Consider the following 55745-nt stretch of genomic DNA (forward strand, 5'->3'; position numbering starts at 1 on the left):
CTCGCGCCGTACCTGCTGAAGGCCTCGGACGACCCGGAGGGCGTCGAGAAGAGTGTCTTCCAGGGCTTCCAGCAGGCCATCATCGACGACCGGTTCGCCTATCTCACCACCTTCTGCGAGGCGTTCTTCAACTACCAGGAGAACAAGGGCAGGCTGGTCAGCGAGGAGGCGTTCCGGGCGCACTGGGAGATCGGCACGCGCGCCTCGGCGAAGGGCACCCACGACAGCGTGGACGCGTGGCAGACCGACTTCCGGGGCGACGTGTCCCGCATCGACGTGCCGGTGCTGATCGTGCAGGGCGACGCCGACGCGGTGCTGCCGTACCCGGCGACCGGTCAGCGGTTGCAGCCGATGCTGCCCGGCAGCCAGCTGGTCACCCTGAAGGGCGCGCCGCACGGCATCCCGTGGACGAACCCGGCCGAGGTGAACCGCAGCATCATGGACTTCATCGGCGCGCCGGCGATGGCCCGGGCCTGACACGCCACCGGCGCCCGGTCCGCCCGGCGCTGCCAGCCGCCTCCGCCCGGGCGGGCGCGGCGACGACGGGCGTACGACGGCGACGGGCGCGGCCCCCATACGGAGGTCGCGCCCGTCGGCATCCCAGGGGCGGGCCGTCAGCCGGCGAGGCGGGCCAGTTCCTCGTCGACGATCGACGGGTCGAGCTTGCGGAAGACCGGCTTGGGCGCGGCCAGCGGCCGGCCGGCCTCCAGCGGCACGGACGCCCAGCGCGCGCCGACCGAGTAGTCGCCGGTCAACACCGGGTACGCGGGCCCGCCGTCGAGATCCTCGACCTCCTCGATGACGGGCATCGGGGCGTGCACGCCGGTGCCGCCGAGCAGCTCGTGCACCTGCTGCGCGGAGTGCGGCAGGAACGGGGTGAGCAGCGTGTTGGCGTCGCTGACCACCTGGAGGACGACGTGCAGGATGGTGCCCATCCGGGGCTTGTCGTCCTCGCCCTTGAGCTTCCACGGCGCCTGCTCGGAGAGGTACCGGTTGGCCTCGGCGACGACCCGCATCGCCTCGCCGATGGCCTGCTTCTGCCGGTGCCGGGCGATGAGGTCGCCGACGGTGGCGAAGCCGGCGCGGGCGACGGCGAGCAGCGCCTCGTCGGCCTCGGTGAGGCCGGCCGGGTCGACGGGCGGGATCGCGCCGAAGTTCTTCGCCGCCATCGAGATGGACCGGTTGACCAGGTTGCCCCAGCCGGCGACCAGCTCGTCGTTGTTGCGGCGGAGGAACTCGGCCCAGGTGAAGTCGGTGTCGTTGCTTTCCGGGCCTGCGGCGGCGATGAAGTAGCGCAGCGCGTCGGCGTCGTAGCGCTCCAGAAAGTCGCGGACGTAGATGACGACCCGGCGGGAGGAGGAGAACTTCTTCCCCTCCATGGTCAGGTACTCGCTGGAAACCACCTCGGTGGGCAGGTTGAGCCGGCCCAGCCGGCCCGGCTCGCCGTCGCGGCTGCCCTCGCCCGAGTAGCCGGAGAGCAGCGCCGGCCAGATCACCGAGTGGAAGACGATGTTGTCCTTGCCCATGAAGTAGTAGGCGCGGGCGTCCTTCCCCTCCCCGTCGGCGGACCACCACCTGCGCCAGGCGTCGGGGTCGCCGGAGCGGCGGGCCCACTCGATGGAGGCGGACAGGTAGCCGATCACCGCGTCGAACCAGACGTAGATGCGCTTGTCGGGGCGGTCCCGCCAGCCGTCGAGCGGGATCGGCACGCCCCATTCCAGGTCGCGGGTGATGGCCCGGGGCTGGAGGTCGTCGAGCAGGTTCTTCGAGAAGCGCAGCACGTTGGGCCGCCAGCCCTCGCGGGTGTCGAGCCACTGCCGCAGCACGTCGGCCAGGGCCGGCAGGTCGAGGAAGAAGTGCTCGGTCTCGACGAACTTCGGGGTCTCCCCGTTGATCCGCGACTTCGGGTCGATCAGGTCGATCGGGTCGAGCTGGTTGCCGCAGTTGTCGCACTGGTCACCGCGGGCGCTGTCGTAGCCGCAGATCGGGCAGGTGCCCTCGATGTAGCGGTCGGGCAGCGTCCGGCCGGTGGACGGGGAGATCGCCCCCATCGTGGTCTTCGGGACGATGTAGCCGTTGCGGTACATCCCCTCGAACAGCTCCTGCACGACCGCGTAGTGGTTGCGGGTGGTGGTGCGGGTGAACAGGTCGTAGGAGAGCCCGAGGCCGTGCAGGTCCTCCACGATCACCCGGTTGTAGCGGTCGGCCAGCTCGCGCGGGGTGACCCCGTCGGCGTCCGCCTGCACCTGGATCGGGGTGCCGTGCTCGTCGGTGCCCGAGACCATGAGCACGTCGTGCCCGGCCATCCGCATGTACCGGCTGAAGACGTCGGAGGGAACGCCGAAACCGGAGACGTGGCCGATGTGGCGCGGGCCGTTGGCGTACGGCCACGCGACCGCCGCGAGAACGTGACTCATGACCAGCAAGCCTAGTGACCCGCTCGCGGTGACCGCGAATCAATAGGGTCCCGCGTCGGCGGTCCGGCCGCACCGGGTCCGCTTTTTGCCCGATTTGTCGGCGACACGCGGCCTGAGCTGCGGGCCGACGTCCGGGTGGCGGGGTGCAATGAGCGTCGTGACTGGCAGACGAGCGGCCCGGGATCGTGACGATCGTCCCTCCGGCCCGACGGACGGGGGCGCGGCGAGGGGGCAGCGCGGCACGGTCGCGCCGCACCCCCGGGTGGTGGCGCCCACTGGGCCGCCGGAGCCGCCGCCCGAGTTCTCCGCCGAGGCTGCGGCGCCGCCGTCCCCCGCGCCCGCCGTCGAGGTGGAGCCCACGACCGGGGCGCCGGTGGACGCCCTGCCCCGCCGGGTGCCCGTCCGGCAGCCGAACCGCTGGCCCCGCCGGGGCCGCGCCCCGGCCGGCGTCGAACCCGACGAGAACGACGGCGGGCGTACGCCGACGGGCGGGGACGACGGGCGCGGGGCGGCCGGCGTCCGCACCCCCGGCGGCGGGGACGGGGGCGGACCACCCGACGGCGGGGACGGGGCTGGTCCCGACGGCGGCGACGGCGCGTACTGGCCGCCGATCGAGTTGGTGCACTGGGACGGCACGCCGATCCGGGAGGAGCCGCCGCACGAGCGGCAGCGGTCGGCGCGGGACGCTGCGGCACGGCGACGGCTGCGGCGCACCCCGCGTCCGCCCGATCCGCTGCCCGGGCTGGCCGTGCTGCTGGCGCTGAGCCTGGTGGCCGCGTTCTTCGCCTGGGTCAGCGCCGGCCCGTTCTGGCTGGCGGTGGGGCACGCCACCCGGGGCACGGTGGTGATCGCCGACTGCACCGGGGGCGGGCTCACTCAGCGCTGCCGGGGCAACTTCGCGCCGGCCGACGAGACGTGGACCGCGTACGGCGTACGGGTGAGCGGGGTGGCCGCGGAGCGCACCGCGACCGGCACGACGCTGCCGGCCCGGATGACCGGCCCGCAGGGCGGCACCGCGTACGCGGACACCGGCCCGGCCGCGCACCTACGCTGGCTGCTCGGCCTGCTGGCGGTGCTGGGCTGCGCCGCCGGGATCGCCCGGTGGACGGGGTCGACCCGGTTCGCCGATCCCCGCCTCCGCCGCTGGGCGGTGGCCGGCGCGCTGGCCAGCCCAGTGATGATCACCGCGGGTTTCCTCGTCGCCGCCTGGTGAGCCGCCCCGTCGGGGCGCCGACCGCCCCTGCGCCTCGCCACGCGGCCGGGCGCGAGGCTTCCCAGCCCGGACCGCCACGGGGCGCCGACGCCCCAGAGCGGCTGCCCGGCCGACAGCAACGGGGCGAGCCCGGGTGGCCAGGAGTGCACGACGGAAACGGGGCGGGACCGGGTGGTCAGGCGTGCACGACGGAAACGGGACGGGACCGGGTGGTCAGGCGTGCACGACGGAGTAGACGTCGCGGCGGCGCAGGGCGTACTCCGAGGCGACCTCGGTGATGGCGTCGCGGCGGGACAGTCCGGCGGCCTCCCGGGCGGCGACGGCGGCCCGCAGCGTGTCGTCGTCGGGCCGCTCGGGGGCCGCCTCGGGCGCACCGGCCACGACGAGGGTGATCTCGCCGCGCGGCTCCCCCTCGGCCGCCCAGTCGGCCAGCTCGCCGAGGGGGCGGCGGACGATCTCCTCGTACGTCTTGGTCAGCTCGCGGCAGAGCGCGGCGGGCCGGTCGGCGCCGAACGCGGCGGCGAGGTCGGCCAGTGCGGCGGCGATCCGGTGCGGAGCCTCGAAGAAGACCAGCGTCCGCTCCTCGGCGGCGAGGGCCCGCAGGCGCGATCGGCGGGCACCGCCGGTGCGCGGCAGGAAGCCCTCGAAGCAGAACCGGTCGCAGGGCAGGCCGGAGAGCGCCAGGGCGGTGGTGACCGCGCTCGGTCCGGGCGCGGCGGTGACCGGCACGCCGGCGTCCAGGGCGGCCCGGACCAGCCGGTAGCCCGGGTCGGAGACGCTCGGCATGCCGCCGTCGGTGACCAGGGCGACCAGGTAGCCGGCGGCCAGCACGTCGACCAGCTCGGGGGTGCGCCGTTCCTCGTTGCCCTCGAAGTAGGAGACGATCCGGCCGCCCACGGTGACGTCGAGGTCCCGGGCCAGCCGGGTGAGCCGGCGGGTGTCCTCGGCGGCCACCACGTCGGCGGCGGCGAGCACCTCGCGGAAGCGGGCGGAGGCGTCGGCGGGGTTGCCGAGCGGAGCGCCGAGCAGGACCAGGCGTCCGCTGTCGGACATTTCACCCACGAGATGCAACTCCTTCATCGACGGAGGTACCGGTTTCGGAGACGACGGACGCCGCCGGGCACCTTCGCAGCCTACGATCGCCGGGTGACGAGTGCGTCGACAGCACAGAGCGCGGGCCAGGCGGGACCGGATCCCACGGACGGGAGCCCACCCCAGGGGTCGTCCCCGACCTCCGGCGGCGGGGTTCCGGGTGTCGTCCGGCGCCGGCTGGCCACGGTCGAGGCCGGGCTGGACGGGCGTTCCTGGCTCGCCACCGGCGTGATCGTCGCGATCGCGGCGATCCTGCGCTTCGTCGGCCTGAGCCACCCGCCCGGCAAGATCTTCGACGAGACCTACTACGCCCGCGAGGGCTGGGCGCTGGTCGAAAAGGGCGTCGAGTGGAACTTCAAGGACAACGGCCCGTCCTACGTGGTCCACCCGCCGTTGGGCAAGTGGCTGATCGGGTTCGGCGAGTGGGCCTTCGGCTACTCCGACGCCGAGCACGGCATCTCCGCGCCGGGGCACCTGATGACCACCGCGCCGGAGTTCGGCTGGCGGTTCTCTGCGGCGGTCGTGGGCACCCTGTCGGTGCTGCTGCTGGTCCGCATCGGCCGGCGGATGTTCCACTCGACCGTGCTCGGCTGCACGGCCGGCCTGCTGCTCGCGCTGGACGGCTTCCACCTGGTGCTGTCCCGCACCGCCCTGCTCGACATCTTCCTGCTGTTCTTCGTGCTGGCCGCGTTCGGCGCTCTGGTGCTCGACCGGGACGCCCGGCGGCGCCGCTGGGCCCGGGCGCTGGAGGCCGGCCTGGATCCGGGCCGGCCGGGGCGGGCCGGGCGGCCGGCGGGCGGCTGGCGGAACTGGCCCTGGTGGCGGCTCGCCGCCGGGGTCCTGTTCGGTTGCGCCTGCGCGGTCAAGTGGAGCGCGCTCTATTTCCTGCCCGTCTTCGCGCTGCTGGTGATCCTCTGGGAGGTCGGCCTACGCCGCTCCGTCGGCGTACGCCGGCCGTGGCGGGACACCCTCCTCGACGAGGTGCCGTGGCTGGTGCTGGCCGGGGTGCTGATGGTGCTCACCTACGTCGGCACCTGGTCCGGCTGGCTGCTCAGCGACGACGGCTACTACCGGCTCGCGGAGCGCTACCCGAACGCGCCGCTGAGCGACACCCCGGTCTTCGGCGCGCTCAACAACCTGATCGAGTACCACAAGGCCGCGTACGGCTTCCACACGGGCCTCGACGAGCCGCACAAGTACCAGTCGTGGCCGTGGCAGTGGCTGCTGTTGGGCCGGCCGGTGGCCTTCCACTGGTCCCCGGACGGGCCCTGCGGGGCGGCGAGCTGCGCCTCCGAGATCCTGCTGCTCGGCACCCCCCTGCTCTGGTGGTCGTTCCTGCCCGCCCTGGCGGCGCTGGCCTGGCTGGGCCTGGCCCGGCGGGACTGGCGGGCGGGGACGATCCTGCTCGTCGTGGCGGCCGGCCTGCTGCCCTGGTTCTGGTTCGCCCTCGACGGCCGGACGATGTTCTCCTTCTACACGGCGCCGGCCCTGCCGTTCCTGGTGCTGGCGGTGACCTACGTGCTCGGCGCGATCGTCACGCCGGCCGGCCCACCGGGAACTGTCGCCGCGCGGGCGGGCGACACCGGGCCTCCCGCCGTGGAAGCGGTCGAGGCCCGGGACCGCAGGCTCGTCGGCGGGGTGATCGCCGGGGCGTACGTCCTGCTGGTGGCGCTCTGCTTCGCGTACTTCTATCCGATCTTCGTCGGGAAGGTGCTGCCGTACGCGGAGTGGTCGGCGCGGATGTGGCTGGACGGCCGCTGGATCTGACGCGCGGCACGGCACCCGTCACGCGCGGCGGGTGCACGGGAAACGGGCCCGCACGCGGTGGCGTGCGGGCCCGTTCGACGTAGAAGCGCGCCCCGATCGCCTGCCACGGGGGAAGCGGGCGATTGGGGCGCGCATCAAGAGCTTAACCACCCCGTACCACCGACACAACGGGTCGACTTAGGTCAGATTTCCGACCTACGCGACACCGAACGGATGGTTTACATCCGACACTTAACGGTCCGTCATCTCGCGCAAACGGTACGGATCGACCGCCGACCGAACCCCGAGTTCGGCACATGTTGCTGCTGGCGCGATTCCCACGACCCACGAATTCCCGTAACGTATCGATCGATTTGGTTCTCCAGCCATCTCGGGTCCGGTCCCTCGGCACCCGGGTCGGTTGCACTGTCGGCCAACCCCCGATCGATCGGACGGAGTTCGCGATGTCCCGTACCCTCCGCTGGACCGGCGGCCTGCTGGCCGCCGTCACCGCCGCCACCCTCGGCCTGTCCGCCCCCGCCCACGCGGCGACCGTCTCGGTGCCGTTGCGCACCCTCATCGCCGACCTGCCGGTGGCCACGGAGAACCGCACCGGCTACTCCCGCACCCTGTTCCCGCACTGGATCGACGCGGACTCCGACGGCTGCAACACCCGGTACGAGGTGCTGATCGCCGAGGCCACCACCCGGCCCACGGTGGGTTCCGGCTGCAAGCTCACCGGCGGGCGCTGGCGCTCCTACTACGACGCGGCCACCTGGACCGACCCGTCCGACCTGGACATCGACCACATGGTGCCGCTGGCCGAGGCGTGGGACTCGGGCGCCCGGAACTGGACCACGTCGCGGCGGCAGGCCTTCGCCAACGACCTCGGCGACGTCCGGTCGCTGGTCGCGGTGACCGACAACGTCAACCAGTCCAAGGGCGACCAGGACCCGACCACCTGGCTGCCGACCTACGAGAAGTGCCGCTACGTCGGCGAGTGGGCGGCGGTGAAGACCCGGTGGCGGTTGACCGTCGACAGCGCCGAGAAGAGCGCGTTGACCAGCCAGGCGAGTTCCTGCACGAACATCACGATCACGGTGACGCACGCCTACTGACCGCCGGCGCCCGGGGACGACGGAGGTGTCGCCCCCGGGCGCGGGTCAGGGAATCCGGGGGCTCCGGGGCAGCCAGCCGATGAACCGGCCCTGGAGGGAGGTGCCGGACGGCGCCGGCAGGTCCTGCGCGGCGGCCGCGAGGCAGGAGCCCAGGTAGACGCTGAGCATGGCCCGGTCGACCCGGTACTCCTCCAGCAGCCGGGACCGCTTCACCGCGCACGGCCAGTCGGCGCCGCAGGTGTCGCAGGTCCAGTCGGGAGCCAGCGGAGCATGCTCGCCCGTCCCCGTTGCGGAGGAATCCGCAGCACCGGTCATCGCACTCCCTCTCCGGTTTCACGTGGGCCCGCCCCGGGCGGGTCGTCCTCGACAGTGGATCGCCGCGGCACGGCGACGCACTGTCAGCGCCGCAGGACGCTCCGGCGTTACGCGGTGCGGTACCTTCACCAACCATGCGTGGGTCGTACCTGTCGGGAGGCGGCGATGCGTGACCTGCTGCCGCCGGCCGTCGCGGTGGCCGTGGCCGAGGCGCCGGACTGGTCAGGCGGGCTGCTGCCGGCCGAGCGGGCCTGCCTGGGCGAGCGCGCGGTGGAGAGCCGCCGCCGCGACTTCACCGCCGGGCGGGTCTGCGCCCGCCGGGCACTGGCCGCCCTCGGCGTGCCCCCGGTCGCGGTGCCCTCGGCGGCGAACCGGGCGCCGGTCTGGCCGGCCGGCGTGGTCGGCGCCATCACCCACACCAACGGTTACTGCGCGGCAGTCGCGGCCCGCGCCGACGAGATCCGCTCGGTCGGCATCGACGCCGAGGGGCACCGCGAGCTCAACGCGGGCGTACGCCGGATGATCTGCCTGCCCGAGGAGGAGGAGCGGTGCGCCCACCTGCCGGCGGGGATCTCCTGGCCGGCGGTGGTGTTCAGCGTCAAGGAGACGGTCTACAAGGTGTGGCACCCGATCGTCGGCACGTGGCTGGACTTCCACGACGCCCTGGTGGAGCTGGACCCGGACGCCGGCACGTTCCGCGCCCGCATCGCGTCGGCGCGGCGCGACGCCGCCCCCGTGACCGATCCGCCCGAGCTGGTCACCGGCCGGTTCAGTGTCGACGACGCCCTGGTACGCACCGCCGCCGTGCTGCTGCCCGGTTGACCCGGGGCACCGGATCCGAACAGGGGAGAGCGGCGGCGCTGTCGGAGACGCGAAGATGGTCCGTCGTCCGCGCACGGTAGCGTCAGCCGCGTTGCCCCCTCGTCAGCTGCCTAGGAGTACGGTGAGTCACCCCCCGCCCCCTTACGGGCCCCAGGATCCGCACCAACCGACCCCGGAGCAGCCGCCGGCCCAGACGCCGCAGTTCCCCGCCGGACAGGGTGGCCATCCTCCGCAGCCGCCGACCTCCGGCGCCGGGCAGACCACAGGGGACCCGTGGGCCCCGCTCCCGCCCGTGCCGCCGCAGGCGCCGGCCAACGACCCGTGGGCAGCCCCGCAGCCGCCGACCAACGACCCGTGGGCAGCTCCACAGCCGCCGGTCTCCGGCGCCCCGCAGCCGCCGGTGTCGGGCGCACCCGGAGAGCCGTGGGCACAGCCGCCCGTCTCCGGAGGGCCGGTGCCCCCGGTGTCCGGGACGTCGCAGCCGCCGGTCTCGGGTGCGCCGGGCGTGCCGTGGCCCGCCCCGCACCAGCCGATCTCGGGCACCCCGTACCCGCCGGTGTCCGGTACGCCCGGCTACCCGCCCGGGCCCGGCTACCCGCCCGGCGCAGCCGGCTATCCGCCCGGTGGTCCCGGCTACCAGCCCGGCGCGCCCGGCTTCGCGCCCGCCGGCCCCGGCTACCCGCCGGGTCCGGCCGCCCCGTCGCAGAAGAAGACCGCCCTGATCATCGTGGCCGTGGTGGCCGTGCTGGCCCTGCTCTGCTGCGTCGGCGGCGCCGTCGCGCTCTTCGCCAGCGCCGACAAGGCGGCGGACGACCTGCGGAAGGCCCTGCCCACGCCGGGAGTCACCGACCTGGCGCCGGACGGCCCCCCGCCGGCCGGCAACGGCGAGACCTCCAACCTGCGGCCCGGCGCGACCCTGGTGGTCTCCGACGACGAGGGGACCATGGAGATCACGGTCACCCGGTTCACCACGGAGACCAAGGGCTGCCGGACGTACGCCCCGGACCCGGACAAGGGCATGTACCTGATCGCCCACGTGACCGCGACGGTGACCAAGGGCACCAGCTCCATCAACCCGTTCTACTTCGAGTGGGTGGCCGACAACGGCACCCGGGTGAACGGCCTGGCGAGCGCGCTCTCCGGCTGCGGCGACATGCTGCGCTCCGGCAACGACCTGCCCGTGGGCAGCAAGCGGGAGGGCACGGTGGTGGTCAACGTGGCCGACAAGAACGGCCGGCTGGAGTACCGGCACAAGTTCCGGACCGCGGGCTCCTGGAAGCCGTGATCCGTACGCGGTGACGCGGGAGGCCGGTCCCCGAGGGCCGGCCTCCCGCGTCGTTTCCGGCGCTCACCCCGCCGGCCCCGCCCGTCAGTGCCCCCGCTCCAGCAGGTCCGCGACCGTCATCAGCGGGTTCACCAGCGACGGCACCAGGGCGGGATCGTTCAGCCGGCCGGGCCGGTAGGTGAGCAGCTCCGCGCCCCGCACGCTCCAGGCCGGCACAGTGCCCGCCAGGTGCGCGGCGATCAGGGACGGCCCGAGGAGCGCCTGCTGCCCCGGCGCCGCCGCGCCCACCCGCCACTGCCGGTCGAACTCCTCGTGCCCGGTGGCGTAGGTGTCGCTGCCGAACAGCGCGCGGCCCAGCTTCGAGATCGCGTGGCGCGGTCCGACCGCGACCTCCGGGAACTCCCGCCGCAACCACACCGAGCAGACGACGTACGTGTGGGTGTGCGAAGTGGTCGTCGGGTTGCCGTCCGAGCCGGTCGAGCTGTGCGTCTCGGTGTACGCGTACTCGGCCACGCAGACGGGCCGGCCGTACGTCGTCCCGGTCAACGCGAACCGCACACCCCGGCGGTTGCGGCCCGGCACCCGGTCGGTCCAGGTGATCCGGGGCCGCTCGACGTACGTCCAGCCGTACTGGCCGGCCCACTGCCGCCAGCGTTCCCGCCGCTCCCGCTCCCGCCGGCTGGCCGTGACGACCAGCGCGACGAGGCCCGTCACGAGGAGGACGGCGACGGCCCCGCAGCCGGCCATCCAGAACGCGTTCGTCATCGGCTCCACGGGCGGCAGCGTAGTGACCGGCCGCACCCGAGCCGGCCCCGTGTGAGCCGGATCGTCCGCCGCTGGCCTCGTGGTGGGTCGTCACCGCAGGGTGGATCTGACCAAAGTGAACAAGCCAATCGATAACCACATACCGACCAGTCGACCGCGAACCATGACGCCAGCGCCCAGGAGCCGTCCGACACCGGGTGCCGGCACGCCGAAATCACCGAGGATCACCCTGAGCGTCGGGCCAAAGGGTTGATCAAACGGCTCAGGCGATGCAAAGATCCTGGTCAAGCCAGGTCGTCGACGTGGCTGTCGCATCCCCCGCCTCAGTTCCGCTCACGCTCCGCACGGCCCTCGACGCGATCCGTCGAGGCCTGGATCGCCGTGGGCGGACACCCGACGCACCGCATGAGACGCATTCAGCCCGCTCGCAACCGGCACCCTTCTCCGACGCGATCCGTCGAAGCCGGACTCATCGTGGGCGGACGCACCATGCCCGTTCCTCACCGAATCGGCCCGGTCCGTCCCGCACTCGGGCCGGCCACGATCATTCACAGCCACAGACAGAAGGAGAGAGTATGCGAGGCAGACAGCCACGCATCGTGCTTTTCGCGATGTCCGCCCTCGTGGCAACCGCTTTCGTGGCGGCCGCGCCTGCGGGCGCGGACCCCACGAACCCCGCCGCCGGCTCGAAAGCCCACGGCGCGGGTCATGATGCAGGCCACGTACGCATCAAACTGACCGGCTCCGACATGCTGTACAAGCTGGTAGCCGCCGGCTACGACATCGAGCACGGCCTCACGCGCGTGCCGGACGGCATCGAGGGCGAGGCGCACGTCGACGCCGCGGAGATCGCCGAACTCAAGGCGATGGGCGTCAAGATCCTCGGCGAGAACGAGGGCTTCACCTGGAGCGACGTTGCCGACGGCGGCTTCCAGGCCGTCGGGGCACGGGCCGCTGCCCAGCCGCTCGCGCGGTCGACGCAGCTGACCGAGGCGAACGACTCGACGGTACGGGTCGTCCGCGCCGACTGGTTCACCACGAAGGGCCAGGGCTTCCTCTACGTCGAGGCGCGGACCACCGAAGGCAACCAGAGCAACCCGGTCGTCCTGATGCAGCTCGAGAACGACTCGGGCGTCGGTACGTCGTTCGGCTTCGCCCGGACGATGAGCCGCTTCGTCGACTCCGGGCAGTACATGTTCCACCGGAACCTGTTCAAGCTGGACGCGCGTCCCGACCAGATCAAGGTCACCAGCTCGACCGGTGGCGTCGTCACCGGCAAGGTCTCCAACTGGCTCGAGGACGCTCCGCCGCCGCTGACGGACAACCCGGGCTACAAGTCGGACTTCATCGACGGATACAAGCACCCGCAGCAGCTCTTCCAGCGCGCTGAGGAGATCGCCAAGCAGTACCCGGACATCGCCGAGATCGTCTACCTGCCGTACAAGACGAACGGCTACCAGCGCAAGGCGCAGGCCACGATCGGCGGCACCGGGCAGTCGGCGGTCGTCGTCAGCTCGGCGGCGTGGGGCCACGAGGGTGGCAACGACATCACCGTCGAGTTCGTGGAGCGGCCGGGTGCCAACCTTCCGCTCAGCGTCGACGTGTCGGGCAAGGCGGTCCGCGTCCAGCTCGCGAAGGACGCCAACGGCGCGCTCGCCAGCACCGCCGCGCAGGTGGCGGCGGCACTGGAGACCCAGTCCCAGGGCCTGATCGACCGGGCGCACCCGTACCGCACCAACGCGGGCACCGGGCTCGTCGTGCCGACGTTCGCGCCGGTCGCGCTGAGCGACTTCCTCGACCAGAAGCGCGTCGGTGCGCCGGAGGGCGAGGTGCCCCGCGGCGAGGCCACCATCTCGGTCCTCCGGATCGGCAAGCACCGTGACGGTCGCAACCCCGGTGTCCTGATCCAGGCCCAGGACCACGCCCGTGAGTGGGTGCCCGCGACGACGACGCTGGAGACGGCCGAGCGTCTGGTGCACAACTACAAGACCGACCAGGAGACGAAGAAGATCGTCCAGAACACGGACATCTTCCTCATCCTGTCGAACAACCCCGACGGCGCGAACTACAGCTTCTACAACTACGCCTCGCAGCGTAAGAACATGACGAACCACTGCGAGGACGCGAACGCCGATCCGGACCGCCGTAACCAGTGGGGCGTCGACCTGAACCGGAACTACCGGGTCGGGTCGGCCCAGGACGGCTACTCCGGTGGCTCGTCGCTGTGCACCAGCGGCACGTACCAGGGGCCGGAGAAGCTCTCCGAGCCCGAGGCGAAGAACATCGTCTGGCTGGTCGAGAAGTACTCGAACATCAAGTTCATGATGTCGGTGCACTCCAACGGCGGCCAGCTGTTCTGGCAGCCGGGCGCCTACATCGCGGACGGCCGGGTCACCACGCCGCGTCCGCCGCTGGGCGACGAGGCGTTCTACTGGCAGTCGGCCGGCCGGATCCTGTCGCAGGTCAAGGCGTACCGGGAGACCGTCGTCACGCCGGAGAACGTTGGCGGCTCGTCGGACGTCCTGTACTCCTCCGCGGGCAACGTCCGTGAGGACCTCTACCACACCTACGGGATCTACGCCTTCGGCTGGGAGGTCGGCGGCTCGATCTACAACCCGACCACCGGCAACTGGCAGGGCGGCTCGTTCCAGCCGGCCTGGGAGGGCGACCCGGCGCTCGTCAGCGGCCACTCCGAGACCATGGAGTACGCCAACGGGATCATGGAGATGTTCCGGATCGCGGCGGAGTGGGGCAACGACAAGAAGAAGCCGACGTCCGAGCTCGTGCCCGGCGGCGGCAGGTACACCGGCTCTGTCGACGTGCGCTTCGAGACGAGCGAGCCGGCCACCATCTACTACACGACGGATGGCAGCCGGCCCACCCTCGAGTCGCCGCGCTACCAGGCGACGGAGTTCCGTGAGCCGGGGCAGGTGTTCCGCATCACCGAGACCACCACGTTCCACTGGTTCTCGGTCGACGCCTCCGGCAACGTCGAGAAGGGCTACGACCCGGAGAAGAACGGCAAGAACTACCGCTCGGCGACGGTCACGATCGTCAAGTAGGTAGCGCCCGTCCGGTAAGCCATTGCCCCGTCGGTGCGGTCCCCCGCATCGACGGGGCAATGCGCTTCTCCGGTGATTCAGCGCCGCGGCCCCGACCGTTAGCGTGGGGCAATGGCTCTTGACCCGGTAGCACACAACCGCACCGCCTGGGACCGGCAGGTCGAGCAGGGCAACGAGTGGTCACGCCCCGTCTCCACCGAGACGATCGCCAGGGCGCGGGCCGGTGACTGGTCGGTCGTCCTGATCGGCTACCGCCCCGTCGACCGTTCCTGGTTCCCCGCCGATCTCCCGGGTACGGACATCCTGTGTCTGGCCTCCGGTGGCGGGCAGCAGGGCCCGACGCTCGCCGCGGCGGGGGCCCGGGTCACCGTCTTCGACAACTCGCCCCGGCAGCTCGAACAGGACGAGTCGGTCGCTCGGCGGGACGGGCTGGAGCTGCGTACGGTCCTCGGCGACATGCGCGACCTGTCGGCGTTCCCGGACTCCTCGTTCGACCTGGTCTTCCATCCCGTGTCGAACCTGTTCGTGCCCGAACTCGCGCCGGTGTGGCGGGAGTGCTTCCGGGTGCTGCGACCGGGCGGGACGCTCCTGTCCGGCTTCCTCAACCCGGACGTCTTCCTCTTCGACCACGAGGCCCTGGACCAGCGCGGCGAGTTGGTGGTGCGCCACCGGCTGCCGTACAGCGACCTGACGCACGTCCCGGCGGCGGAGCGCGAACGCCTGTGGGGCGCGGACGCACCGTTGGAGTACAGCCACACGATGACCGCGCAGATCGGCGGTCAGCTCGCCGCCGGCTTCGTCATCGCCGGCTTCGAGGAGGCACCGCACCACTCCGACGCCACCGCCGGCTGGCTGCCCGGCTACTTCGCCACCCGGGCGGTCAAGCCGTGACGACGACCGCAGCCCGGTGGTATGGGGATTCCGGTATGGGTCACGCGACACCCTGACGCATAGACTTCTTTCGATTAACTCTGCGCGCCTGTCGGAGAGGACCGGAAGATGGCCTACCCACGCACGCGCCACGCGCGTCAGCTGCTCGGCGCCCTCGTCGCGATCGCGACCGGCGTCGTGGTCACCGCCGGGCCGGCGATGGCGGCGCCGGCGGTCGGCGAGATCCGGCTCGCCGACAGCCCGAACGCGGTCGCGGGCAGCTACATCGTCGTACTCAGGGACGCGGCCGTGGGCGCACGGGCCGGCACCGCACAGGCCCGCGTCGCGGTGCCCGACAAGGCCGGAGAGCTGAGCAGGCGGTACGGCGGCAAGGTCACCCGGGTCTACGGCGCGGCGGTCAACGGCTTCGCGGCGACGCTCAGCACCTCGGCCGCGAAGCGGCTGGCGGCCCACCCCGACGTCGCCTACGTCGAGCAGGACCAGGCGGTGTCGATCAACGCGACCCAGCCCAACCCGCCGTCGTGGGGGCTGGACCGGATCGACCAGCGCGACCTGCCGCTGAACCAGGCGTACACCTACCCGAACACGGCCAGCAACGTACGGGCGTACATCATCGACACCGGCATCCGGTTCTCGCACAGTGACTTCGGCGGGCGGGCCGTCAGCGGCTACGACGCGGTCGACGGCGGGTCGGCGGACGACTGCAACGGGCACGGCACACACGTCGCGGGCACCGTCGGCGGTGCCACGTACGGGGCGGCCAAGGGAGTCCAACTGGTCGGCGTACGGGTGCTGGACTGCTACGGCAGCGGCACCTACGCCGGCGTCATCGCCGGGGTCGACTGGGTGACCCGGAACGCGGTCAAGCCCGCGGTGGCGAACATGAGCCTCGGCGGCACAGCGAGCAGCACGTTGGACAACGCGGTCACCAACTCGATCGTGTCCGGCGTGACGTACGCCGTGGCGGCCGGCAACTCCACGGCCAACGCCTGCAACTCCTCCCCCGCCCGGGTTCCCGTCGCGATCACCGTGGGCGCCAGCACCAGCACCGACGCGCGTGCGCCGTACTCCAACACCGGGGCCTGCCTGGACATCTGGGCACCGGGCTCGTCGATCACCTCGGCCTGGTACACCGGCAACACCGCGACCAACACCATCAGCGGCACGTCGATGGCCGCGCCGCACGTGGCCGGCGCGGCGGCGCTGGTGGTGTCCGTCACCAACTGGCCGCCGAACCTGGTCCGCGACCACCTGGTCGCCAACGCGACCACCGGCAAGCCGGCCAGCCCGCTGCTGTTCGTCGTGAACTGACGGTGCCCGCGCGCCCGGGCGCCTCGGCGGCACCGGCGTGAGCACCAGGGAGGACAGACGCCATGACAGTTCTCAGCAGCGGTCGGCGGGTGCTCGCCACCGGCCTCGCGATGGTCACGGCCCTCGCGGTGGCGAGTCCCGCCCCGGCCGTCGCCGGGATGACCGGACAGATCCGGGCATCCGGCAGCGCCACCGCCGTCGCCGACAGCTACATCGTCGTCCTGCGGGACCCGGCGGTGGGCGCCACGGCCGGCACCCGGCGCGCGATCGACGCCGTCCCGGACCTGGCCGCGGGGCTGGCCCGACGGTACGGCGGCAGCGTCACCCGGGTCTACGGCGCGGTGCTCAACGGGTTCGCGGTACGGCTGACCGAGCCGGCCGCGAGACGACTGGCGGGCCACCCCGACGTGGCGTATCTCGAACAGGACCAGACGGTCACCTCCGACGCCGTCCAACGGCCCACGCCCTCGTGGGGCATCGACCGGATCGACCAGCGCGCCCTGCCGCTGAACCAGACCTACAACTTCGAGTACGCCGCCAGCGGGGTGCGGGCGTACGTCATCGACAGCGGCCTGTACCTCTCGCACTCCGACTTCTACAACGGCCGGGCGACCAGCGGATACGACGCGATCGACGGCGGGCAGGCCGACGACTGCAACGGGCACGGGACGCACGTCGGCGGCACCGTCGGCGGCCGCCAGTACGGGGTGGCCAAGGACGTCAAGCTGGTCGCCGTACGCGTAATCGCCTGCGTACGGCCCAGCACCGTGTCCGAGGTGATCGCCGGCGTGAACTGGGTGGCCGCCAACGCGGTGAAGCCGGCGGTGGCGATCTTCGCCCACAACACCTCGGCCTCGACCGTCCTCGACCAGGCCGTCGGCACGGCCGTCACCTCCGGCGTCACGTTCGTCGTCTCTGCGGGCAACGACACCGCCAACGCGTGCGGCTACTCCCCCGCCCGGGTGCCGACGGCGATCACGGTCGGGGCGACGTCGCAGACCGACCAGCGGGCCGCCTGGTCCAACACCGGGGCGTGCCTGGACCTCTTCGCCCCCGGCGTGGCCATCACCTCCGCCTGGTACACCAGCTCCATGGCGTCGTCGAGCGCCAGCGGTACGTCGATGGCCGCCGCCCACGTGGCCGGGGCCGCCGTCCTGATCCTCGCGGCGAACCCGACCTTCACCCCGGCCCAGGTGCGCGACGCCCTCGTGGCGCAGGCGACCGTGGGGATCGTGCCCAATCCCGGCACCGGCTCGCCCAACCGCCTGCTCTACGTCGGCCCGTGACCGGACCGCCAGGTGGCCGGGGACCGGCGTGCGGTAGAGCGCGGCCCGGCTGACCCGGCTCGCCGGCCAGCCACGTTCAGCTCCGCGTCCGGCTCGGCGGCCACCGGATCACCTTCGTCAACCTCGTGATCCCCAGCCAGTTGGTCTCCCTGTCGCCTGGCTCTGGCTGCTCCGGAGGGCGGCCGGCGGCCTGCCGGCTGTCACCCAGGACGACGCCGAACAGGACAGCCGCCGCGGTGGATGCCGCGACGAGCGGTGGAGCGGACAGCAACGGTGGGCCGGCTGCGAGCAGGACGGCGATGCCCACCCACCGGCGGAGGGAGGTTCGAGCGAAGACGGCCAGTTCGAGGGCGGTCCGGCCAAGCAGGAAGCAGGCGGGACCGCCGAGGATCATGGCGAGCCACGCCGGATAGCTGTGCCCGATCGGGCGTGTCTGGACGATGCCATGTCCGATCGAGGTGCCAAGGATTCCGATAATCATCACAAAGTGTGCAGATCCGGCGAATCGACCGACGCCTGCCGGATCGCGAGCTTGGGACACCGCGTCGCCAAGCACCAGACCCGCTCGATGGAAATAGATCCGCCACAGCAGCACCGCCGTCAGGAACGCCACGAGCAGGCCCAGGATCTCGTTGAGAGTCACCTGTCGGCGACCGCCGGCGAATGTGGCACCAACCGACAGAATGCTCTCCCCCAGCGCGATGAGCATCAGCTGCTGATACCGCTCCGTCAGATAGTGCGGCCGCAGAGCCCACACCCAGGCTCGCTCCCGTCCCCGGCCCGGCAGCGGCCAACCCAGCCGCGCCGAGCCCAGTTCGACGGCCACCGCCACGCCCCAGAACGCCAGCCGCCCGGTGCCGTGTGTCAACGCGCCTACGATCCAGAACACCGCCCCTACCGCGAACCAGGACACGTTCCGGTAGTACAGATCGCGGAGGGGATGGGCGCCCAGGAACCAGACGAGAATCGCGACCCGTCCGGTCTGTGCCACTATGTACGCCAGCACGAACGCGATAGCGCCACCGTCGAAGGCGGTCGTCAGGCTGGTGCCCATCACGAGCATCGCGAAGGCTGTCAGCAGGACCGACTGTCGGGCTCTTGTCGTCTCAGGCTGAAACCTGGCGGTCATGTAGGCCGTTATCGTCCACGTCCAGATCAGCGGCACGAACAGCAGCAGAGCCTTTCCGACCGCTATCCATCGGATGGAAGAGTCGGCACTACCGGCACCCTCCACCACGAAGCCGACCAGCCGGTTGAGGGCGAACACCATGATCAGATCGAAGAACAGCTCGATGTAGCTGGCCTGCTCACTGCTCTCTCTGGTACGCAGGAGCCCCGCTGCACGCTGTCGCGCCCACCGGTCGCGGTCTCCCTGCATCCCCTCATCGCAGCGGATGCCCTCCACGACTGCAGCAAAATCGACAGCCATCCCACCCCAGCGCTCGTCGGGGTGCCGCCCTCCGTGACGTTGGTGTCGTTGGAGCGGAGGTAGCCGCCTGTCACGTTCCCGGATCGGGCCATCGGCAGCCAGTGACCACTCCCAAGGTGGGCACATTCTGCGCACATTGCGAGCACATTATCGCTGACTACCTTGACCAGGCTGGCATGGTCCACAAAGAATCCAGTTCGCCCACGACGAGTGAAGCATTCACCATCTTCGCCGAATGATCGACTGGCTTCACACAGGGCCAGCAGGCGAGAAGATCGGAGCTGAAATCAGTGGAAAACCTTAGCCGAAGGGCTGCCCTCGGAGTGGGGGCTGCTGCCGTCACTCTTGTCGCCACCGGCGGGGCCGCGGCGAAGGCAAGTGCCCCCTTGTCGACGGCCGGAGGAAACGCTTCGATCGACCATCGGGACATGATTCGCGCGACATACAGGCAGCAGAAGGCCCAGGCGGGCGGCGTGTGGCATTCGCACATCAGCATGCTGGACTCAGCCAACACGCCGAGAACCGTGCTGGAAGACGGCGCCGACCACGTCATCCATGGCTACAGCGTGCAAAAGCTCGCTGTGGCGACTGCGGTGATGGACAAGGTGGATCGCGGTGAACTGCGGCTCGACCAGAAGCTCGACCTGACTGCGGACATCATTCTCGGCGGCAGCGGCATCTACCACCTGCAAACTGTCTGGGGCGACGACATAACGATCGCCAATTTCCTGACCGCGATGCTCCTGGTGTCTGACAATACCGCGGTGAGGATGTGCGGGAGAGTTGTCCCGGCCTTGGAGATCAACGAAATCCTGGCGGCTAAGGGGTTTGCGCAGACCCGTGTTGAGCCGGTTGCCAACCCCAACCGATTCTTCCTTGGCGTCACCACACCCCGCGAGATGCATGATCTGCTGTGGCGTTTGGCGCGCAAGACGCTGCTGTCGCCGAAATCCTGCGACTTCCTGCTGGGTATCACCCGTTGGCTGAATGGCTACCATGACGGGATCCGGCGCAACATGTCCTCGGACGAGCGGAGCCGTGTCGCAACCAAATACGGCGCAGATTTCGACGAACGCGGCGCAGCACGCCATGAAGCGGGAATCATGTTCGGGACAGATGGCGCGCCGGCGCTGGTGTATTCGCTCTTCGCCGACGCTCTCGGCGACCTGGACAACTACGGCGCCACCCATCCTGCGGTGCAGGCCCACGCCGTCCTCGGTCGGACCATGTTCGACGCCATCAGCCAGGCGGCCGATCCCACTGCCCCAGCCCGGCACCGACCGATCCCGTTCAAACCCGTTGACGGCGGCTGATTGCCGGTTGTCGTCGGCAGAAGCGGCGAGCAGGGCCGTGGCTTCCCGCAGATAGCGCCAGCGGCGGCTGGTGACGTTGGTGTCGACAGCCGTTCCGCCGGCGAGGCCGGTCCCGCCCGGTTGGGGGATCTGGTCGGGTTCGCTGCCGACTCCGGCTAGAGGCGGAAAATCCCTTGCCGGCCGTCCTGCGAACTGCGATGGTTCCGTCGGTGATCGACAGGCCTGGCGTTGACGAACGGTTGCTGGCGGCCGAGGTGGCCGCCGCCTGGTCGGTGGACGTCGCCGACCTCGTGTTCATGCCGGTCGGGCTCGACGGGCACGCGTGGGCGTACCGGGTGGAGACGTCCGACGGTCGGCGCTACTTCCTGAAGCTGCGCCGGGGCGATTTCACCCGGGCTGCCGTCCTGCTGCCCGGCTTTCTCCGCACGCGGGGCCTCAGGCAGGTCGTCGCGCCCATCGACCTCCCGGACGGCGGAGCCAGTCGCGGGTTCGGGAACTTTCGCCTGCTGCTCTACCCGTTCCACGACGGCGGCAGCCTGTGGGGCCGTGGCCTGACCGACCGCCAGTGGATCGAGTACGGCGAGTTCCTGGGTCGGCTGCACGGGGTCACGCCGAGCGCAGACCTCGCCGCCGTCCTGCCGGCGGAGACCTACCGGTCGAGCGCGGGCGAGCGGCTGCGATCCCTCGGCGGGCAGGCTGCGGCGAGCGAGGCCCTCGGCGGTTTCTGGGACCGGTACGGCGCGGCGCTGCACCGGTTGGCGGAGACGGTCGACGACCTGGCCTCCCGCGTGCCGCACGCCCGACACGTCATCTGCCACGCCGACATCCACCCCGGCAACCTGATCGCCGACGGCGACGGTCCACTGCACGTCGTGGACTGGGATGCGCCGATCCTCGCGCCGCGCGAACGCGACCTGATGTTCATCTTCAGCCGGGACTTCGGCGACCACCCGATCAACGCGCACCGCGCCGAGCTCTTCCGTCGAGGCTATGGGCCGCTGGAGCCGGACCAGACCATGCTGAGCTACTACCGCGGCGAGCGGCACCTCGACGACGTCGCCGTATCCCTGCGTAGCATCCTCAGCCCCGAGGCCAGCCCAGAGTCCCGAGCCAACGACCTGCACTGGCTTACCCGCATCGCCGAGACCGTCGCCGACCCCGGCTACGCGCCCTGATCTGCCACGCGCCCTGATCTGGCTGCTGCGCAGGATCGGAAAAGGCCGTCTCCGACGAGCGGAAACGGCCTTTGATTTGGGTGGAGTTGAGGGGATTCGAACCCCTGACCCCCTCGATGCGAACGAGGTGCGCTACCGGACTGCGCCACAACCCCTCCGCCGGCGGACCGGCATCGGTCCCACCCGGCTTTCACCGGGCGGGCCGGCGCCAAGGCTAACAGGTTCACCGCCCTCGCCGCGAACCCACCCCCCGCGCGCCGAGATCTTGGCACGAAACGGCCCATCCGGAGGGGCGCCAGCCACCAAGATCGCGAAGAGGGACCCCGGCCACGACCGGCGGGCGCGAAAATCGATGGACATCGCGGGCGGCGGTGGGAAGCGTGGGGCGCATGCGACAGGAGGACGTCTGGAACGACGAGGCCGCCCAACGCTACGACACTCCCGGCACCGGCATGTTCGCCCCCGAGGTGCTCGGACCGACCGTGGAGCGCCTCGCCGAGCTGGCGGCCGGCGGGGCGGCGCTCGAATTCGCCATCGGCACCGGCCGGGTGGCCGTACCGCTCGCCGCGCGCGGGGTACCGGTCAGCGGCATCGAGCTGTCCCCGCCGATGGTGGCGCGGCTGCGTACGAAGGTGGACGAGGCGACGGTCCCGGTGGTCGTCGGCGACATGGCGACCGCCACCGCCCCGGGCGAGTTCTCGCTGGTCTACCTGGTCTACAACACGGTCTCGAACCTGCTCACCCAGGCCGGGCAGGTGGCCTGCTTCCGTAACGCCGCCCGCCACCTGACCCCGGGCGGCCGGTTCGTGATCGAGTTGTGGGTGCCGGAGCTGCGCAAGCTTCCGCCGGGCCAGGAGGCGACGGTCTGGGTGTCCGAGCCGGGATACATCGGCCTGGACACCTACGACGTGCTGCGCCAGCAGGTCGTGTCGCACCACTTCCGGTTCGACGGAAGCACGCAGGCCCGGCTGTTCCGGTCGCCGCACCGCTACATCTGGCCCGCCGAGCTGGACCTGATGGGCCAGTTGGCCGGGTTCGAGCTGGAGAGCCGGCACGCGGACTGGTCCGGCGCGGAGTTCACCGCCGACTCGCGGTCCCACGTGTCCGTCTACCGCCTGCCAGCCACGAGCTGACGTTACGGGTCAGGCCGAGTGGGAGCCGCGGCCGGACTGGTAGGGGCGACCGCGCAGGCCGCCCGAGCGGCGGTAGGAGACCGAGCCGCCGTTGGCCGCCGCCGGCAGGTCCGCCGGCCGGTCCAGGCCCATCGCGGCGCGGCGTACCACCTCGCGTTGGGCCGCCAGGCGGCGCTGCGCCTCCCGGCGGGCCGCCGCCCGGCGGGCCTGCTCCCGCCGCACCTCGGCCTGGCGGGCGGCCAACCACGCCGCCTCCCGGGCCCGCGCCCGCCGCCGCCGGCGATCCGCCACCGCCAGCCGCCGCAGATGTACGACGTACGCGACCAGCAGGGTGGCGGTGACCCCGAAGCTGATCCAGAAGCCGGGACTGACCACGACCACGCCGATCAGCTCGACGAAGTTGAGCAGCAGCAGGGCGGCGAGCACCCGACGGCGCCGGTAGACGGCGGGCGGGTGGTGCCGGCGGGGCGGCGGCCGGCGGCGGCCCTTCCTGGGGGCGGGCGGCACCGCGCGCAGCCGCTTCGACCGGCGTGTCGCGGGGGGACCGGAGACCGGCGCGGAAAGCCCGCCGGTGCTCGCATCTTCACTGAGGGTGATCACAAGGTTGCGGGGCGGGTGCACCGGCCGGCGTCCCGGCACAGTACGGCGCCGCCGGCGGCGCTGGAGCACCCGCGCCGTCGACTGCGCCCGCTCCGCCACCAGCCGCTCGGTGGCGTCGTACCGGCGAACCAGCGCCGGGGCGAGGGCGAGCAGACCGGCGGCGGCGAGGACGGCGAGGAGCACCGAGGTCGGCACCCTCACCCCTCCCGTCACCGAATTCGGAGCAACCACCGCCCGGCCGCAGGATCTTCCATCGAACGTGGTCGGGTTCGCGGATCGTACGGGTGGAGCAGCGCTTGCCACAGCTTGCAGTTACTTGAGGTTACGGGCCGTGGACACGGATGCTGACACGCCGCGCCGATCCCGTGCGTGGGACGCCTCACCCCGTGGTGGTGCGGACCCGGTGCCAGCGGGCCAGCAGCCCACCCTCGGCGGCGACCTCCTCGCTGGTCATCGCATATCCGATATGGTCCCGCCACGCACCGTCGATGTGCATGTAGCGCACGTGGTACGACTCCTCGCGGAACCCCAGCTTCTCCACCACCCGCCGGGACGGCCGGTTCTCCGGGCGGATGTTCACCTCGACCCGGTGCAGCCCGGCCACGCCGAACGCGTGGTCGACCGCGAGCGCCAGCGCGGTGGGGATGACGCCCCGACCGGCCACCCGGGAGTCCACCCAGTAGCCCACGTACGCGGAGCAGAACGCCCGCCGCACGATGCTGCCCACGTTGAGGTGGCCGACCAGCCGCTCCCGGCCGCCCTCGCGCAGGCAGACGGCGAACGGCATCCCCTCGCCGGTGCACGCCGAGCGGCGCTGGTCGCGGTAGACCCAGCGGAACGCGGCCGGCGAGTTCAGCTCGTACCAGCTTCCCGGCAGGGACGACTCCCACGGCGCCAGCCACTCCCGGTTGGCGCGGCGCACCTCCGACCAGGCGGCGGCGTCCGAACGCCGGTAGGGCCGCAGCAGCACCGGCCCGTCGGTCAGCACCACCGGCCACCCCGGCGCGCGCCCGACCCCGAACAGACTCACCGACCAGATCCTCCGCTCGCGACCGACGACGCCGACGCCCGGGCGACACCCACCGGGCCGTACCTCCCGCTCCCGGTCGCGAGGCCCGGGAACGCACTCACCGCGCTCACCGGCGCCGGTCCAGCAGGAGGACGTCCACCGTGGAACCGGCCGCCGCGGTGGTCACCCGCTCGCCGAGCACCATCAGCCCGTTCGCCTCCGCCAGGCCCGAGAGGGTGTACGGGCCACCGTTGAGCGGCTGCACCGTGTAGCCGCCGCCGCGCCGCTCGGCGACGTGCGCGGGCCGGAACTCGCGCAGCCCCACCGGGGACGAGATCGTCTCCAGCAGGTGCGCGCGGACGCTGGGCCGGAACACCGGTTCCGCACCGGCCAGCAGGTTGATCGCCGGGCGGGCCAGCACCTCGAAGCCGATCAGGGCCGAGCCCGTGTCGCCGGGCAGGCAGACCACCGGCACCTCCTCGGCGCCGACCGTGCCGAAGCCGAGCGAGGTGCCGGGATAGAGCGCGACCTCGGTGAACGTGACGGGGCCCGCCCGACTGCCCTCCCGGCGGGAGAGGATCCGCCGCACCATGTCGCCCGGCCCGGTGCCGGTGCCGCCGGTGGTGATGATCAGGTCGGCGCGCAGCGTCTGGTCCTCCAGCAACCCGCGCAGCCCCTCCGGATCGTCGTCGCAGATGCCCACCCGGTACGCCAGCGCGCCCACCTCGGCCGCAGCGGCCGTCAGCGCGTGCGAGTTGGCGTCGACCGTCTGGCCGGGCTGGCTGCCCCGCCCCACGTCGACCAGTTCGTCGCCGGTGGCCACGATGACCACCCGGGGGCTGGGCCGGACCACGACGTGCCCGATGCCGGTGGCGGCGAAGACCGCCACGAGCGCGGGCGAGACGTAGGTGCCGGCCCGGGCCAGCAGGGTGCCGGCGGGCAGCTCCTCGCCGGCACGGCGCACCCCGTAGCCCCGTTTGGGGACGCGGAAGATCTCCACCGCGGCCATGCCCTGGTCGGTCCACTCGACCGGAACGACCACGTCCGCGGTGAGTGGCAGCGGCGCCCCTGCGGCGACGGAGAAGCAGGCGCCCGGGGTGAGCCGGACCGGCCGCCAACTCGCCGCGCCGAGGTCGCCGACGACGTTGAGCCGGACGTTGCGCCCGCCCGGCCCGCCGGACTGGCTCGGGACGTAGCCCACGCCCCGGCCACCCCCGGAGATGTCCTCCCAGCGCGCCGCGTACCCGTCCACCGCCGCCTGGTCGAAGGCCGGGAAGGAGTGCGGCGCCACGACGTCCTCGGCGAGGACGTTGCCGTGGGCCTGGGTGAGGTCGAGGTCGAGCGGAGGCAGCGCGCGTAACCTGCGCAGCACGCTGCCCAGGTAGTCGGCGAGCGGCGTCAACTCGTTCGCGGCCGCCTCGGCGTCGGCCGACGCTGTCATGTACCAGTCACGCCCGACGCGTCGGAGTTGACGAACTCGGCCAGCCACGCGCGGAACTCGGCGCCGAGGTCGTCGCGCTCGGCGGCGATCTGCACCACGGTCTGGAGGTAGCCCAGCGGCATGCCGGTGTCGTAGCGGGTGCCCCGGTAGACGATCGCGTGCACCGGGGTGCCCTCGCCGCGCAGCAACTCCATCGCGTCGGTGAGCTGGATCTCCCCGCCGCTGCCGGGCTTCGTCCGTCGGATCGCGTCGAAGATGCTGCTCGGCAGCACGTAGCGGCCCAGCACTGCGAGATTGCTCGGCGCGTCCTCCGGCTTCGGCTTCTCCACCATGCCGGTGACCCGGACGACCTCGCCGATGTCGGTCAGCTCCGCCTCGGCCGGCTCCACCGAGGCGATGCCGTAGCGCTTCGTCTCGGCCGGGTCGACCTCGAAGAAGGCCAGCACCACACCGCCCGTACGCGCCTGGAGTTCCAGCATGGCCGGCAGCAGCGGCTCGGCGGGCTTGACGAACTCGTCGCCCAGCAGCACCGCGAACGGCTGGTCGCCGACGTGCGACTCGGCGTAGCCCACGGCGTGGCCCAGGCCGAGCTGCTCGGGCTGGCGGCAGGTGTAGATCTCGGCCAGCTCGCTGGGGCCGCGCACGGCGGCCAGCCGCTCGTCGTCGCCCTTGGCCTCCAGCCGCGCCTCCAGGTCGGGGCGGCGGTCGAAGTGGTCCACCATCGACGTCTTGCCCCGACCGGTGATGAGCAGGACGTCGGCGATGCCGGCCTGGGTGGCCTCCTCGACGATGTACTGCAATACCGGTCGGTCGACCACCGGGAGCAGCTCCTTGGGCACCGCCTTCGTGGCCGGCAGGAACCGGGTGGCCAGACCGGCGGCCGGGATCACGGCCTTTACCGCGCGGGAGCGACCGGTTGCGGCGGTCGCCGGTGAGGGGTTCGCTGAGTGCTCCGACATGTCGCGAGACTATCGGCCACGGCTCTGTCGTGGCGGGTGAGGACCGGAAGACGCGCCGCCGCAGGGACCCGGCCGCACCGGGTCGGGCGCGGCCGGCGCGCTCCCCGGCGCGACGTCGGCGGAATCGTCCGGTTCGGGGCGGGCCCGGGCCGGCTGGCGGGGCGCACCGGCGCGCGGCAGCCCGTCCTCGGGGGTGCTCGCCCCGGCCGGGACGGGGATCTCCCGCGCCGGTGGGGCGGTCCGCTCCGCGGCGATCCGCCAGGTGTCCCGGCCGGCCGCCTTGGCGGCGTAGAGCGCGTCGTCGGCGGCGTCCAGCACCTGCTGGCCGGTGCCGCCGTGGTCGGGGTGCACGGCGATGCCGATGGAGACGGTGACTCCGATGGTCACGGCGGCCCCGCCGTGCCCGGCGGCGGCGATCGGGTTGTCCCGGATGGCCGCGCCGAGCCGCTCCGCGACGATCGCCGCACCCCGGGCGTCGGTCTCCGGCAGCAGCAGCACGAACTCCTCGCCACCCTGCCGGAAGGCGAGGTCGACCTCGCGGATCTCGCCGCGTACCCGGCGGGCGAACTCGGCCAGCACGGCGTCGCCGGCCGCGTGCCCGTGCGTGTCGTTGACGTCCTTGAACCGGTCCAGGTCGAGGGCGAGGACGCTGAGCATCCGGCCGAACCGGGTCGCCCGCTCGACCTCCCGGCGGAGCGACTCCCGCAGGTACCGGTAGTTCCACAGCCCGGTGAGCGGGTCGGTCAACGAGAGCCGCTGCGTCTCCTCGTGCACCCGGACGTTGTCCACCGCCACGGCGGCGTGGCCGGCGAAGGTGCGCAGCGTGACGAGGTCGTCGTCGTCGAACTCGTCCGCGCCCAACCGGTCGTAGAGGGCCAGCACCCCGAGCGCCCCGGCCGGGGCGGCCGGCTCCGACCCGGGACGGGCGACCGGCGGCCCGTCGCGGGCGGGGGCGTCGGGCGCGCCGGCCGTACCGGGGGCGGCGAACGGCACCGCGATGTACGTGTGGCAGCGCGGCTCCCCGGGCGGCGCGGCGGCGGGCTCCACGCGGCCCCGGCGCGGCTCGCCGGTCGCCGCGACGGCGCCCACCACGCCGCTGCCCAGCGGCACCCGCAGCGGTCCCGACGGCTCGTCCGCCGCGTCGGACCCCTCCAGCCCCTCGGTGCACTGCGCGACGAGCACCCCGCCGTCGTCGACCAGCAGCACCGCCCCGGCCCGGGCGCCGGTCGCCGCGATCGCGCTGTGCAGGATCACCCGCAGGATGCGTTGCAGGTCGTGCGTGCTGGCCAGGGTGTCCCCCAGCACCGCGAGGTGCCCGCGCAGCTGGTCCCGGCTGCTGGTCAGCGCCGCCACGTAGGTGCCCGTCTCGCGGGTCATCCGGTTGAACGCGCCGGCCAGCCGGCCGATCTCGTCCAGGCTGCGCACCGGCACCCGGGCGGTCAGGTCGCCGCGCGCCACCCGGTCCGCCGCGCCGGCCAGCTCGACCAGCGGGCGGGTGGTCACCCGGGCCAGCCGCCAGGCGGCCACCACGGCCAGCAGGGCCGCCACGAGCACCGCCGAGCCCAGCGCGACGTACAGGCCCTGGGGTCGTTCGCTGGGCACCGAGAGCACCAGCGGCAGGGGCTGCCCGGCGGACGGGCCCACCCTGCGGACGTACCGGCCGTCGGGGATCTCGGTGACCCGCTCGTCGTGCAGCGTGCCGGCGGCGGCGAGCACGGCGTCGCGTACGCCGGTCGACTCGGTGCTGTGGGCGAGCCGGACGGGCGCCGCGGCGTCGTCGAGCAGGGTGACCGCCACCCCCGTCACGGCCGCGAGGCGCGCCACGAAGGCCGGGTCGACCGGCTGCGCGACGGTGACCGTGCCCAGCGGCCCGCCGGCCCGGTCGTGCAGGTCGGCCCGGGCCGCGAGCGCCCGCACCGGCCCGGCGACGGGCGCCTCGGCGCAGTCCCGCCAGGGCTCCGGGGGGCCGCCGGGCGTGGCGAAGTTGACCCGGCCGGTGACGTCGCTGACCCGCACGGCGACGGCCAGGCCACGGCGGACCACCTGGCTCGCGGCCGCCGGCCGGTCGCTGGTCAGGGCGACCGCGTCGGCGGCGGCCCGCAACTGCTGGCAGAGGGCGGCGACGGAGGTGCGCACGGTCGCGGCGGCCACCGCGAGGCGCTCGGTGGAACGGCTCGAGTCGACCGCAGCCACGGTCGCCCCGACGAACATCACCCCGAGCACCACCGGGCCGAGCGCCACCGCCAGGAAGGCTGTGGTCAACCGCCCGCGTAGCGTCACTCGGTCCCCCCGGAAGTTCCGCCGCCGTTGCTTGCGATGCTGACACAGAGCCACCAGGGGACAAACGTTGCGTCAGGAGTGTTGCGTGCCCGATTTTTCTCATGGAGCGCAAGAGGCGAAGCGGAATGTGCGAACCGCCATTCTCGCGCGCCGCCGGGCGCTGACCGCGCCGCAGCGGGCCGACGCCGCCGGGCGCGTCCAGGCCGAGCTGGTGGCTCTCGTACGCCGGCTGCGCCCGCCACGGATGACGGCGTACGTGCCGGTCGGCTCCGAGCCGGGCGGGCCCGACCTGCCGGCGGTGCTGCACGCGGCGCTGCCGCCGGGCGGTGAGCTGCTGCTGCCGGTGCTCCGCGACGACCTCGACCTGGACTGGGCGGCCTGGAGCGGGCCGGCCGGGCTGGTGGCCGCCGGGCGGGGGATGCGCGAGCCGGACGGGCCCCGGCTGGGCCGGGCGGCGGTCGCCGACGCGCAGCTCGTGGTGCTGCCCGCGCTGGCGGTGGACCGCCGGGGGCTGCGGCTGGGCCGGGGCGGCGGCTCGTACGACCGGGCGCTGGCCCGGGTGCCAGCGTCCGCCCTGACCGTGGTCCCGCTGCACGACGACGAGCTGGTGGAGGCGCTTCCCGCCGAGCCGCACGATCGGCCGGTACGCGCGGTCGTCACGCCCGCCGAGGGTCTGCGTACGCTGGACGCCGCCCCGGGTGTCGCGCCCCACACTTCCGCTGGACGAATCCGGGGGCGATGACGCACCATTGGCACTCGAATACGTCGAGTGCCAGACCGGCCGTACCAGATCCGGAGGAGAACGTGCCCACGTACCAGTACGCCTGCACCGCGTGCGGCCACCAGCTCGAGGCGGTGCAGTCCTTCTCCGACGCGCCGCTGACCGAGTGCCCGGCGTGTGAGGGGCGGCTGCGGAAGCTCTTCAACTCCGTCGGCATCGTGTTCAAGGGCTCGGGCTTCTACCGCACGGACTCGCGCTCGTCCGGCTCGGACAGCGCGACCAGCGGCGCCGCCGCCAAGCCGGCGAAGTCCGACTCGTCCTCCGGCGGTGACTCCGGGTCGTCCGGCGGCTCGACCGCCGCGTCCTCGTCGTCGGGCTCGTCCTCGGCTTCGGGCTCGTCCTCGTCGGGCGCGGGTGGCTCCTCGGGCGGCGGGGGCAAGACCCCGGCCGCCAGCACCGCCAGCGCCTCCTGAGCCGCGCCGCCGTGGCGGCGGTCAGGGCGGCATGCAGCTGATGTTCATGCTGCGCTGCCGGTCAGTCCCAGTGCGGGGGGCGCTCGGCGAGCAGCCAGTCGTCGTTGCCGCCGGAGCGCTCGCCCCAGCCCCGGTCGGTGTCGTCGGCGGTCTGCTCGGGCAGCACCACGAAGTCGTCGCTGAGGTCGACCGTGCGGTCGTCGTCGCCGCGTACCGCCGCAGTGCCCGGATCATCGGTGATGCTCACGAGCGGCAAGACTAGCGCAGCCGCCACCCGGCCAACGGCATCGAACGTCGTCCGGGCCGCCGCGTCCGGCCCGCCGGCGGGCCGGGGCGTTGGTAGCGTCGGACGGCGTGACGACCCCCACCTCCGGCGGCTCCCCCGACGAGTACTGGCGCCGCCCCGCCGCCCCGCCCGAGCGGCCACCGGGCCCGCCGCCGGGGCCGCCGGCGGCGCCCCCGGTGCGGGGCAGCGGCTACCCGGGCCCGCCCGCCACCACCCCGCCCCCGGCCGGATGGCGTCCGCCGGTGCACCTACGACCGCCACCGCCCCGGCGACTGCCGCCACAGGACATGGCGGAGATCGACGCCGACGAGCAGCGGGCACAACGGCTCACGTACGGCGTGGGCACGGTGGCCGGGGTGGTGCTGGTCATCCTGGTCTGCGTGCTCTGCTCCCGGCTCGTGTTCTGAACCGGCGCGGTGTCAGAGGCTGCCGCCCCAGACGGCCTCGGCACCGGAGTGCCCGGTCAGGTAGACGTAGACGAGGCTGACGACGCCGAGCGCCACCACCACGACCGACAGCACCGGGGTCACCCAGGACGGCAGCTTCGGCACCCGCCGGTGCCCGCTCGTGACCGCGAGCAGCAGCAGCGACGCGACCGCCAGCGGCAGCACCCAGCGGAACAGGATGTCGCCGTAGCGCGAGTGCGCGAAGATCTGCTCCAGGATCGGGCCCTGCATCCCCCGGGCGACGAACGCGTCGGTCAGTTCCTCCCCCGACTCGACCGCCACGAAGGCCGACACCGGCGCCACCACGGCGAGGATCGCCACCGCCCAGTCCAGCCGCGACCGGAACCGGGGCAACGCCACGTACGCGGCGGAGAGCACCGCCAGCAGCGGCACGAACACGACGACCGCGTGCACGACCAGCACGTGGGCCGGCAGACCCAGGATCTCCTTGAACATCCACCCCTCCGGCGGTACGCGGTCGTGGGCTGCCAGCCTACGGTGCGCCGGTCCACCCACCCAGATCATCCCGATCGACAACACGCACCCGGAGCCGGCCCGGTTCACCACTGCCCGGGATCCGTACCGCCGCAGGTCCGGACGCACGCGCTGACCGTGAACTCCTGGCGGCACGTGGCCCGGGCTGTGGCCGGCGCCACGCTCCCGCGGAGGCTGGTTGTCGCCTCCCGAGCCACGTGCTGTCATTGGCCCATGCCCGGTGGCGAGGAACTGCTGCGGTCGAGAGGCCTGCGGGTCACCCGGCCGCGCCTCGCCGTGCTCGACGTGCTGGCCGCCGGCGGCCACCTCGAGGTCGACGAGATCACCCGCCGGGTCCGCGAGCGCCTCGACTCGGTCTCCACCCAGGCGGTCTACGACGTGCTGGGCGCCCTGTCCCGGGCGGGGCTGTCCCGCCGCATCGAGCCGGCCGGCAGCCCCGCCCGCTACGAGGCCCGCGCCGGGGACAACCACCACCACATCGTCTGTCGGGGCTGCGGCGAGATCTCCGACATCGACTGTGCGGTCGGCAGCGCGCCCTGCCTGGACCCGGACGTGACCCACGGCTTCGAGGTCGACGAGGCGGAAGTGACGTTCTGGGGTCTCTGCCCCACCTGCCAGGCCCGCCGCTCCGCCGACGTCTGACGACGGGCTGGCCCTCGCACGACCGACGCCGACGGGCCTCCGCCCGACCGACGGCCGGCTGGTCTGCGCGGGGCGTGGCACTCTTGGTCGGTGGACTCCGATGACCTCGGCCTCTTCGGTCCGGGTTCGGTCACGTGGAAGGTGCACGAGGAGCCGATCCTGATCGTCGCCGGCCTGCGTTCGCTCTATCTCCAGTCACTGCATCCCCGGGCCATGGCCGGGGTCGCCCAGAACAGCAACTACCGCTCCGACGCCTGGGGCCGCCTGGTGCGCACCGCCACCTACGTGGGCACCACCATCTACGGCACCAGGGCCGAGGCGGAGGCCGCCGGGCTGCGGGTGCGCCGCCGGCACGCCCGGCTGCGGGCCACCGACCTGTTCACCGGGGAGGAGTTCCGCGTCGACGACCCCGAGCTGCTGCGCTGGGTGCACGTCGCCGAGGTCGAGTCCTTCCTCGACACGGCCCGGCGGGCCGGGCTGCCGCTGACCGCCGACGAGATCGACGGCTACTACACCGAGCAGCGGCGCTCGGCCGCCCTCGTCGGCCTCGACCCGGATACGGTCCCGGGCACCGCCGCCGAGGTGGCCGACTACTACCGGCGCGTCCGCCCGCAGCTGCGGATGACCCGCGAGGCGGCCGAGACGGCGCTCTTCCTCACCGCGCCGCCGATCCCGTGGAAGCTGAGCCTGCCGGCCCGGATCGGGCTCAACCTCGGGCCGCCCCGCTGGGCGTACTTCGGCATCGCCGGCACCGCGCTCGCGCTGCTGCCGGCCTGGGCCCGGCGGATGTACGGCGGGCTGGGCCTGCCCACGACCGCGCTCTCCGCCGACCTGAGCGTCCGGGCGCTGCGGCTGACCCTCGCCACGTTGCCCCGCCGGTGGCGGGAGGGGCCGTTGCAGCAGGCCGCCAAGGAACGCGCCGCCCGCCTCACCGGCACGCCGGCCTGACCGGCACGGCTGCCGGGCAGGTCCCGTGTGGGGCGGTCAGGCCTGGCCGGGTGCCGGGTCGGTGACGCGCTCGACGGCCGCCCACGGCTCCTTGCCCGGTGCCTGCGCCCCCACCGGACAGGTGCGCCGGTAGTCGCACCAGCCGCAGCGCGGGCCCGGCGTGGTCGGGAAGGCCTCGTCGGGGTCCTCCCCGTCGGCGACCGCCCGCTCGGCGGCCATGATGTCGCGGGCCGTCTCCTCCGCCCGGGTGAGCTGCCGGGCCAGCGACTCCACGGTGTGCTCGTGCGCGGCGACCGTGCCCGTGGGCAGGTGGTGCAGCTCCACCCGGCGGCACGGCCGGCGGAACACCCGCTCGGCCGCGTACGCGTAGAGCGCCAGGGCCTGCGAGCCACGCGCGTCGTCGGCGTCCAGCCCGGTGCGGCCCGTCTTGTAGTCGACGATCACCAGCTCCGGACCGTCGGGCCCGGGGCGGGAGTCGATCCGGTCGGCCCGGCCGTTGAAGGCCAGCACGGCGGTCTTGACAGCCACCACCCGCTCCACGCCGAGCGGGTCGGCACCGGGCTCCAGGGTCTCGACATAGGACTCCAGCCAGCCCAGGGCCCGCCGGTAGGCCGCCCGCTCCTGCTCGTCGTCGCGGTAGCCCTCGCGTACCCAGGTGCCCTTGAGCAACGCGGCGAGGGCCTCCGGCCGACGCCGCTCCGGGCTCAGCGCATACCAGTTCTTCAGGGCGGTGTGCACGCTCGCGCCGAGGGAGTTGTGCGCCCACGGCGGGCCCTTCTGCGGGGCCGGCCGGTCGACGTAGGAGTAGCGGTAGCGCCGGGGGCAGTCGGCGTAGGCGCCGAGCTTGCTGGGGGTGCAGACGAAGAGCCGCTCCGGCATGCCCTCGAAGCCCAACTGCTCGGGCTGGTCGCCGCGTGGGCGGGGCGCCCGGCCGCCGCTGGTGGAGGACCGTCCGGCTGAAGAGGCTCGTCGCACACCGCGATCCTGCCATCCACCCCCGACAGAACCGGCCGCCGGTCAGGTCATGTTGGCGTACTGGGTCACGAACGCGGCCACCGCGTCCGCGATGAGCTGCACCGCGATCGCGGCCAGCAGCAGGCCGGCGATCCGGGTCAGCACCTCGATCCCGCCGGGACGCAGGATCTTGACGATCCCGCCGGAGAACCGCAGCACGATCCAGACGGTAAGCATCACGGCCACGATCGCGGCGGCGATGGCCGTGACGTCCGCCCCGCCGTCGGCCTGCTGGACGAAGAGCATGGTGGCCACGATGGCGCCGGGGCCGGCCAGCAGCGGCGTACCCAGCGGCACCAGGGCGATGTTCGAGGTGGCCTGCTGGCTCGGGTCGTCGGCCTTGCCGGTCAGCAGCTCCAACGCCACCAGCACCAGGAGCAGCCCGCCGGCGGCCTGCAACGCCGGCAGGTCCACGTGCAGGTAGTCGAGCAGCGTCTGCCCCGCCACCGCGAAGATCACGATCACGCCCAGCGCCAGGGCGACCGCCTGCCAGGCCGCCCGGTTCCGGTCGCGCGCCGTCAGCGGGCCGGTCAGCGCCAGGAAGATGGGCATCATGCCCGGCGGATCGACGATCACCAGCAGGGTCACGAAGACCTCGCCGAACAGCTTGGCATCCACGTGATCAACCTAGCCGCGTCGCCGGAGGCGGCAACTCGGATCAGCCGGAAGCGACCTCGGTCACCCCGCGCGCCTCGGCGACGATCCGCTCGTACGCCTCCGGATCGGTGGTGAACGCGCCGAGCCGGACGGTCTTGTGCGTGCCGTGGAAGTCCGACGAGCCGGTCACCAGCAGGCCGAACTCGTCGGCCAGGGCCCGGACGTGGGCCCGCTCGGCCGGGGAGTGGTCCTCGTGGTCGGCCTCCAGCCCCGCCAGGCCGGCGGCGGCCAGCTCGGCGATCATCTCGTCGGGCACGATCCGCCCCCGCCGGGTGGCCCGGGGATGGGCGAAGACCGGCACCCCGCCCGCCGCGCGCACGAGCCGGACGGCCCGGAAGACGTCGATGTCCTCCTTGGGTAGCCGGTAGCGCTCGCCCAGCCAGTCCGGCCCGAACGCCTCGGTGGTGGTGGCCACCAGGCCGGCCCGGATCAGTGCCTGTGCGATGTGCGGCCGACCCACGGTCCCGCCGGCCGCGCCGGTCAGGATCTCCGGCCAGCTCACGTCGATCCCGTCGGCGCGCAGCAGCGCCACGATCCGTTCGCCCCGCTCCTCCCGGGCGGCCCGCACCCGGGCCAGCTCCGCGACGAGTTCCGGGGCGTCCGGATCGAACAGGTACGCCAGCAGGTGCAGCGGCAGCGCGGGCTCCTCGCCGTACCACCGGCAGGAGAGTTCCGCACCGCGGACGAGGGTGAGCCCGGCCGGCAGCGCCTCCAGGGCCGGCGCCCACCCGGCCGTGGTGTCGTGGTCGGTGATCGCCACGACGTCCAGCCCCGACTCGGCCGCCGCCCGCACCAGCTCGGCCGGGCTGAGCGTGCCGTCGCTGGCGGTGGAGTGGGTGTGCAGGTCGATCCGCGGTGCCGTGCTCATCGGCCCGACGCTACCGGTCGACGCCCGACCCCGGCACGAGGGCGCGCTCAGGAAGGGTTGTCGCCGCCCACCGGCACCGGGTGCCTGCCGGCGGGCAGGCCGTCGACGGGCGTGGGCCGGGCTGCCTCGCCGTCGAGCACGCGGCCCACCTCCGCCCGCACCAGGGCGCCGGCCGCGTCGGAGTAGTGGGCCGTGCCCTGCGGCGTCCAGGCCACCGGCCCGGCCACGGGTGGGCCGGCCGGGCGGATCACCGGTACGGGGACGAGTTGATCCAGGTCGACCAGCACCGCGCCGGCCTGCGCGCCCGCCTTCCCGTTGGCCAGGAGCCACCGTCCGTCGGCGGAGACCCCGCCGGCGCCGTCGCCGGTCAGCGTCGGCCCGCAGCCCGTACGCACCGACGCGAGGTCACGGGCCGGGTCGAGCAGGGCGACACAGGGCCGGCGGGGAGTGCCGGCGGACACGAGCGCGACCGCCAGCCCGTCGGGGCGGATGCCGTAGACGTGCAGGGCCGCGTCGCCCGCCTGACGCGGGGGTCCCGCCGCGGGGCGCCACAGGGCGTGACCGGGCCGGCCCGGATCGAGGCGGACCAGGACCGTGTCCCCGGCGAACCCGACCGGCAGCGCGGCGGGCGGGGCCGGGGTGCGGGCCGCGGCGACGACCTGGGTGCCGACGACTCCCGCGACGACCAGATCCGTCCCCTCCCGCCAGGCGACCTGCCGCCCGTCGGGGCTGAGGACGATGTCCCGTGCCCCGGCCAGGAGCAGGTGTGCCGCGCCGTCCGGCAGCACGATCCACAACGAACGGCCGGCCGCCGTCGGCGCACCCACCACCGCCCAGCCGGCCCGGTCGGGAAGCCGCTGGGCGCGCTCGGCGGCCCGGCCCACGTCGGGCAGGACGATCCGCTGGCCGCTGGCGGTGAGCAGCACGTCGTCGAGGATGAGGTCCACCTCGCCCCGGCCCAGGTCGGTCTGCGGGCCGGCCGACGGCTGCGGGGTGACCTCCGGCATCGACGAGGCGTACGGGCCGCCGAGCACCACGGTGGGATGGTTGGGCCGCCCGGGCTGCTGCCCCAGCTGCGCCATCCCGGCGCTGACCGTCACGGTGGCCACTGCGGCGAGGGCGATCCCGGTCAGCGTCCGCCGGCGCCGGGAGCGGTCGGCCCGCCTGATCGCCAGTCCCGCCGGATCGGCGACGAGCGGGCGCGCGACGGCCACCCGGCGGGCGAACGCCTCCCGTACCGCCTGCTCCAGCTCGTCCTCGGTCACGGCGAATGGACGCGTCGGGCCGTCGGTACGGTTGTCACCACCGGCGGCGGGACGGCTCACCGGTGCTCCCCGGCACCGGCGGCCTGCCGGCCGAGTTGCTCGTCCCCGGCCGTACGCGACCCCGAGCCGGCGCCGACCCGTGCCCCCGAGGCCACGGGCACCGGGTCGCCCACCGCCTCGTCCGCAGGCTCGGCGGGCCGGAAGACGCCCCCGGCGTCCGGCGCGGCGGCCGCGGAAGGCCCGGCGGCGGGCCCCTCGCCGGGAACGGCGGCGCTTCTCGCCCTACCCGGCAGGGCGGCGGCAACGCCGTCCGGGCCGCCCGCTGCGGCCGGCGCGATCGGCGGAACGACCGGCGGGGCGTTCGTCGCCGCGACCACAGCCGCCGCGTCCTCCCCCACCACCATGGTCGGTGCCCCGTAGGGCGTCGTCGGGCGGATCGGTGCGCCGCCATGGGCCGGCCCGGTACGACCGCCGCCATGGGCCGGTGCCGGACGGCCGGTGCCGCCCTGGGCGGGACCCGGACGGCCAGCGCTGCCGTGGGCCGGAGCGGGCCGGCCGGTGCCGTCGTGGGCGGGGCCCGGACGACTGGTGCCGCCAGCGACTGGCGCGGGACGGCCGGTGCCGCCGTGGGCAGAGGTGGACCGGTCGGTGCCGTCGGCCCGGGCCGAGGTCGGGTCGGCCTCGGCCGGCAGGTCGAGGGCGGCCTCGGCGCCCATCCGGCGGCGCAGGGTGCCCAGGGCGCGGGAGGTCTGGCTCTTCACCGTGCCCGGCGAGATGCCGAGCAGGGCGGCGGTCTGTGCCTCGGACATGTCCTCGTAGAAGCGCAGCACGAGCACCGCCCGCTGCCGGCTGGGCAGCCCGCGCAGGTGGCGCCAGAGCAGGTCGCGGTCGAGCTGCTGCTCGATCTCGTCGACCCCGGCCCGCTCCGGCAGCACCTCGGTGGGGCGTTCACCGTGCCAGCGCCGCCGCCACCAACTGGTCGAAGTGTTGATCATTACCCGACGGGCGTACGGCTCGATCGCCTCGATCCCGCCGAGCCGCTTCCAGGCCAGGTACGTCTTGGTCAGCGCGGTCTGCAACAGGTCCTCGGCCGTGGCCCAGTCCCCGCTGAGCAGGTAGGCGGTGCGCAGCAGGGCACCGGAGCGGGCCGCGACGAAGTCGCGGAACTCCTCCTCCAGGGGGTCCCTGCTCACCACCGGCCACCTCCGCGCCCCGTTTCCCTGGCAGGTTGCCATGCCCGAGCCGGTCGGGTCGACGGCGATCGGTGCGCAGTTCCTCCGATGTTCGGACGAAAAGTTTCAGGCTCCGTCGTCGGCCTTGGCCTCGTCGGCCTCCTTGCCCAGCCGCGCCTCGACCGCCTGCGGCTCGTACATCTCCTCGACGACGCGCAGGTAGAGCTCGTTCGGGTTGGGCAGGTTCTTGATCTCGCGCAGTGCCTGCTCCTGGCCGGCGGACTCCAGCACGAACGTGCCGTAGTTGAGCGCCCGGCCGGTCGGGCTCTGCTCGTATTTCATGTCGGTGACCCGGACCAGCGGCATCATCGCGACCCGCCGGGTGATGATGCCGTTGACGACCATCACCCGCTTGTTGGTCAGGATGAAGCGGTCGTACCACCAGTCGGCGACCTTCCAGGCCACCCAACCCATCACGGCGAACCAGAGCAGCACCGCGATCGTGGTGAGCGCGCCCACGTCCTGCCCGGCGAGGAAGCCGGAGAGGTAGCCGAGCACGAAGGTGGCGGCGATGCCGACCAGCAGCGGGGTGGAGAGGTGGATCCAGTGCCGCTTCCACTCGCCCCGGTAGCGCTCGGTCGGGAAGAGGTAGCGCGCCACGAGCGAGCTGGGCTCGTCCTCCAACGGGAGCACCCGGCGCGGCGCCATGCCGGCGGCGTCGGCGCGCAGACCGGCCAGCTCGTCCTCGGAGATCTGCGGCGGCTGGTAGCCGGCCTCCGGGTCACGGACCCAGGCCCGACCGGACCGCCCCTCCCCGGCGTACGCCGGACCGTCGCCGTAACCGGCATCGTCGGAAAGGGAGGGACCGTCGGAGAGGCCCGGACCGGTGCCGTAGCCAGGCCCGTCGTCGGGGCCGAGCCGGGGGATCGGCTCCGTGTCTCGCTCCCGGCGCTCCCGATCAGGGTCGTCGGGATCGAAGGGTGGACCGGAGGGGTTTCCCATCGGCGGCTAGGCGACGAGGCTGGTGAAGAAGTCGCCGAACCCCTGGGCGATGTCCATGATCCCTCCGCCCAGCGACTTGAACACATCCGCCGCAGAATTTGGCCGGTAGGCGACGAAGAAGATCAAGAATGCGATTCCGGCCCAGGTGAGGACCTTCTTGACCATGGCGGGCCATCCTCTCGCGCGGCGCCGGGTCCCATTACCGCAGCGGCACCCAGAGTATCAGTGTGGTGTCGTACAGTGAATATCTGCGTCCGTTCTCCGACATTCCGGGGTTCCTGTCAAGCCCTGAGGCCCGTCAAGCCTTCCCGTGCAGATACGGAGACGGTGCGCCGTACACGAGCTCGGGCGGTGTCCACTCGGCAAGGTCGTGCAGCACGACATCTTCCGCGAGCAGGTGACCCGCACTCGCCGGCCAGGCTATCGCATGAAGCCACAATCCCCGAGCCTCGCCGGCGTACGCGCTTCGATCCGTCGGCGAGTTCACGAGCCACAGTGGAGTGGGATGACCGCCCACCTTGATCCTGGCCTGCCCGACGTGCTCCGGATGCCCCGGGCCGGGATCGGTCAACGCCTGCGCGAGTTCCGGGCCCGGGTCCGGGCCGGCCAGCCCCGCGAACCGGGTGCCCAGGCCGACGCCCGGCTCCTCCGCCACGAAGACCAGATCCGCGGGGCCCTCGCCGAGCGGCGCCGGCCCGGCGCAGGCCACCGCCGTGGCACGCACCCCGGTGCGATCGTCGCCGGCGTACGCCACCCCGGTCATCGTCCAGCCCGTCGGCAGCGGCCAGGGGCACCACAGTGGGGTCCTCGGCCGGGTCGGGGGCTCGGCGGCGCCGACGATCCGCTCCACCACACTGGCCACGATCTCGGCCCCGATGTTCTCGGGTACGCACAGCGGAGAGACCGGCCCGCAGTCCAGGCAGCGCGACTCCGTGTGCATCAGGTCCGGCGCCCGCACCGGTCCACCGCATTTCGGGCAACTCACCGCGACACTCACTATCCCACCGTCACCCCCGCGCGCCGCGCAGTCAAGCGGAGCGCCGGTTTCGGTGCCCCCGGACGCCAGCCCCCGGGGCGGCCGGCACGGTTCTCCAGCGAGCCGCCGGGAACCACGGCAGCCCGGCTCAGACCGGCAGGGGAACGGCGGTCAGGCCGATGGCGGTCAGGCCCGGCAGGGGTCGACGGCGGGACGGCTCAGGCCGGCGCGGGGCGACGGTCAGGCGCGGTCAGGGCCGACGGCGGGACGGCTCAGGCCGGCGCGGGACAGGCGGCCATGCCGGTGGCGGGCCGGCAGGTCAGGCCGGTGGCGGGCCGGCGTGCGTACGGATCCAGGCATGCATGGCGATGCCGCTGGCGACGCCGGCGTTGATCGACCGGGTGGAGCCGTACTGGGCGATGGAGAAGAGCTGGTCGCAGGCGGCCCGCGCCGGCGCGGAGAGGCCGGGGCCCTCCTGCCCGAACAGCAGGACGCAGCGCCGGGGCAGGGTGGTGGTCTCCAGCGGCCGGGAGCCGGGCAGGTTGTCGATGCCGACGACCGGCAGCTCCCGCCCGGCGGCCCAGGCGACGAACTCCTCGATGGTCTCGTGGTGCCGGACGTGCTGGTAGCGGTCGGTCACCATGGCGCCGCGCCGGTTCCACCGCCGGCGGCCGACGACGTGCACCTCGGCGGCGAGGAAGGCGTTGGCGTTGCGGACGACCGTGCCGATGTTGAAGTCGTGCTGCCAGTTCTCGATCGCCACGTGGAAGTCGTGCCGCCGCTGGTCCAGGTCGGCCACCACGGCCTCGCGCCGCCAGTAGCGGTACCGGTCGACGACGTTGCGCCGGTCGCCCTCGGCGAGCAGCTCGGGGTCGTAGCGCGGGTCGTCCGGCGGGTCCCCGGGCCACGGTCCCACACCGACGTCGAGCTGGTCTCCGGTCACGGTCACGCAGGGTACGGCCCGCAGGCCCCGCCCCGGGCCGCACCCCCGCCAGGGCCACATCGGCCGGGCCCGATACCCGGCGTCGACATACCCGGACGGCAGTAGGAGCCGGGCCCGAAGCCGGCCGCCCGGAGCCACGAAGCAGGCCGACCGGTGGGAGCGGGGTGGATCAACCCAGTTCCAACGCGGTGCCGAGCCGGTCGAGGAAGCGGCGGTCGGCCGGGGCCGGCGGCAGCCCCGGAGGGCCGGTCGTCGCCGCCCTGCACACCCGGGCCGCCACCGACTGCACCCACTGCCGGTACGCGGCCGAGTCGGCGGGATCGGCCCGCCGCCGCAGCACCCGGGTCGCGGCTCGGCAGGCGGCGAGCAGGTCCACGACGTCGGTGAGGCGCTCGGCCGACTCCGTCGACCCGTCGTGCCGGGCGTAGATGGTGACGACCACCGCGCGTACGAGATCGCTGTCGAAGGCCCGGCCGGCCGCGACCGCGTCCAGGCCGGCGAGCCCGGCGGCGACACCCCGGCGGGGCCGACCGGGGCCGGGCGCGGCGGCGGCCACGATCACGCGGCCGGGCAGGCTGGTCAGCAGGTCCCACTCGGCGGCGGAGTAGACGGCGGTGGTCAGCGGTGCGGCGCGGCGGCCGGCAGAGGACGGCTCTCCGGCGACGGAGTGGCTCATGGGGACCTCCGGCGCCAGCATATGCCCCGGATCGGGAAAAGGGCCCCTACCACCCGGAACCCGGACGAGAAGGGGCCCCGCCACGGTCGCCGTGGCCGGCACCGCCCTCGGTCAGCGGGGCTCGGGGAAGCTGGGCCGCTCCGGGTCGACGCCCTCGGGCACCGCCGTCGCCGCGTACTCCTTCTTGGGGACCATCACCCGGCGGCGGAAGACGCACACCATGGTGCCGTCCTGGTTGTAGCCCCGGGTCTCCACGGAGACCACGCCACGGTCGGGCTTGGAGGACGACTCGCGCTTGTCCAGCACCGTGGTCTCGCCGTAGATCGTGTCGCCGTGGAAGGTGGGCGCCACGTGCCGCAGTGACTCGACCTCGAGGTTCGCGATGGCCTTGCCGCTGACGTCGGGCACGGACATGCCGAGCAGCAGCGAGTAGATGTAGTTGCCGACCACCACGTTGCGCTTGAACTGACTCGCCGTCTCGGCGTAGTGCGCGTCCATGTGCAGCGGGTGGTGGTTCATGGTGAGCAGACAGAAGAGGTGGTCGTCGTACTCGGTGACCGTCTTGCCGGGCCAGTGCCGGTAGACCGCGCCGACCTCGAACTCCTCGTAGTAGCGGCCGAACTGCATCCTTGTCCCCTTCGACGGGCGGCGATGGAGTTCGGCACAGCATGCCTTATCCGGTGTTAAGGCGATGGGCGGGGCGCGTGGCGCGCGGAAATGTCACACCGCCACAACCGAGGGGAGACGCAATGAGCGGCGGGGCCCTCCCCGGCACCCGCCGCCCACGCTCTGATGCGGAAGATTCTGCCGCACGACAAGGCGAACCGAACAGAGACGGAGGTCACATTTACCTTTTCGTAACACTACTGTGCGTATTCGTGTCGCGAGAGCTAGGCGATCTCCGCACATCGGATAGCCGCTTGTCAACCGCCCGATTGCTCATTCCCGTCGGTCGTTCGTGTCGATCTTAATGGAAGCGCTCCCATTACATCCGGTCACACAAATGCGTCATGCACTTGCGTACCGCAACGGGGGCCGGCAACAACCCTCGTCGATGAGGGCGTGACCCTCGCCAGGCCCTGAGGGCACGTTTGGGCGGAGGTGGGCCGGGAATTCCCCGCGGTACGCCCCGGTTCCACCAGACGTAGCTATTCCGCGCCGATCGGAGACTTTCATGGCAACCGTAGAGCTGACCACGGCAAACTTCGACGAGGTGACCGGCAGCGACGGCATCGTGCTGGTCGACTTCTGGGCCGAATGGTGCGGCCCGTGCAAGCGGTTCGCCCCGGTCTACGAGCGCTCCTCCGAGAAGCACTCCGAGATCGTCTTCGGCAAGGTCGACACCGAGGCGCAGCAGGAGCTGGCCGCCAAGTTCGACATCCGCTCGATCCCGACCATCATGGCCATCCGCGACGGCGTCATCGTCTTCGCCCAGCCCGGCGCCCTCCCCGAGTCCGCGCTGGAGAACCTGATCGAGCAGGTCCAGGCCCTCGACATGGACGACGTCCGCACGAAGCTGGCCGGACACAGCCACTGAGCCGCAGCGCTCCACGACGGCCGGGCCCCGACGGGTCCGGCCGTCGTCGTCCGTACGCCGGGCAACGGAAGACCGGCCCCCCTGGCTCCCCGGCCAGCGCCTGGTGCCCGTCGGAGGGATCCGGGACGGGCGGTACATCCCGTATCGTCACGACCCGATGGAAACCTTGACCCCCCGCGGTCGCGTCGCCCGGCTCGCCGCCACCGCCCTCGGCCTCGTCGTCCTGCTGGCCGGCACCGCCTGGGGCACCGACGACCACTTCCCGTTCGGCCCGTTCCGGATGTACTCCACGTCCAACCCGCCGAACGCCCCCGCCCCGGACACCCGCGTCGAGGGCGTCGACAGCGGCGGAGCGGTCGTCGAGCTGGGCGAGAACGCCACCGGCATCCGCCGGGCCGAGATCGAGGGTCAGCAGAGCCGCTACGCCGCCGACCCCGCGCTGCTCGCCGAGGTCGCCGACGCGTACGCCGAACGCCACCCGGACGCGGCGGAGCTGGTCGAGGTCCGCATCGTCGTACGCTGGCACGGCATCCGCGACGGGCGCCCCACCGGCCGCTGGACCGACGAGACCGTGGTCGCCTGGCGGGCGGACCGGTGAGCCGCTGGTTGACCGAGGCGGTGCCCCGTGGCCGGGTGGCCGCCTTCCGCACGCTGATCTACCTCTTCGTCGCCGCCGACCTGGTCTTCTTCACCCCCTGGGTACGCACCCGCGTGGCGGTGCCCGGCGAGCTCTACCAGCCGCTGCTGGTCGGCCGGCTGCTGCCCCTGCCGACGCCGACCCAGACGCTGGTCACCGTCGTCTTCTGGGCCCTGCTGCTGCTCGCCCTGCTCGCCGCGACCGGCCGGGCGCCCCGCCTGCTCGGCTGGACGGTCTTCGCGCTCTACTTCGAGTGGATGATCGTCGCGATGAGCTACGGCAAGGTCGACCACGACCGGTTCGGCCTGCTCGTCGCGCTGGCCGTGCTGCCCACCGCCGGCCGGGCCCGGCACGGCGATCCCACCCGCACCGAGGCGGGCGGCTGGGCCCTACGGGTCACCCAGATCGCCGTCATCTGCACGTACTTCCTGGCCGCCTGGGCCAAGCTGCGCTTCGGCGGGCTGGACTGGCTCACCGGCTCGGTGCTGGCCCGGGCGATCCTGCGGCGCGGCACCGAGTTGGCCGACCTGATCGCCTCGGTGCCCTACCTGCTGATCGTCGCCCAGTTCGGCATCGTGGCGTTCGAGCTGCTGAGCCCGGTGGTCTTCCTGCTCAGGGAGCGCTGGCGGCTGGCCACGGTCGGCTTCTTCTACTCGTTCCACCTGATCACCATGGCGACCATCACGATCTCGTTCGCGCCGCACCTCGCCGCGATGACCGCCTTCCTGCCCCTGGAACGGGTCCGGCCGGTGGTCTGGGCGCGCCGGCTGCTCACCCGCCGGGGGCGCGACACCGCGCCGCCCGCCGGGGGCACGCCGGCACTCGCGGGTCAGGCGTCGGCGGCCGGGCGACCGGACGGCCCGTAGAGGCGCTCCCGCGCCTCCTGCGGCAGCGCGCAGGCGGCCGTTCCACCGGGGAGCCGGTGCCGGTTGCGGGCCACCCAGCGGTACGCGGGCCACGCGGCGGCGCGTACCGGGGCGAACCTGAGGCCGGCGCCCGCGACCCGCCAGAGCGGACCGCTGTCGCCGAGGAGCCGCGCGATCGCGTCCGGGCCGGCCGCGCGGGAACCGTCCGCGCCCACCCACTGCACCGCCTCCTCGCACTCGGCCTCGCTCAGGCCCAGCGCGTCGAGGTCGGCGAACTGCCACGGCACCACCCGGACGCCGGTCGGGATGCGCCGGTCGATGAACTCGGCGCACCGGGTGCAGAACGCGCAGTCCCCGTCGTAGACGAACGTCGACCTCTCCATGCGTCCATCCTCCACCCGCCGACTGCGCCCGGTGCGCCGAGGTGGGCGGGAACACGGTGGACGCTTGCGCTTCGCTCGTACGCATGTTCGAATGAGGGCCATGCGCTGGGACAACCTCGCCGCTCCCCCGGACGAGGGGGTCCCGGCCCGGGCAGCGCCGGCGACACCACCCCTGCCGCTGGCGCTGCCCGGTGCCGTCGCCCGCACCTTCGACACGCCGGGCTTCGCCGGCATGACGTTCTACGAGGTGCAGGCGAAGTCGATCCTCAACAAGGTGCCCGGCACGTCCCGCGTCCCGTTCGAGTGGACGATCAACCCCTACCGGGGCTGCTCGCACGCATGCGTCTACTGCCTCTCGGGCGAGACGCCGATCCTCATGACCGACGGACGCGCGAAGCCGATCAGCGAGCTGGAGATCGGTGACCGGATCTACGGCACGCAGCGTCGTGGTGCCTACCGTCGCTACGTCGCCACCACGGTCCTGGCCAAATGGTCGACCGTGAAGCCGGCCTACCGGGTCACCCTGGAGGACGGCACGACGCTGATCGCCAGCGGCGACCACCGGTTCCTCTCCGACCGCGGTTGGAAACACGTGACCGGCGCGATGAATGGCGCGGGGCAACGCCCCTACCTGACGACGAACAACCGCCTGATCGGCACCGGCCGCTTCGCCACGGGCCCGAAGGACTCGGCCGACTACCGGCGGGGCTACCTCTGCGGAATGATCCGAGGTGACGCGACCCTGGGCACCTACCGCTATTCCTACGGGGTGGTGCACCGGTTCCGCCTGGCGCTCGCTGACGAGGAGGCGCTGGGTCGTACGAAGCGCTTCCTCGACAGCGCCGGGGTGAAGACAGACAGCTTCGCGTACACCCCGGCAAGTGCGACGCGACGAGCCATCTCCGCGATCCGGACGTCCCGGCAACGCTCGATCGAGGCCATCACCGCCCTGGTGCGGTGGCCTGACGATCCCACCGACGACTGGCGGCTGGGCTTCCTCGCCGGGATCTTCGACGCAGAGGGCAGTTGCAGCCGGGGCGTTCTCCGGATCAGCAACAGCAGCAACGAGATCCTCGACCAGACGTCGGCGGCACTGAGCCACTTCGGCTTCACGAGCGTGGTCGAAGATCTAGGCCGCGCGAACCGCGTACGAAACATCCGGCTGACCGGCGGGCTACGCGAGCGGCTACGGTTCTTCCACCTGACCGACCCGGCCATCACCCGGAAGCGGTCGATCGACGGAGCGGCGCTGAAATGTCAGGCGGCTCTCCGGGTGGTCGGCATCGAGCCCCTCGGGCTGGAACTGCCCCTCTGGGACATCACGACCGGCACCGGCGACTTCATCGCCGATGGCGTCGTGAGCCACAACTGCTTCGCGCGGAACACGCACACCTATCTCGACCTCGACGCCGGGGCGGACTTCGACCGGAAGGTCATCGTCAAGGTCAACGCCGGTGAGCTGGTCCGGCGGGAGCTGGCCGCGCCGCGCTGGCGGGGCGCGCACGTCGCGATGGGCACCAACGTCGACTGCTACCAGCGGGCCGAGGGGCGCTACCAGCTCATGCCGCAGATCATCGCGGCGCTTCGTGACTTCGCGAACCCGTTCTCGATCCTCACCAAGGGCACGCTGATCCTGCGGGACCTGCCACTGCTGCGCCAGGCCGCCGAGGTCACCCGGGTCGGCGTCTCGTACTCGGTGGGCTTCGTCGACGAGCGGCTCTGGCGGGCGGTCGAGCCGGGCACCCCCAGCCCGAGGCGGCGGCTCGACGCCGTACGGGCGCTGGCCGACGCCGGCTTCGACGTCGGCGTGCTGATGGCGCCGATCCTGCCCGGGCTCAGCGACGACGACGCCTCGATCGACGCGACCGTGGCGGCGATCGCCGCGTCCGGGGCGACCAGCGTGACGCCGCTGGCACTGCACCTGCGTCCGGGCGCCCGGGAGTGGTACGCGCGCTGGCTCGGCCGCGACTTCCCGCACCTGGTTCCCCGCTACCGCGAGCTCTACCGCTCCGGCGCGTACGCCCCGCAGTCCTACCAGCGGGAACTGACAGCCCGGGTACGCATCGCGGCCCGCCGGCACGGGCTGCACCGGGGCGAGCGCGGCGACGACCGCCGCCGGACCGACCCGGCCCCCGCTCCGCCGCCCGCCGAGCAGCTCACCCTCATGTAGCCGGCAGCCGATCCGCCGCCGACCCATGTCGTGCGCCGGTCGCTTCCGGGCGGGGACTGAGCGGCGGGGTTAGAGTCGGCGGGTGCGCTCCGCTCAGCAGATCCTCGCCGACTCCGCCGTGATCGCCGTCGTGGGCGCGTCCCGCGACCCGCGCAAGGCCGCGCACAGCGTGCCGTTGCAGATGCAGCGGTACGGCTGGCGGATCATCCCGGTCAACCCGACCGCCGACGAGCTCTTCGGGGAGCGGGTCTACCGCTCCCTGGCCGACATCCCGCACCCGGTCGACCTGGTCGACGTGTTCCGGCCGGCGCAGGACGCGGTCGACGTGGTGCGCGATGCGGTGGCGATCGGCGCTCCCGCCGTCTGGTTGCAGCTCGGCATCGTCTCGGCCGAGGCGCGACGGATCGCCACGGAGGCCGGCATCGACTACGTCGAGGACCGCTGCCTGATCGTCGAGCGCGCCGCCGCCAGCCTGACCCGGCTGGGCTGAGCGGGCGCACGGCGAGCGTGGTGTGCCGCACGGCCGGGCCGGGCGGGCGCACGGCGAGCGGCGTGGTGTGCCGCGCTACCGGGCCGGACGGGCGCACGTAGGGCGGCATGCTTGCTTGCTCAGCGCTGTCGAGCTGATGTCGTAGACGATTCAGGCGCCGCGCCAGCGCGTGACGGCGCGGACGAGCCACGCCCCCACCAACGCGTGATGTCGTAGACGACTCAGTTCGACAGGGGCCGACCGGCGGGGGCGGCGGCACCGGCGGCCGACCGACGGCGGGCCGGCGGGAGGGCCGGCGGCACCGGCGGCCGACCGATGGCGGGCCGGCGGCACCGGCGGCGGGACGGCGCGCCGCCGGGAGGACACCCGCCGCCGCGGAGACACCCCGCCGACGCGACGGAGCCCTGAGACGTCAGTGCTTGTACTGCTTGAGCAGGCCCCGGGAGATGATCGTCTTCTGGATCTCCGAGGTGCCCTCGCCGATGAGCAGGAACGGCGCCTCGCGCATCAGCCGCTCGATCTCGTACTCCTTCGAGTAGCCGTAGCCGCCGTGGATGCGGAACGCCTCCTGGACGACCTCGGCGCAGTACTCCGAGGCGAGCAGCTTGGCCATGCCGGCCTCGACGTCGTTGCGCTGGCCGGCGTCCTTGAGCCGGGCGGCATTGACCATGAGCGCGTGGGCGGCCTCGATCTTGGTGCCCATCTCGGCGAGCTTGAAGGCGACGGCCTGGTGCTTCGCGAGCGGCTGGCCGAAGGTGTGGCGCTGCTGGGCGTACGCGACGGCCAGTTCGAAGGCCCGGATCGAGATGCCGCAGGCGCGGGCGGCCACGTTGACCCGGCCCACCTCGATGCCGTCCATCATCTGGTAGAAGCCACGGCCGACCTTCTCGGCGCCGCCGAGGACGGCGGAGTCGGGGACGGTCACCCCGTCGAGCACCATCTCGGTGGTCTCGACGCCCTTGTAGCCCATCTTGTCGATCTTGCCGGGGATGGTCAGGCCGGGCGCGGTCTCGCCGAAGCCGGGCTCCTTCTCCAGCAGGAAGGTACTCATGTTGCCGTAGACGGAGTCGGCCCCGGTGTCGGTCTTGACCAGGGTCGCCACCACGGACGAGTACGCCCCGTTGGTCAGCCACATCTTCTGGCCGTTGAGCACGTAGTTGTCGCCGTCGCGGACCGCCTTGGACTTGATGGCCGAGACGTCGGAGCCGCACTCGGGCTCGGACATGGAAAAGGCGCCGCGCACCTCGCCGGTCGCCATCTTCGGCAGCAGCCGGGCCTTCTGCTCGGCGGAACCGTGCTGGGAGATCAGGTACGCCACGATGAAGTGGGTGTTGACGATGCCGGAGATCGACATCCAGCCCCGGGAGAGCTCCTCGACCACCAGCGCGTAGGTCAGCAGGGACTCGCCGAGCCCGCCGTACTCCTCGTCGATGGTGAGGCCGAACAGGCCCATCTCGCGCATCCCGTCGAGAATGTCGCTCGGGTACTCGTCGGCGTGCTCCAGCCGCTGCGCGTGCGGGATGATCTCCTTGTCGGCGAACTCCCGGACGGTCTCCAGGATCGACTGCTGCACATCGGTCAGGCCGGGCGTCTGGGCGAGTCGGGCCATCTCAGCCTCCGGGGGTCGGCGCCTTACTCATGGGTAACTGAACGCATGGTCAGTATTGGCCGCACAGCGGTCGAGGCCAAGGTGACCAGTCCACACAACCGCTGTGAAAAGGTTCACCGCTGCGGGTAGCGTCCGGCAAGAGGGACGCGATCCGCCACCGGCAGGAGGAGACCGTGAGCCAGCCACCGTCGTCGGGGCCGCCCGATCCGGACCGGCCACCGTCGCCCTGGGAGCCCCCACCGGGGCACGACCCGTCGAGCTACGAACCGCCCGCGGAGCCGCCGCCCGCCCCGCAACCGCCGTCGTACGGCGAGCCGGGCTACGGCCAACCCAGCTACGAACAGCCGTCGTACGGCCAGCCGAGCTACGGGCAGCCTGGCCAGGAGCAGCCGGCGTACGGGCAGCCCAGCTACGAGCAGCCCGGCGAGCCGCCGCACGGGCAGCAGTGGGGGCACCAGCCCCCGTACACCCCGCAGGTGCCCTACGGGCAGTACGGCCCGCCGTCCGGTCCCCGGCCCGGCGGAACCAACGTGCTGGCGATCCTCTCGCTGGTCTTCGCGTTCGTCTTCGCCCCGGCCGGCATCGTCCTCGGGCACCTGGCCAAGCGGCAGGTCCGCACCTCGGGCGAGGAGGGCGACCAGCTCGCCACGTGGGGCCTCATCCTCAGCTACATCTTCACCGGCCTCGGCGTGCTCGCCTGCTGCGGCTGGATCGCGCTGATCGCCCTCGCCGGCAACAGCGGCCAGAACTACTGAGGCCGCGGGAAGCATCGAGGCCGCGCGGTCAGCGGAACTGGGCCTCCCGGACGCTGTTGCCGCCGTCCACCACCAGCATCTGCCCCGTGATGTACGAGGCGGCCGGCGAGCAGAGGAAGGCGATCGCCGCAGCCACCTCGTCCGGCGTGCCGGGGCGGCCGACCGGGGTGCCGAGGCCCTGCCGGATCTCCGCCACGGTGGAGGCCGCGGTGTGGATGGTGCCCGGCGCGACCGCGTTGACGGTCACCCCGTCGGCGATCATCTCCATGGCCAGCGCCCGGGTCAGCCCGACCACGCCCGCCTTGGCCGCCGCGTAGGCCGCCTCGGTGGGCAGGGCGTTGACCGGCCCGGCGGTGGCCGCCAGGTTCACGATCCGGCCCCAGCCCCGCTCCGCCATGCCGCCGATGAAGGCCCGGCTGCACAGGAACGCGGTGGTGAGGTTGCGGTCGATCTCGCCGCGCCACTCGTCGTAGCTGAGCTGGGCGACCGGGCGCAGCACCTCGGGGCTGGCCCGGCTGGCCAGACCGGCGTTGTTGACCAGCACCTCCACGTCCCCGAGCTGCTCGGTGACCGCGTCGGCGAGCGCGCCCACCTCCGACTCGTCGGTGAGGTCGGCGACGAAACCGGTCATGCCCAGCTCGCCGGCCCGTTCGTGGATGCGCCGGGTGGTGGAGACGATGGCGACCCGGGCGCCGAGATCGGCCAGCCGGCGGGCCGTCGCGTACCCGATGCCGTCCGGGCTGCCCGCCCCCGTGACCAGGGCGACCTTCCCGTCGAGCCGCATGGTCACCGGGTCCGGCAGCGGCGCGGGCTCGTCGGTGCCGGCCGTGCCCGGTACGGCGGCGGCGCGGGTGCGCCGGGCCAGGCCGGGGCGGCTCGCGTCCCGTCTCGGTCGGCTGCCGGAGCGGTCCGCGGCTCGCGCGTCAATCACCATGCCAGGATCCTGCCCGCTTCCCGGGGCGCGGGCAACGCGGCACACCCGGCGGCGTGGGCCCTGCGTCTGGGCAGGGCTGACTACCCTGACGGGCGCACCCCGACGCTACGGAGCAGACGAATGACATATCCCCCGCCCTCCGGCGGCTGGAACGACCCGGCGTGGTCGGGCCAGCAGTCGAGCCCGCCCGCCGACCCCGCCCCTCCGGTGAGCGGCCAGCCCATCCCCTCGCAGCCCACCGGCACCGACCCGTACGCGCCGGCCGACCCGTACGTCGCGGACCCGTACGCGGGAGACCCGTACGCCGGGATGAAGCAGACCTCCGGGCAGCCCGCGCCCGCCGGCTACCCGCCGGCCTACCCGAACTACGGCTACGCCCCGCCGCGGAAGACCAACGGCCTCGCCATCGCCGCCCTGGTGCTCTCCCTGATCGGCATCACGTCCTGCCTCACCGCGCCGGTCGGCGCGATCCTCGGCCACGTCGCGCAGAAGCAGATCCGGGAGACCGGCGAGGACGGCGAGGGCATGGCGAAGGCGGCCATCATCATCGGCTGGATCTTCACCGGTCTGCTCGTGCTCGGGATCCTCTTCTACGTGGTGATGATCGTCTTCGCGATCAGCATGGCCGGCGTCAGCACCGGCGGCACCAACTACTGAAACCGACGGTGCCGCCTCGGCGTGGACCGGGGCGGCACGGATCGTCGGACCGGAGGGACTACTCCGCCGGCGGGGTGAAGGACGACGTACGGGTCATGCCCGCGGCCCGGCCCTTCGCCGCGACCACGAGAGCCATCTTCCGGGACGCCTCGTCGATCATCTCGTCGCCGAGCATCACCGCGCCGAGCCTGCCGCCCGCCTCCGACGTGTAGTGCTCGTACGCGTCGAGGATCAGCTCGGCGTGGTCGTAGTCGGCCTGGGCCGGCGAGTAGACCTCGTTCGCGGCGTCGATCTGGCCCGGGTGCAGCACCCACTTGCCGTCGAAGCCGAGCGCCGCGGACCGCTTGGCCACCTCGCGGAACGCGTCGACGTCGCGGATCTGCAGGAACGGCCCGTCGATGGCCTGCTTGTCGTGCATCCGGGCCGCCATCAGGATGCGCATGAGGATGTAGTGGTAGGGGTCGCCCGGGTAGTCCGGGATGAGCGCGCCGACCACCAGCGACTTCATGTTGATCGAGGCCATGAAGTCGGCCGGGCCGAAGATGATGGTCTCGACCCGGGGCGACGCGGCCGCGATGGCGTCGATGTTGACCAGGCCGGCGGCGTTCTCGATCTGCGCCTCGATGCCGATCCGGCCGACCTCCAGGCCGAGCGTCTTCTCCAGCTGGGTCAGGGTCATGTCGAGCCACTGCACCTGGGCCGCGTTCTGCACCTTCGGCAGCATGATGCAGTCGAGGTTGGCGCCGGCGCCCTCCACGACGTCGATGACGTCCCGGTAGGTCCAGGGCGTGGTCAGGTCGTTGACCCGGACGACGCGGGTCTTGCCCGACCAGTCGCCCTCGTTCAGCGCCGCGACGATGTTCTTGCGGGCGTCGGGCTTGGCCAGCGGGGCGACCGCGTCCTCCAGGTCGAGGAAGACCTGGTCGGCCGGGAGCCCCTGGGCCTTGCCGAGCATCTTGACGCTGGAGCCGGGTACCGCGAGGCAGGACCGGCGGGGGCGACCGACTGCGGTCATGGCTGTGCTCCTTCCAGCGTGCGGCGGGCACGCCGATGTCACCTGACGGAGATACCAGGGCTTAACGATCCCAAAGGTCTTTGTGACGCCACGGTAACCTCGTGCCGTGACCGGGGTGAATGGACCTGTGGAAGATCTCACTGGGCGACGACTCGTGGTGGTGACGGGGGCCAGTTCCGGCATCGGCCTGGCGGCCGCCGTCGACCTGGCGCGCCGCGGTGACCAGGTGGTACTGGTCGGCCGGGACCCGGCGCGGCTCCAGGCCGCGGCCGAGCAGGTGCGGGAGGCCTCCGGCGAGAGACCGGAGCTGTTCCGGGCCGACTTCGCGGTGCTCGACGACGTGCGCCGGCTGGCCGGGAAGCTGCGGGAGGCGTACGACCGGATCGACGTGCTCGCCAACAACGCCGGGGCGATCGTGCTCCAGCCGCTCACCACGGTCGACGGCTTCGAGCTGTCGATCCAGGCCAACCACCTGGCCCCGTTCCTGCTCAGCAACCTGCTGCGGGACCGGATCGGCCGGATGGTGGTCACCGCGTCCGGCGCGCACCGTAGCGGCGTGCTCGACGCGGCCGACCTGAACGCCCCGCTGCGCCGCTACCGGCCGATGCAGGCGTACGGCACCAGCAAGCAGGCGAACATCCTCTTCACCGCCGAGGCGGCCCGGCGCTGGCCGGAGATCCCGGCGTACTCCTTCCACCCGGGGGTGGTGCGCAGTCGGTTCGGCAACGACAGCAGCCTGGTCGCCCTGGGCATGCGGATCCTGCCGCTGCGCAGCCCGGAGAAGGGCGCCGAGACGCTGGTCTGGCTCGCCAACCAGGAGCCGGCGCGGCTGGTCACGGGCGGCTACTACGCCGACCGGCGGCTGCGCCGGCCGCTGCCCCGGGCGGCCGACCCGCAGCTCGCCGCGCGGCTCTGGACGGCCAGCGCCGAGGCGGTCGGCGTCGCCGAATAGCCGTGTCGCCGGCCGCCGGGGCGCTGCCATACTCCGCCCCATGACGACGGAGAACGCCACCGGCGGGCACGGCGACACGGGTGGACACGGCGACACGGGTGGACACGGGGAGTCGGGCGGTACCGGCGGGCGCGGGAAGGCGGGCGGCACCGGCGGGCGTGGGGATGCGGGCGGCGGCACGCTGCGGGTGCTCGGCGAGGACAAGGAACTCGAGGAGCGGCTCGACGCCGAGCTGACCGCCTTCAACAACCGGGCGACCGGCGCGCGGGACGAGGCCGGCCTCTGTGTCCGGGTCGACGACGGCGGCGAGCTGGTGGCGGGCCTGACCGGGTGGACCTGGGGCGGCTGCGCCGGGATCAACATGATGTGGGTGCGCGAGGACCGCCGCGCCGAGGGGTGGGGAGGTCGGCTGCTGCGGGCCGCCGAGGCCGAGGCCCGCCGGCGCGGCTGCACGGAGATCTCGGTCTCCTCGTTCTCGTTCCAGGCACCGTCGTTCTACCGCCGGCACGGCTACCTCGACACGGGTCGCCGGGAGGGCATCCCCGGCGGCCACGTCGACCACCACTTCTTCAAGTCGCTGGTCACCGACCCGGCCACCGCCGTGCGCCTGGTGGCGCTGGTGGAGCTGGCCGCCGACGCGGTGGAGGCCGGCCAGCGGTACGAGGACGCGGTGCTGGGCCTGCTCGGGCGCCACGGTGGCCGGCTGGAACGCCGACAGCGCACGGCTGACGGGCGTACGGAGGTGCACCTGATCCGGTTCGACAGCCACGCCGGCTACGCCGGTTTCCTGGCCGATCCCGAGCGGGCGGCGCTGCGCGGTGAGTTGGGCGGGGCCGCCCCGACCGCCCGGGTGCTGGAGGTCCACGAGGTCTGAACCGGCGCGGGGGCGGGCCGGTCCTCACCGGGAGTGTGTTCACTGTGGACGGTCTGATACGGTGCATCGCAGTGATCAACGCCGATTAGTGAGGGGAGCTCCCGCATGACCGAGCAGATCGAGGCCTTCGAGCCGGTGGCGTCCGACGACTACGACCAGGAGCTGACGTGCCTGGAGCCTCCGGTCGAGGCCTGACCGGTCGAAGCCTGAGTCGTCATGCGTGTCCGTGTGTCGCGGCTGGTCGTCTTCCTCTGGCGTGACGGCCAACTGGTCTGCGACGACCCGCTGAGGCACCGGCAGTTCGCATTGACAGTTGAGGCGGAGAGGCTGCTGCGCGACTACGCCGACTGGGCCGAGCCCGACGGCCGGCTCGCGCAGCAGCTCCTCGACGCCCACGTGCTCATCGCCGAGGGCTCGCCGGAGCACGCCCAGGAGGAACGCCTCGGCGCGTGGCGCGACCTGGGGCCGGCAGCCACCTACTACCACCTGGCCAGCCGTACGCTCGGCAGCGACGTCTTCCGCTCGGCGGCGGAGGACGCGGCGGTGCTGCGCGCCAAGACCGGCCAGCCGGATCCGGTCAAGGAGCACGACGGGCCACGCATCGCCCTGCCCGCCGCCGACCCGCCCACCGTCGACTTCACCACGGTCCTCGCGGCCCGGCGCTCGACGCGCTGGTTCGCCCCGGACCGCCCGGTGCCGCTGTCGGCGTTCGCCGCCCTGCTGCGCTGGACGGCCGGCGTCCGTCGCGAGGTGGACATCTCCGGGGTCGGGACGGCGCTGCTCAAGACCGTCCCCTCCGGCGGGGCCCGCCACCCGGTCGAGGTCTACCCGGTCGTCCGCGACGTGGCAGGGCTGGAACCGGGGATCTACCACTACGCGGTGCGCCGCCACGAGCTGGTACGGCTCGCGCCCGCACCCGGCGAGGAGCGGCTGCGCGAGTGGTGCGGCGGGCAGCCGCACGCCGCACAGGCCGGCTTCCTGCTGACGTACGCGGCGGTGCTCGACCGGACCGTGTGGAAATATCCGGCCGCCCGCGCGTACCGTGCGCTCCTGCTCGACGTCGGTCACCTGAGCCAGACCGTGTACCTCACCGCGACGGCGCTGGGGCTCGGGACGTTCTTCACCGCCGCGACCCGCGACGCGCCCGTCGAGGACGCCCTCGGGCTGTCCTGGCCGGACGAGGTCTTCCTCGGCGTGTCCGGCGTCGGCGTGCCGCACCCCGCCGAGCGGGAACGCCAGGCGGCGATGCTCGCCGGCGGCGACGCGGCGTTCTCCTTCCCGCCGGACGCCTGGCACGGGCGCGGCGAATGACGCCGCGGGTGAGCGTCGACCTGGCCAGGCTGGACGCCAACATCGCGCGGTACGGCCAGCGGGTGGCCGAGGCCGGCGTCGCCCTGCGCGCGCACGTCAAGGGGCACCGGAGTCCCGAGATCGCCGCCCGGCAGGTCGCCGCCGGCGCCGTGGGCGTCGCGGTCCACTCGGCGGCCGAGGCCGAGGCCTACGTGGCGGTGGGCGTGACGGACGTGGCGGTGGCGTGGCCGTGGCGTGACGCGTGGCGGTGGACCAGGTTCGCCCAGCTCGCACGGCACTGCGCGGTGACGGTGCACGTGGACCACCCCG

Annotated in this window: 56 protein-coding genes and 1 tRNA gene (2 of these 57 only partly in view); 29 read left to right on the forward strand and 28 right to left on the reverse strand. The window is 72.9% G+C overall.

The window, feature by feature from the left end:
• Positions 1–477, forward strand: the 3' portion of a protein-coding gene (locus ACGFIG_RS07690; RefSeq protein ID WP_393000301.1) for an alpha/beta fold hydrolase. It extends 375 nt beyond the left edge of the window; the window shows 477 of its 852 coding nt (coding positions 376–852); its start codon lies beyond the left edge, outside the window; the stop codon is at positions 475–477.
• 137 nt (positions 478–614) lie between these two features.
• On the opposite strand, the gene metG is transcribed toward ACGFIG_RS07690, so the two are convergent.
• Positions 615–2417: a methionine--tRNA ligase gene (gene metG, locus ACGFIG_RS07695; protein WP_393000303.1), complete on the reverse strand. Its 1803-nt coding sequence runs from the start codon at positions 2415–2417 to the stop codon at positions 615–617.
• A 265-nt stretch (positions 2418–2682) separates the two neighbouring features.
• Here metG and ACGFIG_RS07700 point away from each other — a divergent pair, with 265 nt between their 5' ends.
• Positions 2683–3630 (forward strand): hypothetical protein, encoded by a 948-nt coding sequence (locus tag ACGFIG_RS07700; RefSeq protein WP_393000305.1) that lies wholly within the window; start codon positions 2683–2685, stop codon positions 3628–3630.
• 213 nt (positions 3631–3843) lie between these two features.
• Here ACGFIG_RS07700 and rsmI read toward each other — a convergent pair whose 3' ends face one another.
• Positions 3844–4710 carry a 16S rRNA (cytidine(1402)-2'-O)-methyltransferase gene (gene rsmI, locus ACGFIG_RS07705; RefSeq protein ID WP_393000307.1) on the reverse strand — a complete coding sequence of 289 codons (867 nt, stop codon included), beginning with the start codon at positions 4708–4710 and terminating at the stop codon, positions 3844–3846.
• 66 nt (positions 4711–4776) lie between these two features.
• Here rsmI and ACGFIG_RS07710 point away from each other — a divergent pair, with 66 nt between their 5' ends.
• Together ACGFIG_RS07710 and ACGFIG_RS07715 are read left to right on the forward strand one after the other, a co-directional pair.
• The gene (locus ACGFIG_RS07710; RefSeq protein ID WP_393000309.1) at positions 4777–6489 is read left to right on the forward strand and encodes a dolichyl-phosphate-mannose--protein mannosyltransferase; all 1713 of its coding nucleotides are present in this window, start codon (positions 4777–4779) and stop codon (positions 6487–6489) included.
• Positions 6490–6932: 443 nt separating this feature from the next.
• A complete protein-coding gene (locus ACGFIG_RS07715; RefSeq protein ID WP_393000311.1) occupies positions 6933–7586 on the forward strand; it encodes an HNH endonuclease family protein in 654 nt (217 codons plus the stop codon).
• Positions 7587–7631: 45 nt separating this feature from the next.
• Here ACGFIG_RS07715 and ACGFIG_RS07720 read toward each other — a convergent pair whose 3' ends face one another.
• Positions 7632–7901, reverse strand: coding sequence for a hypothetical protein (locus ACGFIG_RS07720; protein ID WP_393000313.1), 270 nt, complete (start codon positions 7899–7901; stop codon positions 7632–7634).
• Positions 7902–8066: 165 nt separating this feature from the next.
• Here ACGFIG_RS07720 and ACGFIG_RS07725 point away from each other — a divergent pair, with 165 nt between their 5' ends.
• Both ACGFIG_RS07725 and ACGFIG_RS07730 read left to right on the forward strand, forming a co-directional pair.
• Positions 8067–8723, forward strand: a complete 657-nt coding sequence (locus ACGFIG_RS07725) for a 4'-phosphopantetheinyl transferase (RefSeq protein ID WP_393000315.1) — start codon at positions 8067–8069, stop codon at positions 8721–8723.
• Between the two features lie 463 nt (positions 8724–9186).
• Positions 9187–10008 carry a hypothetical protein gene (locus tag ACGFIG_RS07730; RefSeq protein WP_393000317.1) on the forward strand — a complete coding sequence of 274 codons (822 nt, stop codon included), beginning with the start codon at positions 9187–9189 and terminating at the stop codon, positions 10006–10008.
• 84 nt (positions 10009–10092) lie between these two features.
• Here ACGFIG_RS07730 and ACGFIG_RS07735 read toward each other — a convergent pair whose 3' ends face one another.
• Positions 10093–10782: a hypothetical protein gene (locus tag ACGFIG_RS07735; protein WP_393000319.1), complete on the reverse strand. Its 690-nt coding sequence runs from the start codon at positions 10780–10782 to the stop codon at positions 10093–10095.
• A 740-nt stretch (positions 10783–11522) separates the two neighbouring features.
• Here ACGFIG_RS07735 and ACGFIG_RS07740 point away from each other — a divergent pair.
• The 4 genes from ACGFIG_RS07740 (at position 11523) to ACGFIG_RS07755 (ending at position 17323) form a co-directional block, all read left to right on the forward strand.
• Positions 11523–13835 (forward strand): M14 family metallopeptidase, encoded by a 2313-nt coding sequence (locus tag ACGFIG_RS07740; protein WP_393000321.1) that lies wholly within the window; start codon positions 11523–11525, stop codon positions 13833–13835.
• A 111-nt stretch (positions 13836–13946) separates the two neighbouring features.
• On the forward strand, positions 13947–14726 hold the full coding sequence (locus ACGFIG_RS07745) for a class I SAM-dependent methyltransferase (RefSeq protein WP_393000323.1): 780 nt from the start codon (positions 13947–13949) through the stop codon (positions 14724–14726).
• Between the two features lie 108 nt (positions 14727–14834).
• The gene (locus ACGFIG_RS07750; RefSeq protein ID WP_393000325.1) at positions 14835–16037 is read left to right on the forward strand and encodes a S8 family peptidase; all 1203 of its coding nucleotides are present in this window, start codon (positions 14835–14837) and stop codon (positions 16035–16037) included.
• Positions 16038–16099: 62 nt separating this feature from the next.
• On the forward strand, positions 16100–17323 hold the full coding sequence (locus ACGFIG_RS07755; protein WP_393000327.1) for a S8 family peptidase: 1224 nt from the start codon (positions 16100–16102) through the stop codon (positions 17321–17323).
• Positions 17324–17399: 76 nt separating this feature from the next.
• On the opposite strand, the gene ACGFIG_RS07760 is transcribed toward ACGFIG_RS07755, so the two are convergent.
• Positions 17400–18728 (reverse strand): low temperature requirement protein A, encoded by a 1329-nt coding sequence (locus ACGFIG_RS07760; RefSeq protein ID WP_393000329.1) that lies wholly within the window; start codon positions 18726–18728, stop codon positions 17400–17402.
• Between the two features lie 452 nt (positions 18729–19180).
• Between ACGFIG_RS07760 and ACGFIG_RS07765 the strand changes: the two genes are divergently transcribed.
• The gene (locus tag ACGFIG_RS07765) at positions 19181–20065 is read left to right on the forward strand and encodes a serine hydrolase (protein WP_393000331.1); all 885 of its coding nucleotides are present in this window, start codon (positions 19181–19183) and stop codon (positions 20063–20065) included.
• A 209-nt stretch (positions 20066–20274) separates the two neighbouring features.
• On the forward strand, positions 20275–21240 hold the full coding sequence (locus ACGFIG_RS07770) for a phosphotransferase enzyme family protein (protein WP_393000333.1): 966 nt from the start codon (positions 20275–20277) through the stop codon (positions 21238–21240).
• 81 nt (positions 21241–21321) lie between these two features.
• Here the strand turns inward: ACGFIG_RS07770 and ACGFIG_RS07775 are convergent.
• A tRNA-Ala gene (locus tag ACGFIG_RS07775) sits at positions 21322–21395 on the reverse strand.
• Positions 21396–21629: 234 nt separating this feature from the next.
• Here ACGFIG_RS07775 and ACGFIG_RS07780 point away from each other — a divergent pair.
• Positions 21630–22373, forward strand: coding sequence for a class I SAM-dependent methyltransferase (locus tag ACGFIG_RS07780; protein ID WP_393000335.1), 744 nt, complete (start codon positions 21630–21632; stop codon positions 22371–22373).
• 9 nt (positions 22374–22382) lie between these two features.
• Here the strand turns inward: ACGFIG_RS07780 and ACGFIG_RS07785 are convergent, their stop codons facing one another.
• The 5 genes from ACGFIG_RS07785 to ACGFIG_RS07805 form a co-directional block, all read right to left on the reverse strand.
• Entirely contained in the window at positions 22383–23174 is a 792-nt protein-coding gene (locus ACGFIG_RS07785) for a hypothetical protein (RefSeq protein ID WP_393000337.1), read from the reverse strand.
• A 178-nt stretch (positions 23175–23352) separates the two neighbouring features.
• Positions 23353–23961 carry a GNAT family N-acetyltransferase gene (locus tag ACGFIG_RS07790; RefSeq protein ID WP_393001373.1) on the reverse strand — a complete coding sequence of 203 codons (609 nt, stop codon included), beginning with the start codon at positions 23959–23961 and terminating at the stop codon, positions 23353–23355.
• Between the two features lie 148 nt (positions 23962–24109).
• A complete protein-coding gene (gene glp, locus ACGFIG_RS07795; RefSeq protein WP_393000339.1) occupies positions 24110–25423 on the reverse strand; it encodes a gephyrin-like molybdotransferase Glp in 1314 nt (437 codons plus the stop codon).
• Entirely contained in the window at positions 25420–26382 is a 963-nt protein-coding gene (locus ACGFIG_RS07800; RefSeq protein ID WP_393000341.1) for a UTP--glucose-1-phosphate uridylyltransferase, read from the reverse strand. Before ACGFIG_RS07800 ends, glp begins: the two co-directional genes overlap by 4 nt.
• Before the next feature lie 9 nt (positions 26383–26391).
• A complete protein-coding gene (locus tag ACGFIG_RS07805) occupies positions 26392–28662 on the reverse strand; it encodes a diguanylate cyclase (protein WP_393000344.1) in 2271 nt (756 codons plus the stop codon).
• 85 nt (positions 28663–28747) lie between these two features.
• On the opposite strand from ACGFIG_RS07805, the gene ACGFIG_RS07810 reads away from it, so the two are divergent.
• Positions 28748–29404 (forward strand): 5-formyltetrahydrofolate cyclo-ligase, encoded by a 657-nt coding sequence (locus ACGFIG_RS07810; RefSeq protein WP_393000346.1) that lies wholly within the window; start codon positions 28748–28750, stop codon positions 29402–29404.
• A gap of 62 nt (positions 29405–29466) precedes the next feature.
• On the forward strand, positions 29467–29856 hold the full coding sequence (locus ACGFIG_RS07815; RefSeq protein WP_393000348.1) for an FmdB family zinc ribbon protein: 390 nt from the start codon (positions 29467–29469) through the stop codon (positions 29854–29856).
• A gap of 61 nt (positions 29857–29917) precedes the next feature.
• Here the strand turns inward: ACGFIG_RS07815 and ACGFIG_RS07820 are convergent, their stop codons facing one another.
• Positions 29918–30112: a hypothetical protein gene (locus ACGFIG_RS07820; RefSeq protein WP_393001375.1), complete on the reverse strand. Its 195-nt coding sequence runs from the start codon at positions 30110–30112 to the stop codon at positions 29918–29920.
• A gap of 98 nt (positions 30113–30210) precedes the next feature.
• Here ACGFIG_RS07820 and ACGFIG_RS07825 point away from each other — a divergent pair, with 98 nt between their 5' ends.
• A complete protein-coding gene (locus ACGFIG_RS07825) occupies positions 30211–30549 on the forward strand; it encodes a hypothetical protein (protein ID WP_393000350.1) in 339 nt (112 codons plus the stop codon).
• Positions 30550–30561: 12 nt separating this feature from the next.
• Here the strand turns inward: ACGFIG_RS07825 and ACGFIG_RS07830 are convergent, their stop codons facing one another.
• The gene (locus tag ACGFIG_RS07830) at positions 30562–31044 is read right to left on the reverse strand and encodes a DUF2231 domain-containing protein (protein ID WP_393000352.1); all 483 of its coding nucleotides are present in this window, start codon (positions 31042–31044) and stop codon (positions 30562–30564) included.
• A 252-nt stretch (positions 31045–31296) separates the two neighbouring features.
• Here ACGFIG_RS07830 and ACGFIG_RS07835 point away from each other — a divergent pair, with 252 nt between their 5' ends.
• Together ACGFIG_RS07835 and ACGFIG_RS07840 are read left to right on the forward strand one after the other, a co-directional pair.
• Positions 31297–31725, forward strand: a complete 429-nt coding sequence (locus ACGFIG_RS07835) for a Fur family transcriptional regulator (RefSeq protein ID WP_393000354.1) — start codon at positions 31297–31299, stop codon at positions 31723–31725.
• A gap of 90 nt (positions 31726–31815) precedes the next feature.
• Complete coding sequence (locus ACGFIG_RS07840; RefSeq protein ID WP_393000356.1) at positions 31816–32673, forward strand: oxygenase MpaB family protein; 858 nt, start codon at positions 31816–31818, stop codon at positions 32671–32673.
• A 36-nt stretch (positions 32674–32709) separates the two neighbouring features.
• Here ACGFIG_RS07840 and ACGFIG_RS07845 read toward each other — a convergent pair whose 3' ends face one another.
• The 11 genes from ACGFIG_RS07845 to ACGFIG_RS07895 form a co-directional block, all read right to left on the reverse strand.
• Entirely contained in the window at positions 32710–33552 is an 843-nt protein-coding gene (locus tag ACGFIG_RS07845) for a RecB family exonuclease (protein ID WP_393001377.1), read from the reverse strand.
• 138 nt (positions 33553–33690) lie between these two features.
• Entirely contained in the window at positions 33691–34305 is a 615-nt protein-coding gene (locus ACGFIG_RS07850; protein ID WP_393000358.1) for a MarC family protein, read from the reverse strand.
• Between the two features lie 40 nt (positions 34306–34345).
• Positions 34346–35212, reverse strand: a complete 867-nt coding sequence (locus ACGFIG_RS07855) for a PHP domain-containing protein (protein WP_393000359.1) — start codon at positions 35210–35212, stop codon at positions 34346–34348.
• A 47-nt stretch (positions 35213–35259) separates the two neighbouring features.
• The gene (locus tag ACGFIG_RS07860) at positions 35260–36537 is read right to left on the reverse strand and encodes a hypothetical protein (protein WP_393000360.1); all 1278 of its coding nucleotides are present in this window, start codon (positions 36535–36537) and stop codon (positions 35260–35262) included.
• Positions 36534–37670, reverse strand: coding sequence for a SigE family RNA polymerase sigma factor (locus ACGFIG_RS07865; protein ID WP_393000361.1), 1137 nt, complete (start codon positions 37668–37670; stop codon positions 36534–36536). The genes ACGFIG_RS07860 and ACGFIG_RS07865 overlap by 4 nt, the downstream gene beginning before the upstream one ends.
• A 105-nt stretch (positions 37671–37775) precedes the next feature.
• Positions 37776–38651, reverse strand: a complete 876-nt coding sequence (locus ACGFIG_RS07870) for a PH domain-containing protein (protein WP_393000362.1) — start codon at positions 38649–38651, stop codon at positions 37776–37778.
• A gap of 6 nt (positions 38652–38657) precedes the next feature.
• On the reverse strand, positions 38658–38816 hold the full coding sequence (locus tag ACGFIG_RS07875) for a hypothetical protein (protein WP_007455302.1): 159 nt from the start codon (positions 38814–38816) through the stop codon (positions 38658–38660).
• A 133-nt stretch (positions 38817–38949) separates the two neighbouring features.
• Entirely contained in the window at positions 38950–39648 is a 699-nt protein-coding gene (locus tag ACGFIG_RS07880; protein WP_393000363.1) for a DUF6758 family protein, read from the reverse strand.
• Positions 39649–39946: 298 nt separating this feature from the next.
• Complete coding sequence (locus ACGFIG_RS07885; RefSeq protein WP_393000364.1) at positions 39947–40570, reverse strand: TrmH family RNA methyltransferase; 624 nt, start codon at positions 40568–40570, stop codon at positions 39947–39949.
• Positions 40571–40739: 169 nt separating this feature from the next.
• Positions 40740–41267, reverse strand: coding sequence for a hypothetical protein (locus tag ACGFIG_RS07890; protein WP_393000365.1), 528 nt, complete (start codon positions 41265–41267; stop codon positions 40740–40742).
• Positions 41268–41357: 90 nt separating this feature from the next.
• On the reverse strand, positions 41358–41873 hold the full coding sequence (locus ACGFIG_RS07895) for a MaoC family dehydratase (protein WP_393000366.1): 516 nt from the start codon (positions 41871–41873) through the stop codon (positions 41358–41360).
• A 547-nt stretch (positions 41874–42420) separates the two neighbouring features.
• On the opposite strand from ACGFIG_RS07895, the gene trxA reads away from it, so the two are divergent.
• The 3 genes from trxA (at position 42421) to ACGFIG_RS07910 (ending at position 44286) form a co-directional block, all read left to right on the forward strand.
• Positions 42421–42783 carry a thioredoxin gene (trxA, locus tag ACGFIG_RS07900; protein ID WP_393000367.1) on the forward strand — a complete coding sequence of 121 codons (363 nt, stop codon included), beginning with the start codon at positions 42421–42423 and terminating at the stop codon, positions 42781–42783.
• 157 nt (positions 42784–42940) lie between these two features.
• Positions 42941–43381 carry a hypothetical protein gene (locus ACGFIG_RS07905; protein ID WP_393000368.1) on the forward strand — a complete coding sequence of 147 codons (441 nt, stop codon included), beginning with the start codon at positions 42941–42943 and terminating at the stop codon, positions 43379–43381.
• Entirely contained in the window at positions 43378–44286 is a 909-nt protein-coding gene (locus ACGFIG_RS07910) for an HTTM domain-containing protein (RefSeq protein WP_393000369.1), read from the forward strand. The genes ACGFIG_RS07905 and ACGFIG_RS07910 overlap by 4 nt, the downstream gene beginning before the upstream one ends.
• Here the strand turns inward: ACGFIG_RS07910 and ACGFIG_RS07915 are convergent.
• Complete coding sequence (locus ACGFIG_RS07915) at positions 44250–44669, reverse strand: thiol-disulfide oxidoreductase DCC family protein (RefSeq protein WP_089002144.1); 420 nt, start codon at positions 44667–44669, stop codon at positions 44250–44252. The genes ACGFIG_RS07910 and ACGFIG_RS07915 overlap by 37 nt on opposite strands.
• Positions 44670–44769: 100 nt before the next feature.
• Between ACGFIG_RS07915 and ACGFIG_RS07920 the strand changes: the two genes are divergently transcribed.
• Together ACGFIG_RS07920 and ACGFIG_RS07925 are read left to right on the forward strand one after the other, a co-directional pair.
• A complete protein-coding gene (locus ACGFIG_RS07920) occupies positions 44770–46839 on the forward strand; it encodes an intein-containing Rv2578c family radical SAM protein (RefSeq protein WP_393001379.1) in 2070 nt (689 codons plus the stop codon).
• Between the two features lie 82 nt (positions 46840–46921).
• On the forward strand, positions 46922–47329 hold the full coding sequence (locus ACGFIG_RS07925) for a CoA-binding protein (protein WP_393000370.1): 408 nt from the start codon (positions 46922–46924) through the stop codon (positions 47327–47329).
• Positions 47330–47741: 412 nt separating this feature from the next.
• Here ACGFIG_RS07925 and ACGFIG_RS07930 read toward each other — a convergent pair whose 3' ends face one another.
• Positions 47742–48938, reverse strand: coding sequence for an acyl-CoA dehydrogenase family protein (locus ACGFIG_RS07930; protein WP_393000371.1), 1197 nt, complete (start codon positions 48936–48938; stop codon positions 47742–47744).
• A gap of 173 nt (positions 48939–49111) precedes the next feature.
• On the opposite strand from ACGFIG_RS07930, the gene ACGFIG_RS07935 reads away from it, so the two are divergent.
• Positions 49112–49693 carry a DUF4190 domain-containing protein gene (locus ACGFIG_RS07935; RefSeq protein WP_393000372.1) on the forward strand — a complete coding sequence of 194 codons (582 nt, stop codon included), beginning with the start codon at positions 49112–49114 and terminating at the stop codon, positions 49691–49693.
• 28 nt (positions 49694–49721) lie between these two features.
• Here ACGFIG_RS07935 and ACGFIG_RS07940 read toward each other — a convergent pair whose 3' ends face one another.
• A complete protein-coding gene (locus tag ACGFIG_RS07940) occupies positions 49722–50627 on the reverse strand; it encodes an SDR family NAD(P)-dependent oxidoreductase (protein ID WP_393000373.1) in 906 nt (301 codons plus the stop codon).
• Between the two features lie 120 nt (positions 50628–50747).
• Between ACGFIG_RS07940 and ACGFIG_RS07945 the strand changes: the two genes are divergently transcribed.
• A complete protein-coding gene (locus ACGFIG_RS07945) occupies positions 50748–51284 on the forward strand; it encodes a DUF4190 domain-containing protein (protein ID WP_393000374.1) in 537 nt (178 codons plus the stop codon).
• A 58-nt stretch (positions 51285–51342) separates the two neighbouring features.
• On the opposite strand, the gene ACGFIG_RS07950 is transcribed toward ACGFIG_RS07945, so the two are convergent.
• Positions 51343–52299, reverse strand: a complete 957-nt coding sequence (locus tag ACGFIG_RS07950; protein WP_393000375.1) for an HpcH/HpaI aldolase/citrate lyase family protein — start codon at positions 52297–52299, stop codon at positions 51343–51345.
• Positions 52300–52426: 127 nt separating this feature from the next.
• On the opposite strand from ACGFIG_RS07950, the gene ACGFIG_RS07955 reads away from it, so the two are divergent.
• From ACGFIG_RS07955 to ACGFIG_RS07970, 4 genes are all read left to right on the forward strand, one after another.
• Positions 52427–53251, forward strand: a complete 825-nt coding sequence (locus tag ACGFIG_RS07955; protein WP_393000376.1) for an SDR family NAD(P)-dependent oxidoreductase — start codon at positions 52427–52429, stop codon at positions 53249–53251.
• Positions 53252–53291: 40 nt separating this feature from the next.
• Positions 53292–54125 (forward strand): GNAT family N-acetyltransferase, encoded by an 834-nt coding sequence (locus ACGFIG_RS07960; RefSeq protein ID WP_393000377.1) that lies wholly within the window; start codon positions 53292–53294, stop codon positions 54123–54125.
• A gap of 216 nt (positions 54126–54341) precedes the next feature.
• A complete protein-coding gene (locus tag ACGFIG_RS07965) occupies positions 54342–55436 on the forward strand; it encodes a SagB/ThcOx family dehydrogenase (protein ID WP_393000379.1) in 1095 nt (364 codons plus the stop codon).
• An 8-nt stretch (positions 55437–55444) separates the two neighbouring features.
• Positions 55445–55745 carry the start of an alanine racemase gene (locus tag ACGFIG_RS07970; RefSeq protein ID WP_393000381.1) on the forward strand. 707 nt of this gene lie beyond the right edge of the window, so the window shows 301 of its 1008 coding nt (coding positions 1–301); the start codon lies at positions 55445–55447; its stop codon lies beyond the right edge, outside the window.

Source organism: Micromonospora sp. NPDC049048 (assembly GCF_043197615.1).
Classification (GTDB): Bacteria; Actinomycetota; Actinomycetes; order Mycobacteriales; family Micromonosporaceae; genus Micromonospora.

What these genes read in the sequence shown, in the direction of transcription:
- ACGFIG_RS07945 (WP_393000374.1), top strand. Translation starts at nt 50,748, where the DNA reads ATGACATATCCCCCGCCCTCCGGCGGCTGGAACGACCCGGCGTGGTCG.
- ACGFIG_RS07950 (WP_393000375.1), bottom strand. Translation starts at nt 52,299, where the DNA reads ATGACCGCAGTCGGTCGCCCCCGCCGGTCCTGCCTCGCGGTACCCGGC.
- ACGFIG_RS07715 (WP_393000311.1), top strand. Translation starts at nt 6,933, where the DNA reads ATGTCCCGTACCCTCCGCTGGACCGGCGGCCTGCTGGCCGCCGTCACC.
- trxA (WP_393000367.1), top strand. Translation starts at nt 42,421, where the DNA reads ATGGCAACCGTAGAGCTGACCACGGCAAACTTCGACGAGGTGACCGGC.
- ACGFIG_RS07930 (WP_393000371.1), bottom strand. Translation starts at nt 48,938, where the DNA reads ATGGCCCGACTCGCCCAGACGCCCGGCCTGACCGATGTGCAGCAGTCG.
- ACGFIG_RS07720 (WP_393000313.1), bottom strand. Translation starts at nt 7,901, where the DNA reads ATGACCGGTGCTGCGGATTCCTCCGCAACGGGGACGGGCGAGCATGCT.
- ACGFIG_RS07905 (WP_393000368.1), top strand. Translation starts at nt 42,941, where the DNA reads ATGGAAACCTTGACCCCCCGCGGTCGCGTCGCCCGGCTCGCCGCCACC.
- ACGFIG_RS07890 (WP_393000365.1), bottom strand. Translation starts at nt 41,267, where the DNA reads ATGCTGGCGCCGGAGGTCCCCATGAGCCACTCCGTCGCCGGAGAGCCG.
- ACGFIG_RS07740 (WP_393000321.1), top strand. Translation starts at nt 11,523, where the DNA reads ATGCTGTACAAGCTGGTAGCCGCCGGCTACGACATCGAGCACGGCCTC.
- ACGFIG_RS07750 (WP_393000325.1), top strand. Translation starts at nt 14,835, where the DNA reads ATGGCCTACCCACGCACGCGCCACGCGCGTCAGCTGCTCGGCGCCCTC.
- ACGFIG_RS07965 (WP_393000379.1), top strand. Translation starts at nt 54,342, where the DNA reads ATGCGTGTCCGTGTGTCGCGGCTGGTCGTCTTCCTCTGGCGTGACGGC.
- ACGFIG_RS07725 (WP_393000315.1), top strand. Translation starts at nt 8,067, where the DNA reads ATGCGTGACCTGCTGCCGCCGGCCGTCGCGGTGGCCGTGGCCGAGGCG.
- ACGFIG_RS07915 (WP_089002144.1), bottom strand. Translation starts at nt 44,669, where the DNA reads ATGGAGAGGTCGACGTTCGTCTACGACGGGGACTGCGCGTTCTGCACC.
- ACGFIG_RS07875 (WP_007455302.1), bottom strand. Translation starts at nt 38,816, where the DNA reads ATGGTCAAGAAGGTCCTCACCTGGGCCGGAATCGCATTCTTGATCTTC.
- ACGFIG_RS07960 (WP_393000377.1), top strand. Translation starts at nt 53,292, where the DNA reads ATGACGACGGAGAACGCCACCGGCGGGCACGGCGACACGGGTGGACAC.
- ACGFIG_RS07895 (WP_393000366.1), bottom strand. Translation starts at nt 41,873, where the DNA reads ATGCAGTTCGGCCGCTACTACGAGGAGTTCGAGGTCGGCGCGGTCTAC.
- ACGFIG_RS07835 (WP_393000354.1), top strand. Translation starts at nt 31,297, where the DNA reads ATGCCCGGTGGCGAGGAACTGCTGCGGTCGAGAGGCCTGCGGGTCACC.
- ACGFIG_RS07755 (WP_393000327.1), top strand. Translation starts at nt 16,100, where the DNA reads ATGACAGTTCTCAGCAGCGGTCGGCGGGTGCTCGCCACCGGCCTCGCG.
- ACGFIG_RS07855 (WP_393000359.1), bottom strand. Translation starts at nt 35,212, where the DNA reads ATGAGCACGGCACCGCGGATCGACCTGCACACCCACTCCACCGCCAGC.
- rsmI (WP_393000307.1), bottom strand. Translation starts at nt 4,710, where the DNA reads ATGAAGGAGTTGCATCTCGTGGGTGAAATGTCCGACAGCGGACGCCTG.
- ACGFIG_RS07745 (WP_393000323.1), top strand. Translation starts at nt 13,947, where the DNA reads ATGGCTCTTGACCCGGTAGCACACAACCGCACCGCCTGGGACCGGCAG.
- ACGFIG_RS07780 (WP_393000335.1), top strand. Translation starts at nt 21,630, where the DNA reads ATGCGACAGGAGGACGTCTGGAACGACGAGGCCGCCCAACGCTACGAC.
- ACGFIG_RS07870 (WP_393000362.1), bottom strand. Translation starts at nt 38,651, where the DNA reads ATGGGAAACCCCTCCGGTCCACCCTTCGATCCCGACGACCCTGATCGG.
- ACGFIG_RS07845 (WP_393001377.1), bottom strand. Translation starts at nt 33,552, where the DNA reads ATGCCGGAGCGGCTCTTCGTCTGCACCCCCAGCAAGCTCGGCGCCTAC.
- ACGFIG_RS07830 (WP_393000352.1), bottom strand. Translation starts at nt 31,044, where the DNA reads ATGTTCAAGGAGATCCTGGGTCTGCCGGCCCACGTGCTGGTCGTGCAC.
- glp (WP_393000339.1), bottom strand. Translation starts at nt 25,423, where the DNA reads ATGACAGCGTCGGCCGACGCCGAGGCGGCCGCGAACGAGTTGACGCCG.
- ACGFIG_RS07940 (WP_393000373.1), bottom strand. Translation starts at nt 50,627, where the DNA reads ATGGTGATTGACGCGCGAGCCGCGGACCGCTCCGGCAGCCGACCGAGA.
- ACGFIG_RS07765 (WP_393000331.1), top strand. Translation starts at nt 19,181, where the DNA reads ATGATTCGCGCGACATACAGGCAGCAGAAGGCCCAGGCGGGCGGCGTG.
- ACGFIG_RS07800 (WP_393000341.1), bottom strand. Translation starts at nt 26,382, where the DNA reads ATGTCGGAGCACTCAGCGAACCCCTCACCGGCGACCGCCGCAACCGGT.
- ACGFIG_RS07920 (WP_393001379.1), top strand. Translation starts at nt 44,770, where the DNA reads ATGCGCTGGGACAACCTCGCCGCTCCCCCGGACGAGGGGGTCCCGGCC.
- metG (WP_393000303.1), bottom strand. Translation starts at nt 2,417, where the DNA reads ATGAGTCACGTTCTCGCGGCGGTCGCGTGGCCGTACGCCAACGGCCCG.